This is a genomic window from Streptomyces sp. NPDC001796 (genome assembly GCF_042892355.1).
GTDB lineage: Bacteria > Actinomycetota > Actinomycetes > Streptomycetales > Streptomycetaceae > Streptomyces.
Map to the genome: position 1 here is coordinate 57,498 of NZ_JBIAUC010000010.1, position 57,671 is coordinate 115,168.

The 57,671-nt window shown below is 70.8% G+C and carries 44 protein-coding genes and 2 pseudogenes (2 of these 46 cut by a window edge); 18 read left to right on the forward strand and 28 right to left on the reverse strand.

Features of this window, described 5'->3' with window-relative positions; all coding sequences use genetic code 11:
• Positions 1-158: the 3' end of an amidase gene (locus ACFYZE_RS21365; protein ID WP_388996211.1), read on the forward strand. The gene continues 1,219 nt to the left of window position 1, outside the view; only the last 158 of its 1,377 coding nucleotides appear in the window; the start codon falls outside the window, past its left edge; the stop codon is at positions 156-158.
• A 9-nt stretch (positions 159-167) separates the two neighbouring features.
• On the opposite strand, the gene ACFYZE_RS21370 is transcribed toward ACFYZE_RS21365, so the two are convergent.
• Complete coding sequence (locus ACFYZE_RS21370) at positions 168-587, reverse strand: CBS domain-containing protein (protein WP_388996691.1); 420 nt, start codon at positions 585-587, stop codon at positions 168-170.
• A 244-nt stretch (positions 588-831) separates the two neighbouring features.
• Between ACFYZE_RS21370 and ACFYZE_RS21375 the strand changes: the two genes are divergently transcribed.
• The 4 genes from ACFYZE_RS21375 (at position 832) to ACFYZE_RS21390 (ending at position 5,183) form a co-directional block, all read left to right on the forward strand.
• On the forward strand, positions 832-1,005 hold the full coding sequence (locus ACFYZE_RS21375; protein ID WP_388996215.1) for a hypothetical protein: 174 nt from the start codon (positions 832-834) through the stop codon (positions 1,003-1,005).
• Positions 1,006-1,185: 180 nt separating this feature from the next.
• Entirely contained in the window at positions 1,186-3,474 is a 2,289-nt protein-coding gene (locus tag ACFYZE_RS21380; protein ID WP_388996217.1) for a catalase, read from the forward strand.
• A 118-nt stretch (positions 3,475-3,592) separates the two neighbouring features.
• Positions 3,593-4,780: an alcohol dehydrogenase catalytic domain-containing protein gene (locus ACFYZE_RS21385; protein WP_388996219.1), complete on the forward strand. Its 1,188-nt coding sequence runs from the start codon at positions 3,593-3,595 to the stop codon at positions 4,778-4,780.
• A gap of 34 nt (positions 4,781-4,814) precedes the next feature.
• Complete coding sequence (locus ACFYZE_RS21390; RefSeq protein WP_388996222.1) at positions 4,815-5,183, forward strand: TraR/DksA family transcriptional regulator; 369 nt, start codon at positions 4,815-4,817, stop codon at positions 5,181-5,183.
• A 63-nt stretch (positions 5,184-5,246) separates the two neighbouring features.
• On the opposite strand, the gene ACFYZE_RS21395 is transcribed toward ACFYZE_RS21390, so the two are convergent.
• The 4 genes from ACFYZE_RS21395 to ACFYZE_RS21410 all read right to left on the reverse strand — a co-directional run bounded on the left by ACFYZE_RS21395 (position 5,247) and on the right by ACFYZE_RS21410 (position 8,536).
• Complete coding sequence (locus ACFYZE_RS21395) at positions 5,247-6,773, reverse strand: FAD-dependent oxidoreductase (RefSeq protein ID WP_388996225.1); 1,527 nt, start codon at positions 6,771-6,773, stop codon at positions 5,247-5,249.
• A 43-nt stretch (positions 6,774-6,816) separates the two neighbouring features.
• Positions 6,817-7,701 carry an SDR family oxidoreductase gene (locus tag ACFYZE_RS21400; protein ID WP_388996228.1) on the reverse strand — a complete coding sequence of 295 codons (885 nt, stop codon included), beginning with the start codon at positions 7,699-7,701 and terminating at the stop codon, positions 6,817-6,819.
• A gap of 122 nt (positions 7,702-7,823) precedes the next feature.
• Positions 7,824-8,306: a GNAT family N-acetyltransferase gene (locus ACFYZE_RS21405; RefSeq protein ID WP_388996231.1), complete on the reverse strand. Its 483-nt coding sequence runs from the start codon at positions 8,304-8,306 to the stop codon at positions 7,824-7,826.
• A 53-nt stretch (positions 8,307-8,359) separates the two neighbouring features.
• Entirely contained in the window at positions 8,360-8,536 is a 177-nt protein-coding gene (locus ACFYZE_RS21410; RefSeq protein WP_388996233.1) for a hypothetical protein, read from the reverse strand.
• A gap of 481 nt (positions 8,537-9,017) precedes the next feature.
• Here ACFYZE_RS21410 and ACFYZE_RS21415 point away from each other — a divergent pair, with 481 nt between their 5' ends.
• Complete coding sequence (locus ACFYZE_RS21415; RefSeq protein ID WP_388996236.1) at positions 9,018-9,503, forward strand: hypothetical protein; 486 nt, start codon at positions 9,018-9,020, stop codon at positions 9,501-9,503.
• Between the two features lie 125 nt (positions 9,504-9,628).
• Here ACFYZE_RS21415 and ACFYZE_RS21420 read toward each other — a convergent pair whose 3' ends face one another.
• The 7 genes from ACFYZE_RS21420 to ACFYZE_RS21450 form a co-directional block, all read right to left on the reverse strand.
• Positions 9,629-10,330, reverse strand: coding sequence for a DNA polymerase beta superfamily protein (locus ACFYZE_RS21420; RefSeq protein ID WP_388996239.1), 702 nt, complete (start codon positions 10,328-10,330; stop codon positions 9,629-9,631).
• A gap of 171 nt (positions 10,331-10,501) precedes the next feature.
• Positions 10,502-10,738, reverse strand: coding sequence for a hypothetical protein (locus tag ACFYZE_RS21425; protein WP_388996242.1), 237 nt, complete (start codon positions 10,736-10,738; stop codon positions 10,502-10,504).
• Between the two features lie 100 nt (positions 10,739-10,838).
• A complete protein-coding gene (locus tag ACFYZE_RS21430) occupies positions 10,839-12,314 on the reverse strand; it encodes an SDR family NAD(P)-dependent oxidoreductase (RefSeq protein ID WP_388996245.1) in 1,476 nt (491 codons plus the stop codon).
• A gap of 202 nt (positions 12,315-12,516) precedes the next feature.
• A complete protein-coding gene (locus ACFYZE_RS21435) occupies positions 12,517-13,878 on the reverse strand; it encodes a wax ester/triacylglycerol synthase family O-acyltransferase (protein ID WP_388996247.1) in 1,362 nt (453 codons plus the stop codon).
• 144 nt (positions 13,879-14,022) lie between these two features.
• A complete protein-coding gene (locus tag ACFYZE_RS21440) occupies positions 14,023-16,353 on the reverse strand; it encodes a GH92 family glycosyl hydrolase (RefSeq protein ID WP_388996250.1) in 2,331 nt (776 codons plus the stop codon).
• Positions 16,354-16,453: 100 nt separating this feature from the next.
• Positions 16,454-16,663 carry a hypothetical protein gene (locus ACFYZE_RS21445; RefSeq protein WP_388996253.1) on the reverse strand — a complete coding sequence of 70 codons (210 nt, stop codon included), beginning with the start codon at positions 16,661-16,663 and terminating at the stop codon, positions 16,454-16,456.
• A gap of 78 nt (positions 16,664-16,741) precedes the next feature.
• The gene (locus ACFYZE_RS21450; protein WP_388996256.1) at positions 16,742-17,134 is read right to left on the reverse strand and encodes a winged helix-turn-helix transcriptional regulator; all 393 of its coding nucleotides are present in this window, start codon (positions 17,132-17,134) and stop codon (positions 16,742-16,744) included.
• A gap of 104 nt (positions 17,135-17,238) precedes the next feature.
• On the opposite strand from ACFYZE_RS21450, the gene ACFYZE_RS21455 reads away from it, so the two are divergent.
• Complete coding sequence (locus ACFYZE_RS21455; RefSeq protein ID WP_388996259.1) at positions 17,239-18,084, forward strand: SDR family oxidoreductase; 846 nt, start codon at positions 17,239-17,241, stop codon at positions 18,082-18,084.
• A gap of 34 nt (positions 18,085-18,118) precedes the next feature.
• Here ACFYZE_RS21455 and glgC read toward each other — a convergent pair whose 3' ends face one another.
• From glgC to ACFYZE_RS21470, 3 genes are all read right to left on the reverse strand, one after another.
• Positions 18,119-19,339 carry a glucose-1-phosphate adenylyltransferase gene (glgC, locus tag ACFYZE_RS21460; protein ID WP_388996262.1) on the reverse strand — a complete coding sequence of 407 codons (1,221 nt, stop codon included), beginning with the start codon at positions 19,337-19,339 and terminating at the stop codon, positions 18,119-18,121.
• A gap of 44 nt (positions 19,340-19,383) precedes the next feature.
• The gene (gene glgA / locus ACFYZE_RS21465; RefSeq protein ID WP_388996265.1) at positions 19,384-20,535 is read right to left on the reverse strand and encodes a glycogen synthase; all 1,152 of its coding nucleotides are present in this window, start codon (positions 20,533-20,535) and stop codon (positions 19,384-19,386) included.
• A gap of 74 nt (positions 20,536-20,609) precedes the next feature.
• Positions 20,610-21,317, reverse strand: a complete 708-nt coding sequence (locus tag ACFYZE_RS21470) for a (2Fe-2S)-binding protein (RefSeq protein ID WP_388996268.1) — start codon at positions 21,315-21,317, stop codon at positions 20,610-20,612.
• Positions 21,318-21,576: 259 nt separating this feature from the next.
• On the opposite strand from ACFYZE_RS21470, the gene ACFYZE_RS21475 reads away from it, so the two are divergent.
• Positions 21,577-22,662: a DMT family transporter gene (locus tag ACFYZE_RS21475; RefSeq protein ID WP_388996270.1), complete on the forward strand. Its 1,086-nt coding sequence runs from the start codon at positions 21,577-21,579 to the stop codon at positions 22,660-22,662.
• 39 nt (positions 22,663-22,701) lie between these two features.
• Here ACFYZE_RS21475 and ACFYZE_RS21480 read toward each other — a convergent pair whose 3' ends face one another.
• Positions 22,702-23,913, reverse strand: coding sequence for a transglycosylase family protein (locus ACFYZE_RS21480; protein WP_388996273.1), 1,212 nt, complete (start codon positions 23,911-23,913; stop codon positions 22,702-22,704).
• A gap of 315 nt (positions 23,914-24,228) precedes the next feature.
• Between ACFYZE_RS21480 and gndA the strand changes: the two genes are divergently transcribed.
• Positions 24,229-25,668, forward strand: coding sequence for an NADP-dependent phosphogluconate dehydrogenase (gene gndA, locus ACFYZE_RS21485; RefSeq protein WP_388996276.1), 1,440 nt, complete (start codon positions 24,229-24,231; stop codon positions 25,666-25,668).
• Between the two features lie 748 nt (positions 25,669-26,416).
• On the opposite strand, the gene ACFYZE_RS21490 is transcribed toward gndA, so the two are convergent.
• Together ACFYZE_RS21490 and panD are read right to left on the reverse strand one after the other, a co-directional pair.
• A complete protein-coding gene (locus ACFYZE_RS21490; RefSeq protein WP_388996279.1) occupies positions 26,417-27,085 on the reverse strand; it encodes an aspartate/glutamate racemase family protein in 669 nt (222 codons plus the stop codon).
• Positions 27,082-27,504 carry an aspartate 1-decarboxylase gene (panD, locus tag ACFYZE_RS21495; protein ID WP_388996282.1) on the reverse strand — a complete coding sequence of 141 codons (423 nt, stop codon included), beginning with the start codon at positions 27,502-27,504 and terminating at the stop codon, positions 27,082-27,084. Before panD ends, ACFYZE_RS21490 begins: the two co-directional genes overlap by 4 nt.
• A gap of 327 nt (positions 27,505-27,831) precedes the next feature.
• On the opposite strand from panD, the gene ACFYZE_RS21500 reads away from it, so the two are divergent.
• Complete coding sequence (locus ACFYZE_RS21500) at positions 27,832-29,517, forward strand: ribonuclease J (protein ID WP_388996285.1); 1,686 nt, start codon at positions 27,832-27,834, stop codon at positions 29,515-29,517.
• A gap of 268 nt (positions 29,518-29,785) precedes the next feature.
• On the opposite strand, the gene ACFYZE_RS21505 is transcribed toward ACFYZE_RS21500, so the two are convergent.
• Together ACFYZE_RS21505 and ACFYZE_RS21510 are read right to left on the reverse strand one after the other, a co-directional pair.
• Positions 29,786-30,130, reverse strand: coding sequence for a MerR family transcriptional regulator (locus ACFYZE_RS21505; protein WP_388996288.1), 345 nt, complete (start codon positions 30,128-30,130; stop codon positions 29,786-29,788).
• 1,016 nt (positions 30,131-31,146) lie between these two features.
• Positions 31,147-31,635, reverse strand: a complete 489-nt coding sequence (locus tag ACFYZE_RS21510) for a GNAT family N-acetyltransferase (RefSeq protein WP_388996291.1) — start codon at positions 31,633-31,635, stop codon at positions 31,147-31,149.
• A 592-nt stretch (positions 31,636-32,227) separates the two neighbouring features.
• On the opposite strand from ACFYZE_RS21510, the gene ACFYZE_RS21515 reads away from it, so the two are divergent.
• The 4 genes and pseudogenes from ACFYZE_RS21515 (at position 32,228) to ACFYZE_RS21530 (ending at position 35,058) form a co-directional block, all read left to right on the forward strand.
• Positions 32,228-32,434: a cold-shock protein gene (locus ACFYZE_RS21515; RefSeq protein ID WP_020943091.1), complete on the forward strand. Its 207-nt coding sequence runs from the start codon at positions 32,228-32,230 to the stop codon at positions 32,432-32,434.
• Positions 32,435-32,681: 247 nt separating this feature from the next.
• Entirely contained in the window at positions 32,682-34,196 is a 1,515-nt protein-coding gene (locus ACFYZE_RS21520) for a DEAD/DEAH box helicase (protein ID WP_388996294.1), read from the forward strand.
• A gap of 151 nt (positions 34,197-34,347) precedes the next feature.
• Positions 34,348-34,683: a hypothetical protein gene (locus ACFYZE_RS21525; RefSeq protein WP_388996694.1), complete on the forward strand. Its 336-nt coding sequence runs from the start codon at positions 34,348-34,350 to the stop codon at positions 34,681-34,683.
• Between the two features lie 76 nt (positions 34,684-34,759).
• Positions 34,760-35,058: pseudogene (locus tag ACFYZE_RS21530) on the forward strand (SCO5918 family protein).
• A 708-nt stretch (positions 35,059-35,766) separates the two neighbouring features.
• On the opposite strand, the gene ACFYZE_RS21535 reads toward ACFYZE_RS21530, so the two are convergent.
• From ACFYZE_RS21535 to ACFYZE_RS21550, 4 genes are all read right to left on the reverse strand, one after another.
• Positions 35,767-36,009, reverse strand: a complete 243-nt coding sequence (locus ACFYZE_RS21535) for a DUF5302 domain-containing protein (RefSeq protein ID WP_388996297.1) — start codon at positions 36,007-36,009, stop codon at positions 35,767-35,769.
• A gap of 211 nt (positions 36,010-36,220) precedes the next feature.
• Positions 36,221-36,685: a helicase-related protein gene (locus ACFYZE_RS21540; protein WP_388996300.1), complete on the reverse strand. Its 465-nt coding sequence runs from the start codon at positions 36,683-36,685 to the stop codon at positions 36,221-36,223.
• Between the two features lie 55 nt (positions 36,686-36,740).
• Entirely contained in the window at positions 36,741-37,238 is a 498-nt protein-coding gene (locus ACFYZE_RS21545; RefSeq protein WP_388996303.1) for a hypothetical protein, read from the reverse strand.
• 14 nt (positions 37,239-37,252) lie between these two features.
• Entirely contained in the window at positions 37,253-46,918 is a 9,666-nt protein-coding gene (locus ACFYZE_RS21550; RefSeq protein WP_388996306.1) for a polymorphic toxin-type HINT domain-containing protein, read from the reverse strand.
• A 470-nt stretch (positions 46,919-47,388) separates the two neighbouring features.
• Between ACFYZE_RS21550 and ACFYZE_RS21555 the strand changes: the two genes are divergently transcribed.
• Positions 47,389-49,356, forward strand: a complete 1,968-nt coding sequence (locus ACFYZE_RS21555; RefSeq protein WP_388996309.1) for a tachylectin-related carbohydrate-binding protein — start codon at positions 47,389-47,391, stop codon at positions 49,354-49,356.
• Positions 49,357-49,538: 182 nt separating this feature from the next.
• On the forward strand, positions 49,539-52,916 hold the full coding sequence (locus ACFYZE_RS21560; RefSeq protein WP_388996312.1) for a LamG-like jellyroll fold domain-containing protein: 3,378 nt from the start codon (positions 49,539-49,541) through the stop codon (positions 52,914-52,916).
• 218 nt (positions 52,917-53,134) lie between these two features.
• On the opposite strand, the gene ACFYZE_RS21565 is transcribed toward ACFYZE_RS21560, so the two are convergent.
• From ACFYZE_RS21565 to ACFYZE_RS21580, 4 genes and pseudogenes are all read right to left on the reverse strand, one after another.
• Positions 53,135-54,058 carry an NADP-dependent oxidoreductase gene (locus tag ACFYZE_RS21565; protein WP_388996315.1) on the reverse strand — a complete coding sequence of 308 codons (924 nt, stop codon included), beginning with the start codon at positions 54,056-54,058 and terminating at the stop codon, positions 53,135-53,137.
• A 75-nt stretch (positions 54,059-54,133) separates the two neighbouring features.
• Positions 54,134-54,507 (reverse strand): annotated as a pseudogene (locus tag ACFYZE_RS21570) (thiamine pyrophosphate-binding protein); the annotation flags it as partial.
• A 462-nt stretch (positions 54,508-54,969) separates the two neighbouring features.
• Positions 54,970-55,308: a GNAT family N-acetyltransferase gene (locus ACFYZE_RS21575; protein WP_388996318.1), complete on the reverse strand. Its 339-nt coding sequence runs from the start codon at positions 55,306-55,308 to the stop codon at positions 54,970-54,972.
• A gap of 22 nt (positions 55,309-55,330) precedes the next feature.
• Positions 55,331-56,320 (reverse strand): pirin family protein, encoded by a 990-nt coding sequence (locus ACFYZE_RS21580; RefSeq protein ID WP_388996321.1) that lies wholly within the window; start codon positions 56,318-56,320, stop codon positions 55,331-55,333.
• A gap of 124 nt (positions 56,321-56,444) precedes the next feature.
• Here ACFYZE_RS21580 and ACFYZE_RS21585 point away from each other — a divergent pair, with 124 nt between their 5' ends.
• Positions 56,445-56,924 carry a carboxymuconolactone decarboxylase family protein gene (locus ACFYZE_RS21585; protein WP_388996324.1) on the forward strand — a complete coding sequence of 160 codons (480 nt, stop codon included), beginning with the start codon at positions 56,445-56,447 and terminating at the stop codon, positions 56,922-56,924.
• A gap of 271 nt (positions 56,925-57,195) precedes the next feature.
• Positions 57,196-57,671, forward strand: the beginning of a protein-coding gene (locus ACFYZE_RS21590) for an MFS transporter (RefSeq protein WP_388996697.1). 691 nt of this gene lie beyond the right edge of the window; only the first 476 of its 1,167 coding nucleotides appear in the window; it begins with the start codon at positions 57,196-57,198; its stop codon lies off the right edge, out of view.

A 57,671-nucleotide genomic window follows, 5' to 3' on the forward strand; every position in this document is an offset into this window, starting at 1 on the left:
TTCCGAACGGCGCGCCCTGCGCGGTGCAGTTGGTGGGACGGCCGGGCTCGGAGCAGGAACTGCTGGCGGTGGCAGGCCAGTTGGAGTCCCTGCGGCCCTGGCGGCGCACCGCCCCGCTGGGCCGGGGCGGTGCCACACGCTCCGAGCCGGCCGGTTGAGCACCCGTTCTACTGGTTGGACTTCGCGACGCTGATGTCACCGAGCGCCGACTCCGGGTCCCGCTCGATGGCCAGGTCGCCGAGGGACACGATGCCCACGGGCTCCCCGTTCTCGACGACCGGGACACGGCGCACGGAGTGCTCGCGCATCAGCCGTACCGCGCGGTCCAGTTCGTCCTCGGGGCTCACGGTGACCAGGTCGCCGCTGCACGCGCGATCCACCGTGGTCTCCCGCGGGTCCGCTCCCTCGGCGACCGTGCGCACCACCAGGTCGCGGTCGCTGACCAGCCCGCGCAACCGGTCGCCCTCCGTCACGAGGACCGCGCCGATGTTCTGGTCGCGCATCACCTGGGCCACGGTCGCCACCGAGGTCCGCGGTTCGACCGTCACGGGTGCGGCGGTCATGATGTCGCGTACGTGCTGGGCCATCATGTCTCCCTTCGCGCATTGCTGCGGTGCCGGTCACCGCGCTCGGCCGCCGGGTACCCGGCGAACCCGACGCCTCACCCGGTCGTTTCGGCCGGTACGCGGGGGGGTGTTCCGCAGAAAGGGCGGCACACGTCACCCCGGCCCGTTTCCCCACGCCGTCCCTGGGGACTCGGTCAGCAAGCGCCGTGAGGCCCCGGTGAGATGGGGCCCGGCGCTCGAGGACGCAGAAGGAAGATGAACTGTCGTGACCGCACAGCCGAGTGAGAAGCCCGTCGTCCGCCCGCCCGAGACCGGTTGGGCGCAGGCCCGCCGCCTGCGCGACAACCGCCTGCGCACCTGTGTGCCGGCCGTCGACGACGGGAAGAGGCCCTGGCCGCGCCGCGGCCCGGAGGGAAACATCGTCCGGGGCGAGGACTGAGGGCCGAGGAACGACCGGGCCATTCGGCTGCCGCGTACACGCTTCACCGACGAGGGCGTGGGTACCCAGGCGGGGCAAGCGAACGCGAGCGCGCGGCGCCCCCTCCATGGGCGCGGGAGGACGTCTTCCTCCGCTGCCCGTTTCGCCGCGTGGACGACACGCCCGGAAGGCGGCAACCACATGAGCGAGAACCCGGTCAAAGGCATGAAGGACAAGGTGGTCGACGCGCTGCGGGGCGACGGGCAGGCGGATGGCGGCATCCCCGGCAGGCCCGGCGCCGAGCCGCCCGAGGTGGCCGAGCCGACCGAGCCCAGGCCGCCGCTGCCGCCCAAGCCCGACCAGACGACCCCGGCCGCGGTCAGCCCCACCGGCCGCCCCACGGAAGCGGACCCGACGGCGCGGGCCCAGGGCGGCCCCTACCTCACCACCGCGCAGGGCAACCGCCTCTACGACACGGACCACTCCCTGAAGGCCGGTGAGCGCGGGCCCGTCCTGCTCCAGGATCACCATCTGCGCGAGAAGATCACCCACTTCGACCACGAGCGCATCCCCGAGCGGGTCGTGCATGCCCGCGGCGCCGCGGCCCACGGCGTGTTCCAGAGCTACGGCACCGCCGCGAACGTCACCAAGGCGGCCTTCCTTCAGCGGGACGTCGAGACACCGGTGTTCGTACGGTTCTCCACGGTGCTCGGCTCCCGGGGGTCGGCCGACACCGTGCGGGACACCCGGGGTTTCGCGACCAAGTTCTACACCGGTGAGGGCGTCTTCGACCTGGTCGGCAACAACATCCCGGTGTTCTTCATCCAGGACGCGATCAAGTTCCCGGACGTCGTCCACGCCGCGAAGCCGCACCCCGACCGGGAGATCCCGCAGGCGCAGAGCGCGCACGACACGTTCTGGGACTTCGTGACCCTGCACACCGAGGCCACGTTCCACACGATGTGGAACATGTCCGACCGGGGCATTCCGCGCTCGTTCCGGATGATGGAGGGCTTCGGCGTCCACACCTTCCGGCTGGTCGACGCCGAGGGTGCGACCACACTGGTGAAGTTCCACTGGAAGCCGAGGCTCGGCGTGCACTCCCTGGTGTGGGAGGAGGCCCAGCTCATCGGCGGGACGGACCCGGACTTCCACCGGCGCGACCTGGCCGACGCGATCGAGGCGGGCGCGTATCCCCAGTGGGAGCTGGGCATCCAGACCTTCCCGGACACTCCCGAACAAACCTTCGAAGGCATCGATCTGCTGGACCCGACGAACATCGTCCCCGAGGAACTGGCGCCCGTGCAGCCGGTCGGTCTGCTCACGCTGAACGCCAACCCGTCGAACTTCTTCGCCGAGACCGAGCAGGTCGCCTTCCACCCCGGCCATCTCGTGCCCGGCATCGACATCACCGACGACCCGCTGCTGGCCGGCCGCCTCTTCTCCTACCTCGACACCCAGATCACCCGCCTGGGCGGACCCAACTTCGCGCAGATCCCGGTGAACCGCCCGCACGCCCCGGTGAACGACATGCTGCGCGACGGCATGCACCAGACCGCCGTGCACACCGGGGTGGCCCCCTACCGGCCCAACTCCCTCGACGGCGGCTGCCCGTTCGTTGCCGGCACCGGCGACCTCGGGGGCGCGGGCGACCACGCGTACGTCGAGGCTCCGGTGCGGATTCCCGAGGCGACGAAGTCCCGTACCGCGCCGGCGTCCTTCGCGGACCACTTCACCCAGCCGAGGATGTTCTGGCTGAGCCTGAGCCCGGTGGAGCGGGAACACCTGGTCGCCGCCTACACCTTCGAGCTCGGCAAGTGCTACGAACAGGCCGTCAAGGAACGAGGGCTGCGGGTACTCGCCAACATCGACCCCGAGTTGTGCGAACAGGTCGCCGCCGGCCTCGGTCTGCCCGCGCCCGAGGCCACCGTGCCGATCGTCGCGGTCGACCCCAGTCCCGCCCTGTCGCAGGTGGGCCAGACCTGGCCGCTGGACGGGCGCATCATCGGTGTCGTCACGGACGGCGCCACCGACCTGGACGGTCTGCGCTCGGTGCGGGACGCGGTGTTCACCGCGGGCATGGTGCCGCTGGTCATCGCTCCCGCCGGTGGGAAGCTCGACCCGGAGGGCGAGCCCATCACCGTCCAGCGCAGCTTCGCCACCGCCCGGTCCGTCGAGTACGACGCCGTGCTGCTGGCCGGCGCTCCGGCGCCCGCCCCCGACGCGTACGGCGCACGCGATGCGAAGGCCGGGGAACCCGGAGCCGACAGCAGCGTCGATCCCCGGGTGCTGCTGATGCTGGCGGAGGCCTTCCGGCACGGCAAGGCGATCGGTGGCTGGGCCGGCGCCGAGGCCGCGCTCCGGGCGGCCGGTGTGCCCACGGACGCTCCCGGAGTGGTGACCGCCCGGACCGGTTCCGACGCGCTGCAGGAGATCATCGGTCTGCTGACGAAGCACCGCGTCTGGGAGCGGTTCGCCTCCCGCGTGTGACCGGGTCCGGCCCCCCACGTCGGTGTGTCGAACCGGGCGCCCAGGGGACTCGGACCGGGAGCCCGGTACTCGGAAGACCGGCGTGATCCCGCCTGCGGCAGGACCGGAGGAGCAGAACATGCGAGCACTGACCTGGCAGGGCCGACGCGACGTCCGCGTGGAGACCGTCCCCGACCCGCGGATCGAGAAGCCCGACGACATCATCGTCAGGGTCACGTCCAGCGGGATCTGCGGTTCCGACCTCCACCTGTACGAGCTCTTCGGTCCTTTCATCGACCAGGGCGACGTCCTGGGCCACGAACCCATGGGCATCGTGGAGGAGGTCGGGCCGCAGGTTCGCACGCTCGGGCCGGGCGACCGGGTGGTCATCCCGTTCAACGTCTCATGCCGTGACTGTTTCATGTGCAACCAGGGCCTGCACTCGCAGTGCGAGACGACCCAGGTCCGCGAGCGCGGCACCGGCGCAGCCCTGTTCGGGTACACCAAGCTGTACGGGCAGGTGCCGGGCGGGCAGGCGGAGCTGATGCGGGTGCCGTTCGGCGACAGGCTGCCCATCAAGGTGCCCGAAGGGCCGCCGGACGACCGGTATGTGTACCTGTCCGACGTGCTGCCGACCGCCTGGCAGGCGGTGGAGTACGCGGCGGTGCCCGAGGGCGGCAGCGTGGCCGTCCTGGGCCTCGGGCCCATCGGAGAGATGTGCACCCGGATCGCCCGGCACCGGGGCGCCGGTCTGGTCATCGGCGTGGACCTGGTGGACGAGCGGCTGGAGCGCGCCGCGGCACACGGGGTCACCTGTTTCGACCTCCGCCGGCACAGCGGCAGGGACCTGACCGAGGCCGTGCGGGATCTGACCGGCGGGCGCGGACCGGACTCCGTGATCGACGCCGTCGGCATGGAGGCGCACGGCGCCCCGTTCGCCAAGGCCGCGCAGTGGCTGACCGGTCATCTGCCCGACGCGGTGGCGCAGCCGCTGATGGAGCACGCCGGAGTGGACCGGCTGGGGGCCCTGCACACGGCGATCGACCTGGTACGGCGCGGCGGCACCCTGTCCGTCTCCGGGGTGTACGGCGGGGCCGCGAGCCCCATGCCCCTGCTGACCATGTTCGACAAGCAGGTCCAGGTGCGCATGGGCCAGGCGAACGTCTGGAACTGGGTGGACGACATCCTGCCCCTGCTCACGGACGAGGACCCCCTCGGCGTGGACGGCTTCAAGACGCACGCCATGCCGCTCGAGGACGGACCCAAGGCGTACGCGATGTTCCAGGCCAAGGAAGACGGCATGGTCAAGACCCTGCTCAAGCCGTGACCGTCCTGAGGACCGAGCCCGAGGTGACGTACCCATGCCGACGAAGGAACTGTCGACCGAGGACCTGCGCGACATCGCCGAGCGGCTGACCGCAGAGGCGGACGCGCTGCGCGTGGAGCTCGCGGCGGCCGAGGCGCAGATGTCCGCCCTGTCCGCGGACTGCGACCTCGACGCGGGCGACGCGAGCGCGAAGACGACCGCCCTCGAGAGCCTGCGCACGGACACCGAGCGCGCCCGGACGCTGCTGGACCGGATCCTCACCACCCTGTCCCGGGTGGGGGCGCCCGGCTTCGGCCGGTGCACGGCCTGCGGCGGCGAGATCGGCCGCGACCGTCTGCTGGCGGTACCGCACACGGACCTCTGCATCGCCTGCGCACGGACGGGGACGGACGCCGGAATGTGAAGCCGGCGTCCGCCCGAAGCCCGCAATCCGCCCGAAGCCGGGTCCGCCCGAAGCCGGATCCCGTCAGACGTCCCGCTGCTCCAGCGGCCGTACGGCCGGGCCCTGCAGAACGCGTCCGTCGGCGTCGAAGCGAGAACCGTGGCAGGGGCACTCCCACGCCTGCTCGGCGCGGTTGAACGCGACGAGGCAGCCCAGGTGGGTGCAGCGCGCCGACACGGCGTGCAGCTGCCCGGAGTCGTCCCGGGACACGGCGCACACATGGCCGCCGACCCGCAGCACCGCGCCGTCTCCCGGGGCGACGTCGTCGACCGAGCCGCCGCCGATGAACGGCGCCAGACGGTCACCCACGAAGTGCTGGGCGACCTTCGCCTGGTACTTGAGGAAGGCGGGCGCCTCCCTCAGGACCGTGCCGACCCGGCGCGGGTCGTACAACTGCGCCCACGGCGGCTCGCGCCCGTCGATCAGCGCGGACAGCAGGAGCCCTGCCATGACACCGCCGCTGAGCCCCCAGCCGCCGAAGCCCGTGGCGACGTAGGTGTGGTGGCTCGCCGGGTGCAGGGGCCCCACGAGCGGCACGGTGTCCGAGGAGTCGTTGTCCTGGGTGGCCCAGCGGTGCCTGAACTCCAGGGGCCCGAAGCGCTCGGTGGCCCAGCCGGCCAGTCGGGTGAGGTGTTCGCCGGTGTCTGAGGTACCCGGCGTGAAGTGCTCGCCGGTGACGATCAGCAGACGCGTGCCGTCCTGGTAGGGGCTGGTGCGGATCGACCGCGTGTTCTCCTCGGGAGTGATGTACATGCCCTGCGGCGCACGTCCCGCTTCGATCGGCGCCGTCAGCACGACCTCGCGGCGCGGCGAGAGCCGGGCGAAGAGCATCGCGCGGTCGAAGATCGGGTAATGGGTGGCCACCACGACGTCCCGTGCCGTGACCGTGTGTCCGGCCTCGGTGGTCAGACGGCAGGGCTCGCCTTCGTGCAGTCCGACCACGCGGGTGTGCTCGTACAGCTGCCCGCCACCGCGCTCCAGCGCCTCGGCGAGCGCCAGGAGGTACTTGCGCGGATGAAACTGCGCCTGGTCGGCCACCCTGACCGCGCCCGCCACGGGGAAGGGCAGATCCGTGTCGGTGACGAACTCGGCGGGCAGCCCCGCCTCCCGCGCGGCGTCCGCCTCGGCGCGCAGCTCGGACACGCGGTCGTGGTCCGTCGCGTAGGTGAACGCCGGTGCGGTCTCCCAGTCGCAGTCGATGCCGAGTTCGTCCACCAGCTCGGCTGCGCGGCCGATCGCCTCCAGCTGGGAGCGGCCGTACAACCGCGCGCCGTCGGCGCCCCGGGTGCGGCGCAGTCGCTGGTAGACGAGGGAATGCAGCGCGGAGAGCTTGGCGGTCGTGTACCCGGTGACGCCCTCGGCGAGGCGTCCGGCCTCCAGCACGGCAACGCTGCGGCCGCCGCGCGCCACCTCCCAGGCGGTGCTCAGGCCCGCCACCCCGCCCCCGACGACGGCCACGTCGACGGTGATGTCCTCGGTGAGGGCGGGCCGGGGGACTCCGGGTGCCGTTTCGATCCAGTACGACGTCTGCGTGCCGGTGTGGTCACTCATGGCGCCCCGAGTTCCCCGGGGCGGGCCGTCGAAGCGCGGCCGGTCAGGGCAGCGGCGTGCCGCCCGTGGCATTGACGATCTCGGCGGTGATGTAGCTCGCGTGCTGCGAGGCGAGGAAGACGTACGCGGGAGCGATCTCAGCCGGCTGGGCGGGCCTGCCCAAGGGTGCCTGCTTGCCGAAGTTGGTGGTGTCCGGGAGCGTCGCCGGGATCAGCGGGGTCCACACAGGCCCCGGAGCCACCGCGTTCACCCGGATGCCGTCGGAGGCGACCATCTGCGCCAGGCCCTGCGTGAAGGTGACGATGGCGCCCTTGGTCGTGGCGTAGTCGAGCAGGTGCGAACTGGGTTTGTACGCCTGGACGGACGTGGTGTTGATGATCGATCCGCCGGGCGGGATGTGCGGCAGTGCCTTCTTGCACAGCCAGAACATCCCGTAGAGGTTCGTCCGCATCACCCGGTCGAACTGCTCGGTGGTGATGGCCTGGATGCCGTCGGACTGGGCCATCTGGTACGCGGCGTTGTTGACCAGGACGTCGATGCGCCCGAACTCGGAGAGCGCCCGTTCGATCAGACGGTCGCACTGCTCCTCGTCACGGATGTCGCAGGACACCGGCACCGCCTTGCGGCCCGCGTCCTCGACCAGACGCGCCGTCTCACGGGCCTCGCCGCTCTCCTGCTCCAGATGGGTGAACAGGACGTCCGCGCCCTCCCGCGCGTAGGCGAGTGCGACGGCGCGTCCGATCCCGGAGTCGCCGCCGGTGATGACGGCCTTCCGGTCCGTGAGGAGGCCACTGCCGCGGTACGAGTCCTCCCCGTGGTCCGGCGGCGGGTCCATCGGGCCGGTCCATCCCGGGTGCGGCTGGTCCTGCTGGGGGAACTCGGGCTGAGGATGCTGTTGTCCGGGGTGCTGAGCTGCGTTGTCGTTCACGGTGCGTCGAGTCCCCCCACCGGGCGGGATCGACACATGCCCGGAACACTTCGAACCAGACAGATCGAACGCACCATTCACGGACATCTGTTCGATTGAGAGTGTCCCTATAGCCCGTGTCCCTACAGCACCCGGTACATGACGTGCAGCCCCACCCTCCCGAACCGCGGATGGTCGTACGCGTCCGGAACGGTGCCCACGATCGCGAACCCGAGGGACGTCCACAGCGCCACCGCGGGGTTGGTCTCGACGACCGCGTTGAAGACCATGCCCCGGTAACCCTGGGCCTTGGCCGCGGCCAGGATGTACTCGGCGAGAGCGCGGCCGATGCCCTGTCCCGCGCGGTCGGGGTCGACCATGAAACCGGCGTTGGCGATACCGGCTGCGGGGCCGCCGTAGTTGGGCGTCACGTAGGCCGAGCCGACAATCGCTCCGGCGTCGTCCTCGGCGACGTACACGCGTTTGGCAGGCGCCATCCACAGGGCGCGGGCCGTCTCCTCAGAGGTGTCGGGGTCCCAGGTGTAGGTCTCCCCGGCGGCGACGATCCGGTGCCAGAACGGCCAGATGCGCGGCCAGTCGCCGGCCGCGGCTTCTCTGATCAGCATGGGCGTGAGCCTGGCACGCCCATGCCGTCAGTGATCACGACGGGTCCGAGGGGTCAGTCCACGCTGGGCAGGATGTGCGGCTCGGCGAGGTCGTCCTCGTAACCGGCCAGCCGGATGGGGGCGGAACGGGCCCACACGTCCAAGCTGCCGAGCTTCTTCTCGACACGACGGCCTCCGCGCTCCATGCGTTCCTTGGGGCGCTGTTCGTGATGCGTCTTCTCCGGTGTCACCGCGCACTCCTTATGTGTCGGGTAACCCTCAGGACGTTCCGGTCCAGTGTGCCGCCGTGCCCTCGACGTCCGGTCGGGTTCAAGTCAAAAAGGTCGGACGCGGTGGCGCCGGCAACTCGTACGAGGGCAGGCCGTGGTGACCGACCTGTCCCGGGACGGACCGTGGGTGTGGGTAGGACCCCAAAGGCTGTCCGTACACCTCAGGTTAACCAAATGAGCGGGCTCCCGCTCGATGGGGCTGAAACAACCGTGTAACTGTCTTGAGTCGTACGGTTCCATGCGGCCACGTTTTCCACCATTTTGGCGGTATTCAGCATGGTTCGAGGCCACCCGTTCGGTCCCCTCGTCGAACTGCTCACCGGTACGGCAGGTGTACGGACCGGCGCACACGGTGCTCAGTTCAGGTCCCGTTGGCCGGTACGCAAGCTCACCCTGATCTGCTGATGACCGGCAACGGCTTTTCTCGCGGGAGGACTGACGCATGGAGCTGCGCAGCGTCGAGGAGCTGATGGACCTGCTGCACGCCTGCCGGGGCGCGCGGAACACCCCCGGCGGCAGCGGACGGCCGGTCGATGTGTACGAACACGCCCTGCAGACCGCCGCCCTGCTGCGCCGAAGTCACCCCGCGGACAAGGAACTCCAGGTCGCCGGGCTGGTGCACGGCATCGGCCCGCTGCTGGGACGGGGCGACGGCGCCGGGCGCGCCGACCTGGCGGCCGACGCGGTACGGCCGCTGCTCGGTGAAAGGGTCTCCCGTCTCGTACGCCTGCAGGGGCACGACGGGCCGCTGACGCCCGCGGAGGCCGCCGCGTTCGAAGGCGACCCGCTGGCCGGCGACGTCGTCACCCTGCGGCAGGCGGAAGAGGCGGCCGAGGTGGCGGGCCTGGACGCGGGGGTGCTGGAGGACTGGCGGACGGTGCTGGAGCTCGTGGCGGCACGACACGCCCGGCTGGAAGCCGTGGACTGAGCGCGACACGCCGCCGGGGACGCGCCGCCTGTGCGCCGTCCTGGCCTTTCTCGCGATCGACTCCGGTCCGGCGCGGGCGCCAGGCCGTGCCCTGATGGCGGTCTCGTCCTCCCGGGCGCGGGGCGTCAAGCGGCCCGCGCACCGGGCGCGTAGAAGTGGGCGCGGACACGGCGCAGCCATGCCTCGACGGCCGTCTCGTCGGGCCGTTCCGGCAGCGCGGCGCGTGCCTCGCCGAAGGCGTGCTCGTAGAACCGGAGCAGGGGCAGAGCCACCGTCGGGTCGGCGGCCACGCGCTCGCCGAACTCGTGGTACTCCTGCGGGTTCTCCACGCGGAGGGTCAGCCGCCCGGTGGTGTACAGCTCCAGGCCCTGGTGGCAGAGCCGCCTGAGGTGACGGGCGTGTTTGGCGGTGCGTCTGCGGGTGTCGGCGGAGAAGGAGCCGTCCCCTCGGGACTCAAGGCGACGGAACTGCTGGGTGGCGTAGCCGAGATAGGCGTCACGGACGCGCCTGGCGCACAAGAAGGACGTCCGGATGCCGATCAGCTCGTCGCCGAGCGCGGTGCGCACCTCGTACAACTCGTCCGGGAGCCAGACCAGTTCCGTCGCGGTGGGATTGCCGCCGAGCGCGAGCCGGCACCACTTCGCGGCTTCGTGCAGGGTGCGGTCCGGGGCGGTGGAGACAAAGGACTCCTTGGGCGGGTGCAGTCCGTGCAGCCGCTCCGTGGCCGCCGCGAACAGGCCGAGCCGGTCGACGTCGGAGTCCTCGTGGGCGAGCCCGTACGCGGTGGACCCGACGATGCCGGACAGCAGGACGTTCGGGACGGTCACGGTCGCCGCCTTCCTTGGTTCTCACGCTGCGCCGGTACGCCCGCGGTCAGTGGGGACTTGAGGTCATGGGGGGACGTTAACCGCCCGGGCGGGGCCACGGCGAAGGGTTTTCACACGTACGCCCCGGAGCCTCAGCCTCCGGGGCGTACGCCGTACGGGACCGGCAGTCGCTCAGGGAAAGAGTGCGATCCCGGCCGCGATCACCAGCACGATGCACACGATCAGCCCGACCGTGGCCCAGGTGCTCCGGTGTTTCAGCGGAGCCGGGGTTCCCCCTCCGCCGCGCGGCCGGTCCTCCGGCAGGACACAGTCCGCCGGGCGATCGGACATGTAGAACTGCTCGTCGCTCGGGTAGACGTTGCGGGGATCACCGGCGGCGCGGGGATCGATCTCATGGGGAGTGGACATGGGCCCTCCTTGCGCGGTGCTCGTCGAGGACGAGTTCCCGGCCGGCGCCGGATGACGCGTCAAGGGCGCCGCGTCACCGCCTCTCGGGCCGCTACCGGGCTCACCACTTCCCCGGCGCGTAGTCCTTCAGGAAGACGCCGTACAGGTCCTCGCCCTGTTCGCCGCGCACAATCGGATCGTATACCCGGGCAGCGCCGTCCACGAGGTCGAGCGGCGCGTGGAAGCCCGCGTCCGCCAGGCGCACCTTGTCCGGATGCGGGCGCTCGTCCGTGATCCAGCCGGTGTCGACGGCGGTCATCAGGATGCGGTCCTTCTCGAACATCTCCTGGGCGCTGGTGCGCGTGAGCATGTTCAGGGCGGCCTTGGCCATGTTGGTGTGCGGGTGTCCGGCGCCCTTGTAGCCGCGGCTGAAGACGCCCTCCATGGCGGAGACGTTCACGATGTAGGTCCGGCGGGCCTGCGACGCCGCCATCGCCGGGCGCAGGCGGCTGATCAGGATGAAGGGCGCCGTCGAGTTGCACAGCTGGACCTCGAGCAGCTCGATGGGCGTGACCTCCTCGACCGTCTGCACCCAGCTGTTGGTGTCGTGCAGGTCGGGGACGAGGCCGCCCGCGTCGATGGCCGTACCGGCCGCGATGCGTTCCAGGGACGCCGAGCCGGAGACCAGCGCGAGGTCGGTGACGTCCTGCGCGGTCAGCGCGCCGCCGCCGGCCACGGGCAGCGCGGCCACGGCCCCGGAGCCGAACGTGCCGATGACCTCGGCAGCCGGCAGCTCGCCCGCCGGGAGCGGGGCGGACTCGGCTGCCACCAGTTCGCTGTAGGCCTGCGCGGAGCGGCGTACGGTCTGCGCCGCGTTGTTGATCAGGATGTCCAGCGGTCCCTCGGCGGCCACGGAGTCCGCGAGCGAGACCACCTGGGCCGGGTCGCGCAGGTCGATTCCGACGATCTTCAGCCGGTGGATCCACTCGTCGCTGTCGGGCTGGGCCTTGAAGCGGCGGATGGCGTCGTTCGGGAAGCGCGTGGTGATCGTGGTGTGGGCGCCGTCGCGCAGCAGGCGCAGCGCGATGTACATGCCGATCTTGGCCCGGCCACCGGTGAGCAGGGCGCGCTTGCCGGTGAGGTCGGCCCGGGCGTCGCGGCGGGCCCGGTTCTCGGCGGCGCACTTCTGGCAGAGCTGATGGTAGAAGTAGTCGACCTCGACGTAGCGGGTCTTGCAGACGTAGCAGGAGCGGGGGCGCTGGAGTATCCCCGCGATCCGGCCGGCCTCGGTGGCCGAGGACGGCAGGATGCCCTCGGTCTCGTCGTCGATGCGCTGCGCGGAGCCGGTGGCGGTGGCCTCGGTGACCGTCTTGTCGTGGGCGGTCTTGGCGGCGCGGCGCTCCTGGCGGCGGCGCTGCTTGACCGTGCGGTAGATGTGCGAGGTGGCGCGGCGCACCTTGATCGCGTCGGGGTGGTCGACGTCGAGCTTGTCCAGCTCCTCGAGCACGCTGAGGCAGACGGCGAGCCGCTCCGGGTCGATGCCGGGCCCGTACGCCACCTCGTCCATGGCCGCGGGGCCGTCCTCTGTCACCGTCATCGCGCTGCCGTTCCTCGCTCTCCCGCGCAGCGCTCCGACCGCGCTCGCCTCCGAACGGGGAATTTTACGGAGCGGCGGGCGGGTCACCAAACCCGCGATGATCGAGTTCGGCCCGGTCGCCGGCGGATGGGCCGCGCGCCGCCGCGGATGACGCGTGCCCCGGCACCACTCGGGATGCCGGGACCGACGCGTCCGTCCCCGCTCAGGTGCGGCAGGCCGCCAGCAGTGTCTCGACCTCGTCAGGGACCGCCCGTGCCAGGCGTTCCAGGTCCGGCACCGCCCGGCCGTCCGCGACGAGCCCGTAGTGGACGCGACCGCGGTACGTCGAGATCGCCACCGCCAGGGACTGGCCGCGGGCCAGGGGGGCGAGCGGGTAGACCTCGGCGAGCGGGTTGCCGCCGAGCCTCAGGCCGAGGCTGGGCAGCGGCACGCTGGTGACCAGGATGTCGAACCAGAGCCGCGCGGCCTGGCTGACCAGCGGCCCGCCCAGCCGGTGCCCCAGCGCCGGCACATGGTCGGCGAGCAGCGCGACGGCGCCCGCGCCCCGGTTGGGCCCGGCGTCCTTGTTGCGGTCCATGGCCGTACGGACCGTCCGCAGCCGCTCCAGCGGGTCCGGATCACCGACCGGGAGCCGTATCAGGTAGCCGGAGAGCCGGTTGCCCTGTGGGTGGGCGGTGCGCGGCCGACGCTTGGACACCGGGATGAGCGCCCGCGGCTCGACGCCCGCGCTGCCGTCGCCGCGCTCGTCCAGCCAGCGCCGCAGGGCGCCCGCGACGACCGCGATCAGCACGTCGTTGACGGTGCCGCCCGCCGACTTGCGCACCCGGTGCACATCGTCCAGGTCGATGGCGACACCGGCGGTACGGCGGGTGCCGCTGGGCTCGGAGGTGAGCGCGGACGAGGAGCGCATGCCGATGGTGGACAGGGCGACGGAGGCGCCGATGTCCAGGGCCCGCCCCACGTCGGCGAGCGTGCCGCGCAGCAGCCCCGGGAGCCTGCGCACGTCGGGCAGGAGGCCCCGGGCGGGCTCCGGCGGGCGCGGCCGCGGCTCGGGCATGTCCATGGGGTCCATGACGGCGGCCGCGAGGGTGAGCGCGCGCAGCCCGTCGGCGAGCGCGTGGTGGAACTTGAACAGCACGGCGAAGGAGGTGCCGTCCTCCCCCGGCAGCACATGCGCCTCCCAGGGCGGCCGGCCGCGCACCAGCGCGCGCTCCATGAGCCGCCCGGCCTCGGCGTGGAAGTCGTCGGTGGGCGCGTGCAGCCGTACATGGCGCAGAGGGTCGAAGTCGGGGTCCGGTTCCCGGGTCGCGCCACCCAGGGCGAGCGGGAGGCGCGCGGCGGCGAGGTCGCGCGGCAGGCGTACCTCCGGCAGCCAGACGTCGCGGATCCGCATGCGCAGTCCCGGGACCGCGGCGGCGCGGGCCGCCAGCAGATCCGCGGCATGGGCGCCCGCGGTCGGCGAGTGGCAGGAGAACACGCCGAGGGCACCGAGGTGCATGGGGTGCCGGGCGGACTCGATGTTCCAGAACGCCAGGTCGAGTGGTGCGAGCAGGTCAGAAGTCAATGGCTTGCCTCGCGTCGACGATGAGGGAAGCACGAGTCAACCTCCGACAGACGATTACGGTCAAGTACGATCAGGCTACGTACAGTTAACAGCGGATTAAGTCCCGCCTCGCCGAGAGAGGCGGGACTGATGTGGCGGAAGAGGTCATTTCAGCGGGGGCGGCGCGGCCTGGGGTGCCGTACCCCACCCGGACGGCCGCGCGCCGACCGTGAACTCCAGCGTGCCCATCCGGCGCAAGGCGTCCGTCGTGACGTACGTGCGTTCGTACACCGTTCCGTCGATGTGCACGTTCTGGACGTACCGGCGGCTCTGTGACGTGCCGGGTGCGGCGATGGTCAGCCTGCCGCGCGGGTAGTACGCCCGGTCGAGCACCAGGTCGACACGTTCGAACACCGGGGTGGTCAGACCCCAGGTGGGATAGCCGGGCTGTACGGGGAAGAGGCCGATGGACGACAGCACGTTCCAGGCGGACATCGTGCCGAGGTCGTCGTTGCCGGTCATCCCGGTGGGGCCGTTGGTGAAGAGGGTCAGGGCCGCGTGCACGACGTCCGTGGTCTTCCACGGCTGACCGGTCGACAGATACGTGTAGGGGGCGATCAGGTCCGGCTCGTTCTGCGGGTTGTACGTGGCCGCGTTGTAGTAGGCGTACGGTCCGTGCACCCACACTTCACGCGCGGTCCTCTTCGGGTCCTTGAGGAGCTCGTCGTAGGCGAAGAAGTCGTCGAGCCGGTCGTTGGCCGCCTGCCGGCCGCCGATGAGGCCCACCATGCCGGGCAGGTCCTGCGGCACGAGCCACTGGTACTGCCAGGCGGTGCCCTCGTGGAAGCCCTTGCTCTTGGCCGGATCAGCCGACCCGGCGAAGGCCCCGGAGGCGTCCCGGGCGCGGAAGAAGCCGGTCGAGGGGTCGAAGAGGGTGCGGTAGTTCCGCGACCGGGCGGCGTAGCGGGCGGCGTCCGCGGGGTGCCCCAGGCCCCGTGCCATCTGGGCGAGCATGGCGTCCGCGAGCGCGTACTCGAGCGTCACCGACCCGCCGTGGTGGTAGTCGGAGTCGCCGGGCTTGGTGTAGGGGCGGCCCTTGATGTAGGGCGCGAAGCCGTGAGCGATGTACTCGCGGTTCGCCTCACGGCCCGTGTACATGGTGTCGGCGGACGGCACGCCGTCGGCGTTCTTCTTCAGCGCGCGGTACGTCCGCTCCTCGTACCCCTTGAGCAGTCCCTGGTGATAGACGTGGGTCAGATACGGGGTGACGGGGTCGCCGCTCATGATGTTCGTCTCGACCGGGCCGTAGCCCCACTTCGGCAGCCAGCCACCCTGCTCGTCGACCTTCAGCAGGGAGACGGCCATGTCGCGCGCCTCGCGCGGCGCGAGCAGGGACAGCAGCTGGGACTGGGTGCGGTAGGTGTCCCACAGCGACCAGTTCTGGAAGTACGTGAAGCCCTGCGCGCTGTGGACCTTCTGGTCCCAGCCGGTGTAGCGGCCGTCGGCGTCGCTGCCGATGTTCGGCGCGAGGAACGACCGGTACAGCGAGGAGTAGAAGGTGGTGCGCAGAGTGCCGTCGCCGCCCTGGACCCGGACGTCGTCGAGGCGGTCCTCCCAGGCGCGGCGGGCGGCCTCCCGCACCGAGTCGAACGAACGGCCGTAAGTGGTAGCGAGGTTGACGTCGGCGCCGTGCGCGTCGACGTACGAGAGCGCGGTGGTCGCCTCGACGGTGCGGTTCTTGGTGGTGTCGAACGTGACGTAGGCGCCGTTGCGCCCGGGCCCCGTGGACTTCGTCGCCCCCGGGGTGATCGAGTCCTGGTACCAGGTCCCGTGCGCGGTGAACGGCCGATTGAAACGGGTGACGGTGTAGACCGTGTACGGCCGGGTGGAGCGGCAGAAGCCGGCGCCCGTGATCTCGGTGCGCACGGTGCGGTCGTCGAGGATCTCGACCTTGGAGGACACGTTCTTGTGCAGCGCCTGGCCGGCGTTGAGCAGCACGTTCGCCTTGACGGTGGCCGGGAAGGCGTAGCGCTGGACGGCGGTGCGCTGGGACGCCGTCAGTTCGGCCTCGATGCCGTTGTCGAGGCCGACCCTGTAGTAACCGGGGCTCGCCTGCTCGTTCGCGTGGCTGAACTTGGCCGCGTACTTGGCGTAGTCCGTCTCGGTCACGTCACCCGTCGTCGGCAGCACCGGCAGGTCTCCTCCGATGGCGCAGCCGACGCCGGAGAGGTGCACGAGGGAGAAGCCGCGGATCCGGTTCTGGGTGTGGTCGTAGCCGGTGTTGTGCCCGGTGTCCGGGGAGAACTGCACCATGCCGAAGGGCACGGCGGCGCCGGGGAAGGTGTTGCCCTCGTCCTGTGTGCCGATGAAGGGGTTGACCAGGCCGGTGAGCCCGCCGTCGCGCGGCTCTGCGGCATGGGCGGCCGGCGGGAGGCACAGCGAAGAGGCCACCACCGTGCTCGCGGCGGCGAGGCGCAGGCGCCGGGTGCGTCTCATCTGGGAAGACCTCCGGAGGTTGATGTCGTCGAGCACATGGTGGTGGCGGGGCGTCAGTTTCGCGGGCAACCGGCGGGGTTGTTCCGGGACGCGTCGCGGATCAGCGCCTGGTGCGCGATCCGCGAACGCGCGGCGTCCGGCTCGAGGGCCCGGCGGTCATGGCCGAGCAGACCGCGGTCGACATCCACGAGTCGTGGGTGAGCTGGAGCCGCCTGCCCGAACCGATCCACCGGCCGGAGGGCACGCCGAAGATGCGGCGGTCCCCCTTACGGTCCTTGTGCCGCTCGATGCCGGAGAGCTGCGACTCCACGGGATGGGCAACGAGGATGTGCTCGCCGGGGTTCTTCCCGAACGGCGGCCGTTCACCCGCCCGTGCTGCCCGGCGCTGCTACCGGGCCGGGTCGGCGTCGTAGTCGTTCCTGGCCCGTTCGACCTCGTCCAGGTGCTCGGCGGACCATTCCGCGAGGTGCGCGAAGAGCGGGGCGAGGCTGCGGCCGAGTTCGCTGATCTCGTACTCGACCCGTGGGGGTACCTCCGGGTGGTACGTGCGCACGATCAGCCCGTCGCGCTCGAGTTGCCTCAGTCGCTGGGTCAGCACCTTGGGCGTGATCCTGTCGATGCGACGCTGAAGTTCGACGAAGCGCTGACGGCCGTGGGTGTGGAGGGTCCACAGGATCGGGGTCGTCCAGCGGCTGAACACGAGGTCGACGACCGGGGTGATGGGACAGGCGAGTTCGGGGTCGGTCGCCGCGGACGCCACCCAGGTCGCTTCACCGGCCATGTGCACCCCTCCGGGATAGCCACTTTCCTGTAGGTACCTACTATACCGACGGTGTTAGCGTCCCTGTGTCTCGACAACCACTTCGAAACAACAGGGAGTTGGCCATGTTCGTAGTGACGGGGGCCACCGGCAACGTCGGCCGGTCGCTCGTGCGGATCCTGGTGGCCGCCGACGAGCAGGTGACCGCGACGTCGCGCGGGATCTCGGAGGCCGACATGCCGGAGGGTGTGCGGCGGCGGACGGCGGACCTGACCGACCCGGAGAGCCTCCGGCCCGTGTTCGAGGGCGCCGATGCGGTCTTCCTGCAGAACGGCGGCCCCAGTGCGCACCTGCTGAACCCGCGGGACATCCTGGACGTCGTCAAGGCCGGCGGTGTCGAACGGGTGGTGCTGCTGTCGTCGCAAGGGGTCGCGACCCGGCCGGAGTCGGGCTCGCACGGAGGCGTCGCGCGCGCCATCGAGGACGCCGTACGCGAGTCGGGCCTGGAGTGGACGATCCTGCGACCCGGTGGCTTCCACTCCAACGCGTACGCCTGGGCCGAGGCGGTCCGTACCCGGCGGGCCGTCGCGGCGCCGTTCGGAGACGTCGGACTGCCCACCGTCCACCCCGGCGACATCGCCGAGGTCGCCGCGGCGGCGCTGCGGGAGGACGGTCACCACGGCCTCGTCCACGAGTTGACCGGGCCGTCGCTCACCACGCCCCGGCAAAGGGCGGAGGCGATCGGCGACGCGCTCGGCGAACCCGTACGGTTCACCGAGCAGACCCGCGACGAGGCCCGAGCGGAGATGCTGCGGTTCATGCCCGAGCCGGTGGTCGAGACCACGCTGACCATCCTGGGCGAGCCGACCCCAGCCGAACAACGCGTCAGCCCCGACGTCGAACGCGTCCTCGGCCGCCCGGCCCGCCCCTTCGCCGACTGGGCCCGGGAGAACGCCGCCGCCTTCCGCTGACACGGGAGCGGATGGTGGCCCGGCCCCACAGCGTCTACGACACCCGCTGCCCCTTCCCCAGCGCGATCACTCCGCCCTTCGACACCGTGTACAGCTCCGCGTCCCGTTCCGGGTTGACGCCGATCGTCGCGCCCGGGGGTACTTCCACGTTCTTGTCGAGAACCGCTCCGCGGACGATCGCGCCGCGGCCGACGTGGACGTTGTCGTGCAGGACCGAGCCCTGGACGACGGCGCCCGGGTCCACCAGGACGCCCGGGGACAGGACCGACCTCGTCACCTGGCCCCGGATCAGGCACCCGGCGCTGATGATCGACTCGCTGGCGATGCCTCCCGAGCTGAAGCGGGCCGGTGACAGCTGGTTGGAGTGCGTGTAGATCGGCCAGTTGCGGTTGTAGAGGTTGAAGGCGGGGCGCTCCGCGATCAGGTCCATGTGCGCCTCGTAGTACGCGTCCAGGGTGCCCACGTCCCGCCAGTAGCCCCGGTCGCGATTGGTCTCGCCGGGCACATGGTTGGCGCTGAAGTCGTACAGCTGGGCCTCACCGCGCTCAGTGAGCTGCGGCAGGATCGAACCGCCCATGTCGTGCACCGAGTTCTGGTCCTCGGCGTCCCGCTGCAACGCCTCGATCAGTGCCTTGGTGGTGAAGATGTAGTTGCCCATGGAGGCGAAGACGGTGTCGGGGTCACCCGGCAGGCCGGGCGGGTCGGCGGGCTTCTCCAGGAAGCGTTCGACCGTCTGACCGTCCGAGCCGGGGGTGATCACGCCGAAGGAGGAGGGCTCGGCGCGCGGCACCCGTATGCCCGCGACGGTCACGCCCCCGCCGCCCTCGATGTGCTGCGCGAGCATCTGCCGGGGGTCCATCCGGTAGACGTGGTCGGCGCCGAACACCGCCACGTACTCCGGCTGTTCGTCGTGGATCAGGTTCAGCGACTGCAGGATCGCGTCCGCGCTGCCCAGGTACCAGCGCGGGCCGAGCCGCTGCTGGGCCGGTACCGGGGTGACGTAGTTGCCGAGCAGGCTGGACATCCGCCAGGTGGTGGTGATGTGCCGGTCCAGCGAGTGCGACTTGTACTGCGTGAGCACGCAGATGCGCAGGATGTCGCCGTTGACGAGGTTCGACAGGACGAAGTCCACGAGGCGGTAGGTCCCGCCGAAGGTCACGGCCGGTTTCGCACGGTCGGCGGTCAGCGGCATCAGCCGCTTGCCCTCCCCGCCGGCCAGTACGATTCCCAGCACCGAAGGTCCACCGCGCCGCATGCCGCCGCCCCTCTACGCCCGGTTGTGCTGCACTTTGCTGACTACTACCCCTGTTTGAGGACATCCTCGTACAGGCGGACCGTGCGCCGGGCCACCGCGTCCCAGCCGAACTCCCCCGCCGCGCGCTCCCGTCCGGCCTCGCCCATCCGCCGCGCGGCCACCGGATCGGCGAGGACGGCGTCGAGGGCGCGCGCGAGGTGCTCCTCGAAGCCGTCGTCCACGTCGACCAGCAGGCCGGTACGGCCGTCGTCCACCACCTCCGGAATGCCACCGGTGCGCGAGGCCACCACGGCGGTGCCGCACGCCATGGCCTCCAGGTTGACGATGCCGAGCGGCTCGTACACCGACGGGCAGACGAACACGGTGGCATGGGTCAGGAGCTGGATCACTTCCGGGCGCGGCAGCATCTTGGGGATCCAGTGCACGCCCTCACGGCCCCGGCTCAGCTCCTCGAACAGGTCACGGAACTCGCGGTCGATCTCGAGGGTGTCCGGCGCGCCCGCGCACAGGACGACCTGGACCGCCGGGTCGATGTGCCGCACCGCGCGCAGCAGATGGGGCACGCCCTTCTGGCGGGTGATCCGCCCGACGAACAGGACATAGGGGCGGTCCGGGTCGACGCCGATGCGGGCGAGGACGTCCGTGCCGGGGTCCGGCCGGTACAGGGTGGTGTCGATGCCGTTGTGCACGACGTGGACCCGTGCCGGGTCGAGGGCCGGGTAGCAGGCGAGGATGTCGTCGCGCATGGCGCCGGAGACGGCGACCACCGCGTCCGCGGCCTCGATCGCCGTGCGCTCCGCCCAGCTGGAGAGCGCGTATCCGCCGCCGAGCTGCTCGGCCTTCCAGGGGCGCAGCGGCTCCAGCGAGTGCGCGGTCATCACGTGCGGGATGCCGTAGAGCAGCTTGGCGAGGTGGCCCGCGAGGTTGGCGTACCAGGTGTGGGAGTGGACCAGCTCGCGGCCCTGGAGGGCGGCGGTCATGGCCAGGTCCACGGAGAAGGTGCGCAGCGCGTCGTTGGCCGAGTCGAGGCCGGTCCACGGCCGGTGGCGGATGACGCCGCCCGCTCCGCCCTCGCCCCAGCAGTGCACGTCGAGGTCGACGAGGGAGCGCAACTCCCGGGCGAGGAACTCGACATGGACGCCTGCACCGCCGTACACGTCCGGCGGGTACTCCCGGGTCAGCAGTCCCACTCGCACCCGGTACCCCCTGTCTCAGCGGCTGGTTCCCACATGGTCACCCAGATGCGGCCGTTGCGGAAGACCACCCGTGTTCACTCCTGCCCCGGCGGGCGGTCGAAGCAGCAGTCGCCGCACAGTCCGCCCCCGGGCAGCCGGTAGTAGAGGCAGCAGCTGCGGCGGCGGCCGGTGGCGGGGTCCACGGTGCCGGACAGGTCGGGGTGCGCGAACAGTCCCGCGGCGAGGGAGCGGGCCCGCTCCCCCACATCCGTACGGCCGGTCTCCCGCGCCCAGCGGTCGACCATGCGGACGGTACCGGCGAGCGCGGAGCCCGCGTTTCCCCACAACAGCCGTGCGGAGACGCTGTGGCGCGCGTTGAGGGCGGCCGTGAGGGGCACGAGGTGCCCCTCACGTACGACCGTGTCGAGCGAGGCGACGGGCAGCGGGCGCACCTCGCTCAGCCACAGGTCGTCGGGCACGCCGCCCTCCGGGTCCCAGCGCAGCAGCCGGGGATCGAGGTCGGGCACCCACCCGCAGAGCGCGGCGCAGCCGAGCGCGACGGACCAGATCCGGGCCGCCAGGCCCTGGTGGGCGAGGGAGGCGGCAACCCGGAGTTCCGGTGCCCGGAGACTGTCCGCGACCTTGCGGATGCGCGCGGCCAGCGGATCCGCGCCGCCCTCCGGCGGCTCGGACGCGTACGCCTGCGCCAGCGTGGGCAACGCCCCACGTGGCGGCGCTCCGGTGCGCAGAACGAAGAAGCCGCCGAGCGCGCCGAGCGCCGGGAGGTCGAGGTCGAGGTCCACGAGCTCAGTACTACCAAGCGCGCTGCGTGCTCCGGGCTCCCGGCTCCCCCTCCGGGCTCAGCTCCTGCCCAGGGGCACCCGCCCGTCGGCACCCCTCCTGGGGATGAGAGAAACGCTCTCGTACTCCATCGGCAGTATGACCCGATGAGTGCTCAGGGACGACGACGGGAACAGCCTCGCACGGCATCGTGTTGACCATGCAGGAAGACCGTTCGTCGCGCCGGGCCGCCCGCTCCGGCCCCACGCGAAGGAGGCGCTGATGAGCGCCCTCGCGTTGTCCGTGCTCCTGTCGCTCGTCTCCGCCGTCGCGTACGCGGGCGGGGCGATCGTGCAGGAGCAGGTCGCCGTGTCCGCGCCCGACCGGTCCTACGCGCCGCTGCGCAGGCCGGCCTGGTGGGCGGCGGTCGTGCTGAACGGTCTCGGCGGACTGCTGCATGTGGCGGCGCTCGCCTACGGCCCCTTGAGCCTGGTCCAGCCGTTGGGCGCGCTGACCATCGTGTTCGCGCTGCCGATGGCGGCCCTGTACGTGGGCCGCCGGGCGGGGACGACCGCCTGGCGCGGTGCCGTCATGGCGACCGTGGGCCTCGCGGGCCTGCTCTCCCTGGTCGGGGCCTCCGACACGCACTCCCTCGGTGACGCCCAGCGGATGACGCTGGCCCTGGTCACCGCCGGTGGCGTGATGGCGCTGATGGTCGCGGGGCGGGCGACGCGCCGGCATCCGGCGGTGCGCAGCGTGCTGTTGGCGGTGGCGTCCGGTGTCGCGTTCGGCATGTCGTCGGTGTTCACCAAGACGGTCGCGGTGGACTGGACCGGCGGGGTCTCCCTCGGGGACCTGCCGAGCCTGGCGGCGATAGGCGTCCTCGCGACGGCCGGTCTGCTGCTGTCGCAGGCCTCCTACCGGGGCGCGGGCCTCGCGGCACCGCTCGCCACGCTGACCGTCGTCAATCCGGTGGCGGCGGCCGCGGTGGGCATCACCCTGTTCGGCGAGACCTTCCGCTACGGCACCACCGGCACCTTGCTCACCCTGGTCTGCGGTGTTCTCGCCGCCGGCGGACTGGTCCTGCTGACCTCGGAGCGGATCGACGGCGAGCGGCGCCCTACGGCGGTCGGCGAGGCCGTCACGGAGGCCGCGGGCGAGCCGTGGCCGAAGGCGCGGTCGTTCCCGGAGCCCGCGATGCCCGTGCGGGAGACCGTGCCGGGCGAGCAGGACGTGGTCGAGAAGGCGCCCGAGGACCGGGACCCCGCCACGTACGACGAGCCGTCGTACCCCTACGGCCCCTTGCACACCGGGGTGTTCATTCCGGCGCCCGCCATGGACCGGCATCGCGCTCGGGCCGGGTCCTGAACGGTCCGGTCGTGTCGGACGGCACCGGACCGACCGGTGTCAGACGGTGACGCCACCCGCACGGAGATAGGCGACCGGATCGATGTCGCTGCCGAACCCGGGCCCCGTGCGCACCTCGAAGTGCAGATGCGGGCCCGTGCTGTTGCCCGTGGAGCCGGAACGGCCGATGCGCTGGCCCGCCACCACGCTCTGCCCGTCCCTGACGGAGATCGCCGAAAGATGGGCGTACTGCGTGTAGCGGCCGTCGGCGTGCCGGATGACCACCTGGTAGCCGAAGGAGCCGCCCCAGCCGGCGCCGACCACCTGCCCGGCCGCGACCGCCCGCACGGAGGTGCCGGTCGGCACGGGGAAGTCGACGCCGGTGTGGTAGCCCTTCGACCACGCCGACCCCGCGGCGTGGTAGCGCGTGCCCGTGGCGGCGTTCACCGGGGCGACCATGGAGTGCGTGGGGGCGCTGTGATGCGAAGGCGTCTTCCGGGAGGTCGACTTGTGGGTTCCCTCGGACGTCCTGTGGATCCGCTCGGAGGTCTTGTGAGTCGTTGCCTCGGAGTTCTTGCGAATACGCTCCGGCGCCGCCTCCGGGTGCGCCGGGGCCTTGGCCGCCTTGCCGGCCTCGGCCCGCAGGTTCAACCGCTGGCCGGGCAGGATGAGGTCCGGGTCCGCGCCGACCGTCGTCCGGTTGGCCGAGTACAGCCGCTGCCAGCCGCCTTGGACGTGGTGGGAGTCGGCGATGCCGGAGAGCGTGTCGCCGTGCACCACGGTGTACATCTCGGTGGTGCCCGCCTGCGACTGGGGCGTGGTCTGCGGTTTCACGTCGCGAACGGAACGTTTGACGGTCGCCGGCGCGGCCTCCGGCGTGTCGGGTCCGGATCCGCCCCGGGTCAGTCCCGCGCGTACGGAGCACACCGGCCAGGCGCCGGGCCCCTGTCCCTTGAGGACCTTCTCGGCCACGGCGATCTGCTGGTCCCTGGTGGCCATGTCCGCGCGACGCGCGTATGCCGTCCCCCCGTAGGCCTCCCAGGTCGACTGCGTGAACTGCAGTCCCCCGTAATAGCCGTTGCCGGTGTTGACGCCCCAGTCGCCGCTGGACTCGCAGGCGGCGACCTTGCTCCAGGTGTCCACGTCGGCCGCGTGCACGACGCCGGTGCCGATGAGCGGAAGTGCCATGCCGGCGCCGCCCGCCGTGACGGTGAGCGAGGCGCGGTTGATCCTTGTCGGCTGATACCGGCGGTGCCGGCCGCGTACGGCCATGGGAAGCCCCCTCGACATGCGTCAGGAGGGGCAAAAGTAAACGCCGCGAACAGGCCATGACAAGACGGGGAATCGGTCGCTCCGATGCGTCAACTGGCCGGGAATCGCGCCCGGTTGCGGCTGGCGGAGGGAACTGCCGGGGTGCGCGCGTGGCGCCTGCTCCGCGGCGGGAGATTCCGGATGTGCGGCGGGTGTACCGGCGCGTCACGATGGTCACCGGGCAATACTGACCAGCACGAGCGGCACCACCCTTCGATGATGTCGTCCGCACAGAACCGGCACCGCCGATTCCAGGACCATTAGGAGCCAACCGTTATGAGCACTTCAGCCCAGATCGGCGTCACGGGTCTCGCGGTCATGGGCCGCAACCTCGCCCGTAACTTCGCGCGCAACGGCTATGCGGTCGCCCTGCACAACCGGACCGTGTCACGGACCCATGAGCTGGTGAAGGAGTTCGGCCACGAAGGCGACTTCGTGCCGACCGAGTCCGCGGAGGACTTCGTGGCGGCGCTTGAGCGGCCACGGCGACTGATGATCATGGTGAAGGCGGGCGGGCCGACGGACGCCGTGATCCAGGAGTTCGCGCCGCTGCTCGAGCCCGGCGACATGATCATCGACGGTGGCAACGCGCACTTCGCGGACACCCGCCGCCGCGAGAAGGAACTGCGGGAGCGGGGCATCCACTTCGTCGGCACCGGCATCTCCGGAGGCGAGGAGGGCGCACTCCACGGGCCGAGCATCATGCCGGGCGGCTCGGCCGAGTCGTACGAGTCGCTGGGCCCGATGCTGGAGAAGATCTCCGCGAAGGCGAAGGACGGCGCGCCGTGCGTGACCCACGTCGGCCCGGACGGCGCCGGGCACTTCGTGAAGATGGTGCACAACGGCATCGAGTACGCCGACATGCAGCTGATCGGCGAGGCGTACCAGCTGCTGCGCGACGTCGCCGGCTACTCCCCCGCCGAGATCGCGGAGATCTTCCGCACCTGGAACACCGGCCGCCTGGACTCGTACCTGATCGAGATCACGGCGGAGGTGCTCTCCCACGTGGACGCGGCGACGGGCAAGCCGTTCGTGGACGTGGTCCTGGACCAGGCGGAGCAGAAGGGCACCGGCCGCTGGACGGTGCAGATCGCGCTGGACCTCGGCGTGCCGGTGTCCGGTATCGCGGAGGCGGTCTTCGCCCGCTCGCTGTCCGGGCACACGGCGCTGCGCGAGGCGTCGCGGGGCCTGGCCGGGCCGAAGGCGTCACCGCTCGGCGGGTCCGAGGCGGCGGCCTTCGCGGACCGGGTGGAGCAGGCGCTGTACGCGTCGAAGATCGTGTCGTACACGCAGGGCTTCCACGAGATCGCGTCGGGCAGCGCGGAGTACGACTGGAACATCGACCTCGGCGAGGTGGCGTCCATCTGGCGCGGCGGCTGCATCATCCGCGCGGCGTTCCTGGACCGCATCCGAGCGGCGTACGACGCCCGGGCGGACCTGCCGAGCCTGCTGTCGGACGAGACGTTCGCGCAGGAGATCGCCGCGGCGCAGGACGACTGGCGCGAGGTCCTGGTGGCCGCGACCCGCCAGGGCGTGCCGACGCCGGGCTTCTCCGCGGCCCTCGCCTACTACGACGCCCTGCGCGCGGAGCGGCTGCCGGCCGCGCTGACCCAGGGGCAGCGTGACTTCTTCGGCGCGCACACGTACCGGCGGACGGACCGTGCGGGGTCGTTCCACACGCTGTGGGGCGGGGACCGGTCCGAGGTCGAGGCGTAGGACGCGGGGCGGCTCGGAGGTCGGGCAACTCGGAGGCACGCCCGAGGGCCGGGCGGCTCTGGGGTCCGCCGGTCCCCTCGTGCCGGTCTGCCGGCGGCCGAGTGCGGCAGTGGGCGGGCTACGACAGCGACCGAGTGCAGCAGTGGCCGGGCACGGTAGTGGCCCGGTGCGCAGGCTTTCCGCCCGTGCACCGGGCCGGCGTGCTTTCCGTGCCGGGTCGTCCTACGAGAGGGGCGGCCCCGGTTCTCCGGGTTCGGGGACGGGGTCCGGGCCCGGCGGTTTCGGGATCGGCGAGGGGGGCGGCTCCGGAGTGGGCACCGGCCCCGGGCCGGGGTGCGGGCGGTCGGGGCCCGGTTCGGGCTGCGGGCGGTCGGGACCCGGTCCCGGCGGCACCGGCTCGGGTCCCGGCGGTGTGGGGCCGGGTGCCGGAGGTGTCGGCTCCGGTCCCGGTGGCGTGGGCCCCGGTTCCGGGGGCGCGGGCTCAGGCCCCGGCGCGGGGCCCGGTTCGGGGGTCGGCTCCGGTCCCGGGGTCGGTCCCGGTCCGGGTGGTGGTCCCGGCTGTGCGGGATCGGGGAACGGATGCGTCATCGTGTCCTCCAGCCAGTCGTACGTCGGCCTGGACTTGTCCCCCGGGTACCCGGCCGCCATACGGGCACTCCCCCCGTCGCGGGACGGGGCGAGGCCCGACCAGGCCGCCGCGGACCGCTGCGGCCGGTCGGGCACACCGCACGGCGGCGTCGGCCACCGGTCAGCCTTGTGAACCGTCCCGGGGACCATGTGCCGCCGCGACGGCCGCAGCGGCGAGTCCTGGCTCCGGGCTCGACAGGACCGGGACGGTGGTCGTGGTCAGCTGCCGTGCCGGGGCCATGGACGCCTGGGCGAGGACGATCGTGTCCGCGTCGGTGACCGAGTCGACGGCGTCGGCGATCACGCGGAGGTAGCCGTCGGTGTCCCCGGCCTCGAAACGCGCCCACGCCTCGTCGACGAGCAGGGTGCGCAGTTCGACGGGACCTCGGCCCGCCGCCTCCTCGCGCACCAGGGCGACCGTCGGCTCCAGGGTGCTCTCCAGCGCGGCGACGACGACGATCCGGGGCCCTGTGGCCACCGCGGCCGCGGCCATCGGCCGGTCCACGCGCAGCACCGGCACACCGACGTCCGCCCCCTCGGCGACCGCGCCGATGGTCGAACAGGTGCACAGCACAGCGCGGGCGCCCGCCGCGACGGCCTCCCGCAGGACGTCCCGGACGTCGTCGGCCACGGCGCCGGGGCCGTGCGCGCGGGCGCGGTCCAGCAGCTCCGTCGCCACGTGATGCCGCAGGGCGAGCCCCGGATGGGCCGCGTCGCGCAGCGCCTCGAAGACGGGGATGTGGACGGGCGAGGTGTGCAGCAGGGCGAGCGGGCCGGTGTGCGCGGTCACCGGGCGGCCACGGCCTGCGGGCTGCGCTCCTGGTCGGAACCCGGTACCGGGGCGGACGGGTCGGCGCCCAGTGCCACGATCCGGTTCTCGCCGTCCACGTGCACCACCCGAGGTCGCAGGGCCCGTGCCTCGGCGTCGGAGATCTGGGCGTAGCTGATGATGATCACGAGGTCACCGGGGTGGACGAGATGGGCCGCGGCCCCGTTGATGCCGATGACACCGGAGCCGCGCTCGCCCTCGATGACGTACGTCTCCAGGCGGGCACCGTTGGTGATGTCGACGATGTGGACCTGCTCCCCGGGGAGCAGGTCGGCGGCGTCGAGGAGGTCGGCGTCGATGGTCACCGATCCCACGTAGTGCAGGTCGGCCTGGGTGACGGTGGCACGGTGGATCTTGGACTTGAACATCGTACGAAACACGGAGATACTCCCGACTCGTCTGCTCCCTGCCCGCTTTTTGCAGGTCAAGGGCGGTCTTCGGAGCGTACAACGATTCGCATGTTCGGTCAGCCGTCCCCAGGTGTTTCAGGACTCACACTGACCGATTGCCGACTTTCCTGACGGTTACTCAGAGGGTGCTGAGGGCGCTCGGGGGCGGCATGACTCTCTGGGCTGTCCCGCGCGGCCGATGTTCATGGCGGCGCGCTGACCCGCCTCGGCGGGCGGGGTGCTCACCGCCCGCGCGACCCACGAAGTCACCACACAGGCAATGGATCACCTGTCCCGCTCTCCGGGTACCGTCAGGGTATGAGTCATCCGCACCCCGAGCTGAAAGCCGCCCCGCCCCTTCCTGAAGGAGGGCTGCGGGTCATCGCCCTGGGCGGCCTGGGTGAGATCGGCCGCAACATGACCGTCTTCGAGCACGCGGGCAAGCTGCTCATCGTCGACTGTGGCGTGCTGTTCCCCGAAGAGACGCAACCCGGCGTGGACGTGATCCTGCCGGACTTCTCCTCGATCCGGCACCGGCTGGACGACGTCGTGGCCGTGGTACTCACCCACGGCCACGAGGACCACATCGGCGGCGTGCCGTACCTGCTGCGCGAGCGGTCCGACATTCCGGTCGTCGGCTCCAAGCTGACGCTGGCGTTCCTGGAGGCCAAGCTCAAGGAACACGGCATCCGCCCGCGCACGGTGCGGGTGCGGGAGGGCGACCGCCGTGGCTTCGGGCCCTTCGACTGCGAGTTCGTGGCGGTCAACCACTCCATCCCCGACAGCCTCGCGGTCGCGATCCGCACCCGGGCCGGGATGGTGCTGCACACCGGCGACTTCAAGATGGACCAGTTCCCTCTCGACGACCGCATCACCGATCTGCGCGCCTTCGCCCGCCTCGGCGAGGAGGGCGTGGACCTCTTCCTCACCGACTCCACCAACGCCGAAGTACCCGGCTTCACCACCTCCGAGCGAGAGCTGAACCCGGCGATCGAGCAGGTGATGCGCACCGCGCCGCGCCGGGTCATCGTCTCCAGCTTCGCCAGCCACGTGCACCGCATCCAGCAGGTCCTGGACGCCGCCCACCAGCACGGCCGCAAGGTCGCCTTCGTCGGCCGGTCGATGGTCCGCAACATGGGCATCGCCCGTGACCTGGGCTATCTGAAGGTCCCCTCCGGTCTGGTCGTGAGCACGAACGAACTGGAGAAGCTCCCGGATCACAAGATCGCTCTGGTGTGCACCGGCTCCCAGGGCGAACCGATGGCCGCGCTGTCACGGATGGCCAACCGCGACCACATGATCCGCATCGGCAAGGACGACACCGTCCTGCTCGCCAGCTCCCTCATCCCCGGCAACGAGAACGCCATCTACCGGGTGATCAACGGACTCACCCGGTGGGGCGCCCACGTGGTCCACAAGGGCAACGCCAAGGTGCACGTCTCCGGACACGCCAGCGCCGGCGAACTCGTGTACTGCTACAACATCGTCAAGCCCCGCAACGTCATGCCCGTGCACGGCGAATGGCGCCACCTGCGGGCCAACGCCGACCTCGCCGTCCGTACCGGCGTCGACCCCGACCGGGTCGTCATCGCCGAGGACGGCGTCGTCGTCGACCTGGTCGACGGGCGCGCATCCATCACCGGCAAGGTCCCCGCCGGCAACGTCTACGTGGACGGCATGGAGGTCGGCGGCGCCACCGAAGCATCCCTCAAGGACCGCCTCACCCTCGCCGCCGAAGGCGTGGTCACGGTGGTGGCCATCGTCGACGCCGACACCGGCGCCCTCGCCGAGGCCCCCGACTTCCTGGCCCGGGGCTTCGTCCACGACGACGCCACCTTCGAGCCGGTCATCCCCGTCATCGAGAAGACCCTGGCCACCGCAGCCGAGGAAGGCGTCGGGGACGCGCGCCAACTCGAACAACTCATCGCCCGCGCCGTGGCGAACTGGGCCTTCCGCACCCACCGCCGCAAGCCCCTCATCATCCCCGTCATCATCGACGCCTGAGCCATAGCCCGGCAGCACGGTCCCCGTGCCGGCCGCGGCACCGCCCACGTCGGACTTCCCGGGCGGTGCCGCCCCTATCGGTTGCCACTCCTTCTTCCCCGGGCTCGCCCCTCGGCACCCACTACATGCACCACGCCCGCTCGTGGTTCTCTCTTCCGTGGAGTCCGGTGGCGCGTTGAGCCCGCCCGAGCCGCGGAACGGCGGTTCGGTCCCTCAGCGGCCTCGTCCGCCTGCGGTGCATCGGGTGCCTCGGGTTCGGGCGTTCTGATCAGGTCGATGTCTTCGGCTGAGGCTTGCGGCCCTCGGCGCGCAGTTGCTCGTTGATGCGCTGCGCCTCTTCGAGCTGGTCTTCGAGGATGACGATGCGGCAGGCGGCCTCTATGGCGGTGCCCTGGTCGACGAGTTCGCGGGCGCGGGCAGCGATGCGCAGCTGGTACCGGGAGTAGCGGCGATGGCCGCCGTCGGAGCGCAGCGGGGTGATCAGGCGGTGTTCACCGAGGGCACGGAGGAAGGCAGGGGAGGTGCCGAGCATCTCGGCGGCGCGGCCCATGGTGTAGGCGGGATAGTTGTCATCGTCGAGAGGGCCGACGGGACGGGAACCGGCAGGCGGCATAGACCTCTTCTTTCGGGGACGCGTCGGGGGGCCCGGGTGCCAGTACGGCACCCGGGCCCCGAGCTTTCAACACCATCTACCGGCGCACTGCGCCGGCCTTCTTTTTCCGCAGGTGCCGCCCGGGAGGGCGGGGTTGCGGGGATCGCGGATGCGTGACCGGGGACCACCTTCCAATCCGGGGCCTTGCGGTACCCGGGCGGACTGCTTCCTCGCCCGGGCGATCCTGATGGCGTCCTGCTCCTTACCTTTCGATTACGCGGATACCGCGGATGCTGCTCACAGCCCTGCTGGGGCCGTGTCCTTCTGGTCTACCTGCACAGCAGTTCGTGCCTGCTGTGCCCACTTCGACTTCTGGGTACGAAGACAACGCTAACCCTGTGACGGCGGAATGTCTACTGTCGCCACGACAGTTTTTCTGCATGGAGTGTGCGTCTGCTTCTACCGCAGATACACCAGAAGAGTGCCCGCTCGAATGGCGGTCCCCCCTTCCTGCACAGCAGTCCTCGGTGAGACCGGCCCGGTGCTCCCCCACGCTCAACGGCGTCCCAAGCCGCGTACGTCCACCGTCACGACCCCGCGCCGAGGGCCCCGATCAGGACGGCTCTCCGACTGGAGAACCTGCGAGACGTGGCCGCGCCCGTGCCACGTCCGGAGTGCCCTTCGGCCGGCGCCGGGGACGGGCTCAGACATCCAGGAGGATCCGGGCCGTGATGCGCTCGCCGACCGCTCCCCGATCGACGGTGAGTTCCTGTGCGGTGGCCTCACGATCTCCAGACCGTCACGATCATGGACTCCAGCGGTGTCAACACTCTCCACCCACCGAACCGCGCGAAGCGCCGGGGGCCGGCTACGACCGGCAGCGCCCCGTGCCTCCGTCGCACGCCTCTTCCAGATCATCGGCCTCGGGTGAGGGAGAGGCCGCCGGCGCAGGCGATCCCCTCGCCAGGGCAGGACGACGGCACAGGCGGAGCGCGCCATGCAGGCGAAGCCGGTGCCCTGCGAACCGGCACACCGCGTCATTCCGAAGGAATGCGAAACTCGAATTCGGGACGGTCCCACAGGACGGCGGGCGGGTTCGCGAGGGCGGTCCCGGTCCGTATCGCACCGACGCGGTGGTAGAAGTCCTCGGCGGGAAGATGCGACACGACCTTGACGCGGTCGAGCCCGGCGGCACGGGCCTCGGATTGCATGTGCGCGACGAGCAGTCGTCCGATACCCCGTCCTTGCGCTTCGTCGGCGACGAACAGCAGGTCGAGCTCCGGTGGAGCGAGCACGAGCGAGTAGAACCCGAGGACCCGGCCTCCATGCTCGTCGGAGCCGACGGCCACGAAGGCGCGGTGGGCCTCGATGTAATCAGGGCCGACCCGGTAGCCCGCGACTGCGGCTGCGTACTTACCCTCGTAGGCGCCGGAGCCACGCACGAGCCGTGTGAGCCGTTTGGCATCCCGCGCGACGGCCCTCCGTATGGTGACCTGCTGGCTGATCGGGGAGGTGCGTGAACTCATCGGAAGAGTATTTCGCACCGTGGGTGTCTTCGTGCGAAGGGGTCGGCTGCTCGGGCAGGCGTTCCTGCACCGCTCCCGGCGACGATGCACAAGCCGCACCCGCATGACCTGCGCCGTCGGGACCCGGGGGCGCCCGGATCGCCCGAGAGCACTGCCCATTGCTGCGGGCACGGAAGGCGGCCACCGCCGTTATTTACCGCCGCCGGTTGCGCGCCGCCGCCCGCACCCTGAGCTTGTCGACCAGGGCACCCCCATCGAGGCCCCCGTGCCGCATCGTCTCCCTTGAGGACCAGCTCGACGACGCCCTGCGTCTGAACCGGGACAAAACCGGAAGCTGGACGAGCGCGGCGCAGATACCTGGTCCCGCCACTACAGAAATCCGCCCCGGCGCGGGAGCATAATTACCGGACGCAGCCGAAAACGCATGACCGTCTCCATCCGACCTGTGTTAACGTGAGAGCAGTTGCGGTTTTGGTTGCCAGAGATTTTTTTCTTTGCAGAGCTTTCCGGATTTTTCCGGAGGGGTGATCATCGCGGCGACTCGGCTCCGCAAAGTGCGGAGTCCGGCACTGCCCCCCAAGGGAGATTCAATATGGCATCTGGCACCGTGAAGTGGTTCAACGCGGAAAAGGGCTTCGGCTTCATCGAGCAGGAGGGCGGCGGCGCTGACGTGTTCGCCCACTACTCGAACATCATCAGCAACGGTGGCTTCCGCGAGCTTCAGGAAGGCCAGAAGGTTAGCTTCGACGTCACGCAGGGCCAGAAGGGCCCGCAGGCCGAGAACATCGTTCCCGCCTGACGCTGACGCGTATCGTCGCGAGCCAGTGGTTCGCGCATCATGTGGCTGGGGCCCGTGCTCTTGGGGTACGGGCCCCAGCTCATTGCTTTTCCCGTTTTCCGGATTTTCCGGACCGCCGGCCGCTCCCCCGCTTCAGCAGCACGAGGCCCGGCGCTTCTTTTTTCTTCGGCTCATTCTTGCGAATCCTCGTGCGGTCATCGCCGCTGGACGGAATTCCTCGATACGCCGCATCGAGGAAGGTTCTTCCATGAACCGCACCCCCCGTCGCCCCGGCACCACTTCCGGAAGCCGCTTCCGTACGCAGGGGACGGCCCGCCAGGGCCCCCGCCCAGGCACCGGACGAAAGACTGGCCAGGGCGCACGCTCCGCCCCGCGCCGACAGGAGTTCGCCCTGCCGGTCACCCTCACCGAGCCGCTGCCGGCGGTCGAGACGTTCACCGAACTGGACATGCCCGCAAGGCTGTTGGCCGCGCTCGGCGCCGAGGGCGTGACCGTGCCCTTTCCGATCCAGGCGGCCACACTGCCGAACGCACTGGCCGGCCGGCACGTCCTGGGCCGAGGTCGAACGGGCTCGGGCAAGACACTCGCCTTCGGCCTGCCGGTACTGGCCCGTCTTGACGGGCAGCGGGCCCAGCCCCGGCAGCCGCTCGCCCTCGTCCTCGTCCCCACCCGGGAACTGGCCCAGCAGGTCACCGACGCGCTGACCCCCTACGCCCGCGCCCTACGGCTGCGGCTCGCCACCGTAGTGGGCGGGATGCCGATAGGCCGCCAGGCGAGTGCGCTGCGCGACGGCGCCGAGGTCGTCGTGGCGACGCCCGGCCGCCTCAAGGACCTCATCGAGCGGCGGGCCTGCCGACTGGACCGGGTCGCCGTCACCGTGCTGGACGAAGCCGACCAGATGGCCGACATGGGTTTCATGCCGCAGGTGACCTTGCTGCTCGACCAAGTTCCGGCGAGCGGCCAGCGGTTGCTGTTCTCGGCCACGCTGGACCGCAACATCGACCTCCTGGTACGCCGCTACCTCCACGACCCCGTGGTGCACTCGGTCGACCCGTCCGCGGGAGCCGTCACCACCATGGAGCACCACCTGCTGCATGTGCGCGACGCTGACAAGGACACCGCCGTGACCGAGATCGCCGCCCGCGACGGACGCGTGCTCATGTTCCTGGACACCAAGCACGCGGCGGACCGGCTCACCAAGCACCTGCTGTCCGTCGGGGTACGAGCCTCGGCCCTGCACGGTGGCAAGTCCCAGTCACAGCGCAACCGGACGCTCGCCCAGTTCAAGGACGGCCATGTCACGGTCCTGGTGGCCACCAACGTCGCCGCCCGCGGCATCCACGTCACGGGCCTCGACCTCGTCGTGAACGTAGACCCGCCCGGTGACCACAAGGACTACCTCCACCGCGGAGGCCGTACCGCACGCGCCGGCGAGTCCGGCACCGTCGTCACCCTTGTCCTGCCGCACCAGCGGCGAGCGGTGGACCGTCTGATGGGCGACGCCGGAATCGCTCCGCGCCTCGCCCGGATCCGCCCTGGCGAGGCCGAACTGCAGCGCATCACCGGCGCCCGCGCCCCCTCCGGCGTGCCCGTCGTCCTCGCCGCACCGGTCGAAGGACGACCCGAGGGCAAGGAATCCGTCGGCCGGCATCTCAGGAGCCGGGCCGCCGGCCGTGGGAGGAGCGACCAGGGGGCCGGCCATGGCCGACGGCCCAGGGCCGCCGCCCGGGGCCGTCGGCCTGCACCGAGGAACAATCCATAGCTCAAGCCCGGGGAAGCGCTCCCTGCGGTCGGGACGAGTCGTCGCCCGTCCTGCCCGCCCCGACGAAGAGGAGAAGCCCTTGACGACGTTTCCGCCCCGAACACAGCAGCCCGCCAGCGCCGACGGCACCGGTCTGACCGCCCGCGACGCCATGCATGCTCCCGGGCCGCAGGTCGACGACCACATGGCGGTCGACGTGGCCCTGTCCGTGCTCATCGGTGCGCGTGTCCCGCATCTGCTCCTCCAGGACGAGGACGGTCGGTGCGCAGGACTGGTCACCTGGGCGCAGCTCGCCGCACACCGCGGCGGCTCGTGGTACAGCGACCGGACGCGGCTGCGGGACATCCCACTCGACCGGGGACCGTTCACCTCGTCCACATCGGTACTCGGTGAGGCGGAGGCCGCCATGCGGATCCGGACGCTGGACGTGTCCCCCGTGATCGACGAACACGGCTACGCCCTGGGCGTGCTCGCTCTCACGCCCTGACGGTCGTACCGACCCCGCCCGACCGCCGTCACCCGGTCACCGTCCCGGCATTCTCCCCCACTTCGTGGAGGCAGCCATGCGCTGTGTCATCGCCTGGTACCCCTTCGACCTGACCAGGATCGAGGTCGAACAGTCCGTGACCGGCGTCCCGCCCGAACCCGCCACCGGCGTGTCTGTCACCATCGACCGCCGCGTCTACCCCGTGATGCAGGTCGACGAAGTGATCACCGGGCAGAATGGCCGTGACTTCGCCGTGACTTCGCCGTGGCCGAGATGCGCCGGGCGCTGACCCGACTCGGCTTCACCTGCCACGACGCGCGCCCGGTCGCGCCAAGCTGGGATGCGCGGACGGACGACGGCGCGCTGGGCCGGTGAGCGATTCCGAAATCGACGGCAGGTGAATTGCCGTCCGCGGGTTGGAACACCGAAGGCACCGAAGGATGTGGCACCGGCTGGTGGCGGGCCGGACGCGCGAACCACGTCCCGTAGGGGCCAACGGTTCGGCAATGAGCCGCCGAGGCCGCACGAGGCCGGTAGACCCGCCGGCCCGGTAGTCGTCGCGGGACTGCCCGGCGACAACCGGTGCGGCCGGCCCTAGCCGTTACCGGGACGCCCATGGCAAGGGTGCCATGGCGGATGACCCCCGATCGTCCAGGCTCCCTCATGGCGCTTGCCGAACTTGTCCGTCTCGCCACCCAGCCGCGGTGTCACCGTTTCCCCTACCACCCCACCGGCCCGGCCAGACGGGCCGCGCGCGTGCCCGGACGCCGCATGCGTGCGAGGCGCGCCGAGGACCGCTGAGCAAGCCTCATTCAGAAGGGCTGGCGGCACCCTGCCCTTCGACAACAGCCGCTCACGGAGCCGACCGTGAAGGGTCGAGCAAACCTACGGGATCTTGACAGTGCACCGGCGCCACCAACCCGCGCCGGCCGTAGTTGGGCCCTGTCTCAGCCGAGACCGCCGGCTACGCCTCGCCCGCAACGCGCACATGGACATGCGCACGTTGCGGGCCACGGCACCGGGCACGGCAGTGGACAGCGCGCAGAGTGCCGGTAAGGCGGCCGGACTGCGGGACTGATCGACTCAGCCGCCGCTCTTGCGCCTGAACGACCGCTGGCTCGCAGCCGGGCCGTGCGCTGCACGCACCTTGAACGCATCCGGGTTGGCGGCAACATCGGCCGCGTCCCCCTGCGCACCGCGCTTGCGCTCCAGGGCTTCACGGAACCTGCGCTTGAGGTCGTAGTTACCGTCGCTGTCCGGCGACAGAGGGGACGTCTCGGGGGCAGCCGGCTCCGAACCTTCCGTGATTACGGGCTCTTCAGTCATGGTGACCTCCTGGGTTCGGGGGTGGGCCAGCACAGCTTGTCATGCCGGGCGAGGCCCGGGACGCCAGCAACATCGTCCTGCTCCTTTTCGGCCGGTTTCTCTCTCGCGGCCGAGGGCGTTCGCTTCGAAGAGGGGGCGCAGGACGGGCTCAGGGCCGGGCAGAGGGCAGTCGATCCCGTGGCCAGGAGACTCGCTGACAGGGCAACGGGTCTCAGCCGTTGGGACGTACGAGGGCGGCCTTGCGGGCCTCGCCAGCCTTTCGGGACTTGCCGCCGGCACCGCGGGAGGTGTCCTTGCTGGTGCCGAGGCCGCGGAAGGGAGCGTTGCTGTTCTTGGCCGGGGACGGCGGCCCCACCGTCGAGCGGGGGCCGGAGGGAGCCTTGGCGCCGGTGATCCGGCTCAGCTCCGCCTCGCCCGAGCGCACCTTGGTGACGGTCGGCTCGATGCCGGCCCCGGCCATCATGCGGCTCGTCTCGCGGCGCTGGCCCGCCAGCACGAGCGTGACCACGCTGCCGGGCTCACCGGCGCGGGCGGTGCGGTCGGCCCGGTGCACATAGTCCTTGGGGTCCGTGGGCGGGTCGACGTTGACCACGAGATCGAGGCCCTCGACGTGCAGGCCACGGGCCGCGACATCGGTCGCCACCAGAGCGGTGATCTCGCCGTTGACTTCCCGCAATTTCCTACGAGTCGAAGGGCTTCAGGTGACACGAACCGGATCACGAGACACCAGGTCAGATCTCGGGCAGCCCCGGATCCTCGTCGATGGCCCGCAGCAGCCGACGAGCCGCATCGGCGACCTCGGGCAGCACGGAGTCGGCCAGGGCCTCGATCACCGGCCGTCCGCGGAGGACCGCCTCCCGGGCAGCGACCTCCCACCCGGGCTGCTCCTGGAAGTTCTTTCGCTTCGGCCCGCCCGCGGCGACGGCCGATGAGTGCCACGTCCGAGTCCGATAGATCTTCTCCAGCAGCTCCAACAACTCCGGCTTGCACGGCACATGGGGAGCCTCGGCCAGTTCCAGGAGGAAGGGGACGGTCGGGGCCGTGGCCTCGCCGACGACGAACCCCAAGGCGCAGATGCAGTCACCAAGGTCATCGATGGCGAGCCGGGCGACATCTTCGCCGCCCCACGCGATTCGGGAGAGCAACGGCGGGATGTCCCGGGCGGGTGCCTGCGCACCTCGCAGGTTCCCCCAGCGCACCCCGGGAACGCCCTTCAGCAGGCTTCCCACGACCAACACCCCAATCAACCGATGTCGAAGTACGTGTCCCTGATACCCAGCCGGGACATGACCTGCTGGCAAGAATCGCACCCGGGCAGAAGTTCCCTGTTGCGTGGATGGTTGAAAGGCTTGTGAACCATGGCGAGGCTCCGACTTCCGCGGATCGTGTCACCCGCCTCGAGCGCCTGCGTGATGCAGCCGATCTCGGCGCAGCCTGCGTGGTGGTCGGTTTGGTTCACCACCCTGCGCAGTACGAGAGGCAGGTTCATCTTGTCGTGGTCAGTCCTGTTCCGGCTGAGGTCGAAGTACATGTTGCCCTCCGGCGTCCAGAGCACACTGGCCGCACCCTCGTTCTTGCCAGGCCCCATCCGTCGCAGGTCCGTGTAGGACCGCAGCGGGCAGAAGAGCGGATTCTTCCGAGCACTCTCGTTGTGGACGAGCAGCGTCGCCGCACCGGTCTGGACGTAGTAGGTGTGCGCGGTATCGACCGTCAGGTTGTAGACCGCCGCCTGCTGCGTCCATGCGCTGACCGCTTCGACCTGGACCCATGTACCGGAGCCCGTCTGGAGCCACTGGCCGGGCTGCAGCTCGCCGGCCTTCAGCCACTTCTTCAGGTCCGGGACCCAGAAGGGGTGACCCGCGGTCGCGGTGACGGTGTCCGTCGCGTGGCCCTTGTCGCCGTCCGTGTCGATCGTGAGCTTGACGAGGTTCTTCGTGCCCTCGCCCTTGATCGTGTCGGTGACCTTCTCCTTGGAGGTCTTGCCGGTCGTCGGGTCGGTGGCGAGGACCTCGTCGCCCTCCTCGACCTTCTCGATCGGTTTGCGGCTGCCGTCGGCCATGACGACTTCCGTACCGGGTACGAAGCTGTTGCCGCTGGCGAGAGATGCCACGTCCCTGACGGTCGAGACGCAGTCCGCCGCCGACTCGGCCTCTTCGAGGACCTTCTTGCCCTTCTCCGCCGCCTTCGCGATCTCGTCCGCGTACTTCGCCGCCTTCGCCGTCATCCGCCCGGCCTTCGCCGCCCGGACCGCCGCCGCGCCGGCGCCGCCGAGGACGATGCCGCCCACGGTCGCCGCCGCCCAGGCGCAGGACTCCATGTCGCCCGTGGTGACACAGTCCTTGATGTCGTTGAAGCCGGTGACGTCGCCGACGATGTTGCCGACCGTCTTGACGCCGTCCCAGACCTCGCCCCAGTCGACCGCGTCCGAGACGGTCTCCACGACGCTGCCGACCTGCTTGACGACCTCGTCGCGGATGGCGTCCGCGGCCTTGGCGGCATCGGCGACCACCTGGACGGCCGCGCCGACGACGATCGCCGGAAGGTTCGGGTCGGCAGTGACGATCGCCTTGCCGACGGCGATCAGCGGCTTGGTGGCCGCGAGGATCGCCGGGATCGGGTTGTGCTGGGCCGCGAAGGAGGCCGCCTGCCTGGCCTTCTTCGTGATGTAGACCTTGGCCTGGTAGGCCGCCCTGGCGGCCTGTCTCGCCTTCTCACGGGCCCACTCGGTGAAGCCCGTCTTCTGGCCGACCCACTTGACGGCGTTGACGGTGGCGTCGACGACCGTCTTCAGGCCCGACTTCCGGTAGACCCAGCTCGCGGCCTTGCCTACATAGCTCAGCGCCAGCTTGAACGCCGCCCCCGGGTTGTTCCACGCCCACTGCACGCCGTGCCAGACGGACTGGGCGGTCTTGGAGACCCAGTGCGCGCCCTGGCGGAGCTTCTTGCCCGTCCAGCTCACGGCCTTCTTGCACCAGCCGCAGCTCGGCCAGTGGCCGTCCGGGTCGGTGTAGTCCAGCGGGGCGCCGGCGCCGTAGGTGTAGCGGTTCGCCAGGATCGAGGCGCCGGAGCTGTAGTCGTACGAGTCCCGGGAGTCGAAGGTGCCGGTCCCCGGGTCGTACCAGCGGGACTGCATGTCGACCTGGTCGGTGTCCGGGTCGGTCCAGTCGCCCTGGTAACCCACGTTGCCGTGCATGTCGGCCGTGCCGAGCACCCGGCCGAACGGGTCGAAGGCCGTGGACTCGTCCAGGGCGGTGGCCGCGCCGTCCGCCGCGGACATGCTGCCGACGACGTCGCCGTGCTTGTCCTCCAGCGTCAGCCGGGCCGCACCGCCGCTCTCGGCGATCGACAGGAGCTCGTCCGCCGCGCCGCGGCCGTACGTGGAGTTCTGGTCCTTGACCGGGTCGGGTGCCACGCCGGCGTAGGAGAAGTCCACGCCGTTGCGGGCCGCTATGCGGTCCAGCGAGTCGTAGGTGTACTCCGTTCCGGACTCGCCCGCCTTCACCAGCCGGTCGAAGGCGTCGAAGGTGAAGTCCTCCTTCAGACCGGAACTGGTGCGCGACGCGAGCGTGCCGCGTGAGGTGTAGTCGTACGTGTAGTCGCCGTCGGACAGCAGCCGGTTGCGCTCGTCGAAGGTGGCGGTCTTGCTGCCGTTCTTCACACGGTTGCCGCTGTCGTCCCAGCCGTACGCCGTCGTCGTGCCGCCGGCTGTCCAGGAGGTGAGGCGGCCGGCGTAGTCGTAACCGTAGGTGTTGGTCCCGGCCCTGGCGGTGCCCGCCGTGGTCTTCGACGTCAGCCGGTCGTCGGTGTCGTAGCCGTAGTCGGTCGACGCCATCGTCTGGCCGGCGCTGTTCTTCAGCGTGTCGGTGTCGAGCCGGCCCAGGTCGTCGTAGGTGAAGCTGCGGGACTGGCCCGCACCGTAGTCGACCTTCTTGACCGCGCCCGATCCGTCGTAGGTGTAGCTCTGCCGCACACCGGTGAGCGGGTCGGTCGCCGAGGTCAGCTGCTGCTTGGCGTAGCTGAAGCTCGCGGTGCCGGACGCGTCGGTGCGGCTGGTGAGCAGGCCGTCGCTGTCGTACTGGTACGTGGCGTCGCCGGACGGGCCGGTCGCCTTCAGCAGCGAGCCCCGGTCGTCGTACTCGTAGGTGTCGTCGCCCTTCGGCGAGGAGGCCGCGACCAGCCGGCCCGCCGGGTCGTACCGGAACCGCTTCTCGGGAGTCGTCACGGCGGCGCCCGTGCCGGTCTCGCGGACCAACTGCCCCGCCTTGTCGTACTCGCGCTCGCGGACCACGTTGCCCGGCGCGGTGACCTTCACGGGCTCGCCGGCGGCGTCGTATGCGGTCGTCCAGGTACGGGCTGCCGGGGACGAGTCGCGGTCGGTCGCCGGCTCGATCACCGACTCGGCGAGGCCGAGCGTGTTGACGGTGTAGATCGTCGAGTTGCCGCGGCCGTCCGTGTAGCGGGTGCGGTTGCCCAGCGCGTCGTAGCCGAAGGACGTGGTGATGGACTTGGTGTCGGAGACCGGCTCGGTCTGGGTGGTCAGCCGGTTGAGGGCGTCGTACGTGTACGTCGTCGTACGGTTCAGCGGGTTGGTCGAGGTGACCAGGTTGCCCGCCTTGTCGTAGGTGTAACTGACCTTGCGCAGCTGGCTGTTGGACGGGTCCAGATCCTGGTCCTGGACGAGCTGGCCGAGCTGGTCGTAGATCTTCGCCGAGGTGCGGCCCATGCCGTCCGTGCGGCGTACCTCACGGCCCGAGGCGTCGTAGCCGATCTGGGTGGTGGCGCCGCTCGGCTCCTGCAGTCTGGTCAGCTGGCTGAGGCTGTCGTAGGTGAACTGGCTGACGGCGCCGCTCGGCGAGGTCTGCTTCACCACGTTGCCCGCGTCGTCGTACTCGTTGCGGATGGTGAAGGCGCCGGGCTGCGGCTTGCGCTCGATCTGGGTGGTGGTGACCGGGCGGTCCAGGTCGTCGTATGTCGTCTCGGCGCGGGCGCCGCTGGGGTCCGTGACGGACAGCACCTCGCCGGTACGGGTGTACGTGTACTTCCACTGGCCCCGCTCGTCGCCCGTGCCGACCGGCACGTCCTTCACGGTGAGCCGGTTCTGGCGGTCGTACTGGAACCTGGTCACGCGGCCGAGCGGGTCGGTGCTCTCGGTGAGGTTGCCGAGCGCGTCGTAGGCGTTGGTGACGGTCGGGGCGACGGTCCCGGTGGAGCCCGGCGCGGTGTAGGAGGGCGCGGTCTGGGTGGTCGCGCGGCCCAGCCGGTCGTAGGCGGTGCGGTTGACGTTCCCGAGCGCGTCGACCGACTCCGTGACCGCACCGAAGGTGTCGTAACCGGTGAAGGTGGTGGGCCGGGAGGTGGCGGGCGTGCCGCCGCCGGACTCGGTCTGGACGGCGGGCGCGGTGACGGAGACCGCCCGGCCGAGCTCGTCGTAGCCGTACTCGGTCTTGTTGCCCGCCGGGTCCGTCTTGGATGTGGTGAGCCCGCGGTCGTCGTAGGTGTAGTCGGTGGTGCGCGAGTCGGTGCCGTTCTCGACCGTCTCGTGGAGGACGTTGCCCGCGTCGTCGTACTCGTAGCGGACGGAGTCGCCGCTGACGCTCACCGGCCAGGGGACGTTGGACGGGGAACCGCTGGAGGCCGTCGTCAGCACGTTGCCGGCGAGGTCGTAGGTGTACGTCGTGCGCCGCGCGAGTCCGTCGGGGTCCATGACCTCGGACTTCACCCGGCCGACCGGGTCGTAGGTGTACTCGGTGACGAGCTTGCCGCCCGCGGTCGTCTCGGTCAGGACGTTGCCGGCACCGTCGTAGGTGTCGGACTCCACGACGATGTCGCGCTTGGTGCCGTCGGGGTTGTGGAAGTCCTTGAGCGTGATCGACTTGACCAGGTCGTCGCCGTAGTACTGGTAGATCAGCGAGCGGCCCATCGAGTCCGTGTGCCGGGCCAGCCGGCCGCCCATGTCGTAGGCGTACGACTGCAGGACGGTGTAGCTGTCGTCGCCGCCGTCGTCGTCCCAGTCGCGCAGCCGGGTCTCGGCCAGCATGTTGCGCGCGGTGTAGACGTAGTCGAAGTGGTTGCCGTTCGCGTCCACCATGGACGTCTTGTTGCCGAAGACGTCGTAGGTGTACGAGGTCTCGTTGCCCTCGGCGTCGGTGACCAGCTCAGGACGGCCGTGGTCGTCGAGGCCGAAGGTCATCACCCGCGCGGCGTCGCCGCCCAGCAGGTCGCTGATCTCGGTGCGCACCACGTTGCCGTCGGCGTCGTAGTCCGTGGTGGTCCGCTGCTGGTGCCTGCCGGAGGTGACGACGTTGGTCGCAGCCGGGTCGGTGAGGGTGTGGACCCGGGAGAGCTTGTCGTAGGTGAACGTCGACGTCGTGCCGGCCGGCTGGGCGTCGGTGACGACGGTCTCGGTGAGCTTGCGGCCCAGTGCGTCGTACGTGTACTTGGTGACGCCGCCGGAGGGATCGGTCACCCAGGCCAGGTCGCCGTTCTTGTAGTACTGGTAGCGGGTGATCTTGCCGCGTGGGTCGGCGGTGGTGAGCGGCAGGCCGGTGGGCGTGTTGCCGCCACCGATGGCCGGCTCGGTGCCGGTCGTGTACGTGTTTCTGGCCGTGCCGCCGTCGGGTGCCGTCTGGGTGAGCAGCGCACCGCTGGTGTTGTACGTGTACTTGGTGAGGTAGCGGTTGTCGGTGGGGCCGGTCGAACGGCCGTCGCGGGTCTCGGACGGCTGGTCGGCCCGCAGGTCGAAGTCGCCGGTCGGCGTCGGGTAGGTGGTGTACGAGGTCTGGCAGTCGCCGGCCGAACGGCAGGTCGTCCGGCTGGTCACGTTGCCGCGGTCGTCGTAGCCGAGGGTGACCTTGTCGCCGTTCTCGCTGGTGATCCCGGTCTGGAAGCCGTTGTCGTCGTACTCGAAGGAGCGGATGGCGACACCGTCGACCGGGTAGCGGATGAAGTCCGGTCCGTCGCCGCCGTTACCGGGCGGATTGGTGCAGAAGGCCGGGTCGCCCGGGTCGGGCTGGGTGCAGACCTGCCCGGGGTCGGTCGGCGACGGGGACGGGGCCTTGGTGACGGACTCCCGGGCGCCGAGCGCCATCGGCTCGCCGTAGCGCAGCAGCCGCGAGGACAGCCCGTCGTACTCATAGAAGTACGGGGCGTCCATCGGGTCGCGCACCTCGACGGTGCGGCGCAGGTCCTTGTCGTTGCCGAAGACCGCGGGCGTGCCGATCTTCCAGGTGCCGCCGTTGCGGTCGGTGTACTCCTGGACGCGGTCGCGGGTGGTGTCGTACTGGACCTCGGAGGCGATGCGGCCGCTGGGCAGCGTCGTCTTCGTCAGGACGTCGGCGGTGCGGCCGCCCTCGCGGTAGTGGGCGGTGACGGCCGCCGTGCCCAGCGGGTGGTGGTAGACGGCGACGTCGTCGACGGCGCCGGCGAAGGACTTGGCGGCGGTGGAGCCCCAGCCCGGCCAGGAGGCGGGGGTGGTGGCGTAGGCGGCGCCGATCTGGTTGTAGGTGAGGTTGGTCTGCAGCGGCTGCTTGCCCGTGAGGGTCCCGGAGAGCTTGCCGTCAAGATAGAGGCTCTGGGTGGAGCCGGACATCGACAGCACCGCGTGGTGCCACTGGCCGTCGTTGACGTTCTTGGTGATGTCGGTGATCGGCCCGGCCGTGCCGGTCCAGAACTGGCCGCGGAGCTTTCCGTCGGTGCCGACGTACAGCATCGGGACACCGGTGCCGGGCGTGGTGCCCCAGGCCTTGTCCTGGTACCCGACGAGCGGGCCGCCGACGCCGCCCGCGATCGTCTTGAACCATACCTCGACCGCTGTGTCACGGCTCTTCTTCAGCGTGCCGGCGGGCAGGTCGACGCGTGAGGTGGTGCCGTTGAAGGACGCGGCGGTGCCGGGGTCGCCGGTGATCGCACCGGGGGCCTTCAGGGTGACGTTCTGGTAGGTGCCGCGGTCCTTGCCGAGGTTGGCCTCGTTGGCGCTGTCGGCGGCGGTGCCCTCCTCCTCGCCGAGGCGCCAGTAGGACTCGGGGCGGGAGTCGAGCACGGTGGTGGCGTAGTGGCTGCCGGTGCCGTAGCCGTACTGGGTGCAGCCGTTCAGCGGGTCGCAGACCTTGTCGAGCAGATCGCCGGTGTAGCTGTACGTCCAGGTCAGCGGGGCGCCGTCGACGGGGGTGGTCTGCACCCTGGTGACGTGTGCGCCGGTCCAGGTGAAGGTCAGCGAGCGGGAGGTGCGGTTGTTCGTCGCGGTCGCGAGTTTGCCGGCGCTGTAGGTGTAGGTGACCGAGTTGGAGTACGCGTCGGTGATCTTGGCCAGGAGACCGGTCGTGCTGAAGTCGTACGTCGTACCGGACTTGTCCTGCAGCTTGTAGGTGTCGGCCGTGGAGTCGAAGGTCAGCTTGGCGAAGCGGCCGGGCGGCGGGGCGTACGTCCCGTCGGCGTTCCTGCCGAAGCGGACGTCCTGGCCGTCGGGGTAGCGGATGACGACGTTGCCGCTGCCGTCGTCGTCCGGCGTGAGCCGCATGTCGAAGCGCGTCGTCCAGCCGGCGCCGAAGGCGAGGTCACGCCGCGGGTCGAGGCTGTTGTAGGTACGGATGAGGGTCAGGTCGGGACCGACGCCGGCGAGGGACGCGTCGGTCGCGCTGGAGGTGAAGTTGCCGACGTTGGGGTCGAACTCCTTGCCCTGTGCCTGAGAGAGCCGCGAGGTGATCTCGGGCTGCGGAACGGCGGCGACCAGCGCCACCTGCTGGGTGGGCACCTCGTTGGACGCGTCCTTGACGAAGCCGCGCCACAGATAGGTCTTGCCCCACTTCAGCCGGCCGGAGGGCACCGGGTACGCCGAGCTCGTCTGGTAGGCGGAGGTCGTGCAGGCGGTCGGCTTGCCGTCCTTGTCGGCCTCGCAGATCTCGAACTTGTACTGGAGCGAGGAACCGGGGGGCGCGTCGATGTCGACGCCGGCCGCCCACAGCTGCGGGGTCAGGGTCTGGGCCTGGTAGCCGTTGGGCGGGAACTGCTCCTTGACCACCGGCGCGATGTCGAAGACCTGGATGGTCAGCCGGCCCGGCGGCACCTGCTCGTCCGTGAAGACCTTGCCGCCCTGCCGGACCATCGTGAAGTCGAGCATGTAGACGCCCGGCGGGAGCGCCTTGATCGTGGCGTCGACCGTCAACTTGGCACCGTGGGCCACGTTTCCGGTCAGGCTGCCCGCACGCTGCTGCGTGACCAGCTTGCCCTTCTTGTCGTAGGCGCGGTAGGCGAGGTAGTAGGTGGACGGCGTCCAGGTCTCGGCGCCCTTGTTGGTGACCGCGACCTTGACCTGCCCGGCCTGGTTCTGCAGCACCGGCGGGTCGGGCACGGGCTTGGGGAAGCTGTAGGACGCGTTGTACGGGGAGTGCGTGACGTACAGCTTGGGCGGGTTGGCCGAGGCGTGGCCGGTGAACTTCTTGAACGCGAGCGAGTCGGTGGCCGAGGCCCGCAGGGACAGGCCGTAGTTGGCCTGGGTGCCGTTGACCCAGCGCTGCACCAGGTCGCGGCCGCCCTTGCCGAGGTCGAACAGCTCTCCGGCGGTGGGGCAGGCGGACTTCGACTGGCCGAAGCCTATGTAGCCGTAGGCGAAGGACTTCGACGCGAGGGCGCCGCCGACCGAGGGGCCGGGGTAGGCGGTGCCGGTGCCGGCGGTCCACGACTGGGTCACCGGGTGGACGGAGACGGAACGCGGCTTGCAGGAGGCCGAGTCGAAGTTCACGACCTGCAACTGCACACCGAAGATCTGGTGGTACCTGAGCTCCTCGTCGAGGCCGGGGAAGCCGAGGTAGGCGGCGGAGGCGCCGTCCGGGCCCTTGCCGACCTGGAGTTCGCTGGAGCCGACCACGGAACCGCCGCTGCGGACCGTCATGGAGGTGGAGGCGGACGTGGTGTCGACGGAGGGGTCGACGCGGACGGGGTAGGCGCGGGCCGGGTCGGCGAGCCAGTCCCGGTCGACGGTCATCTTCAGCGCCTGGCCGCCGTCCCGCTGGACGAGTTCGTACGACACGGCGTGTGAGACGGCGTGGGCCGCGTCCTCCATGAAGCCGGCCGGGATGACGGCGCGGGTGCGGCCCTTGGTGTCGGTCAGCAGAATCGATCCGCCGTCAGCTCGGGCGGCGAGGCCCTTGAGGTGGAGCGGGAAGACGAAGCTGTCAGGGGCGGTGGCGGACTTCAGGACGAGGGTCTCCTTGACCCCGCCGGCCTGCGAGTCGAGCCACAGGTCGGTCCCGGGGAGCACCTGCTCGTAGCTGACGCGGGCACCGTCCGCGCTGCCCGCCACGGAGGCGGCGCCGCTCAGCCCGTACCCGAGGGACTCGCCGGACGGCAGGGTGACGGAGGCGAGCTCGCCGACGTCGGCCCGGTCGGCGAAGCGCAGGGCCACGGAGTCGGCGGCGTTGGCCCAGCCGCCGTCGTCCTCGACGAGCGAGGTGTTGATGGGCCGCCAGTTTCCACGCGAGTCCCGGTAGTTGATGGGGTCGGTGGAGATCTCGCTGGTGCGGGTGCCGTCCTCGTTGGCGTACGTACGGCTGTGGGCGTCGCGCTCCGGGACGATCTCCTTGCTCGTCCTGCGGTCGAAGCCCTTGACCTTCGCGGGGGCCGGGGCGGTGACCTCGACCGCGTTCTTCCGCGCCGCGGGCCGTGCGGCGGGCGGGCTCTTCAGCGGGTACTTGGCCCGCAGGGACCGCGGTGCGTCGTTGTTGCGCCTACCACCCGCTAAGTGGCTCAGCCCCTCGGCACTGCCCCAGCGCTGGCCGGGCCCCTTGGCGGCGGCCGGCTCATCGGGGAAGAGGTGGATCCCGACGCCTGCGACGGCGAGCGAGCCGACGGCGATGACCGTTGCCACGGCGAGCGCCACGGCCTTGCCCCAGTGCGAACGCAGAAGCCTCGGCATGAGCCACGAGCGCGCAAGTGTCCGGTACGCCGGCACGGTCCCCCCACAGAACGAACGAATGAGCAGGGGGAAGCCTGTCGGATCGCCATGACCATGTCGACTGGATAACAAGACCATTCACCTTGGCGTGATCATTACGTGATCATTACCTTCGGAGGCGACGCGCGATTTTCCCAGGGGGCCCGCAGGTGGCGCCGGATTCAGAGCACGGAATGCCGCCGAGGAGGCGACATGGGGTCCACCTGGGGCGTCATCAAGCAGAAAGATGCTCTGAGTTCACGTTGCATTCACCTGACACCTCAGGAGACGCCGAATCACCCCCAGGTCAGTCATCGAATTGATATTCCGCCAATCACCCAGCGAAATCCGGCCATTGAGACCATCTGTTTACCTTCGAGATTCTTATCGAAGATCTTTGTTCACCTGGCTGAAACGGCAGCGTTCACCGTCGGACGCTTAACGTCCATGTCATGAACCTGATTTCACCTCGCGCCCTCATCTCCGCCACCGCCCTGGCCACCGCCCTGGCGACCGCCCTCCCGCTCACCGGCGCACTGCCCTCCGCTCCCGCAGCGGCCGCCGTATCACTGACCTGTGGCTCCAGCGGGGCCACCTACACGCTGGACTCCGCCGGCAAGCTCAGCAGAACCGACATGCCGGACCCGGCGGTCGGCAACGCCCTGCCCGCCGCCACCACCATCGACACCACCTGGACCGGCTACGGCCACATGCTCGCCGGGCCTGGCGCGACCTTCTACGGCATCAAGTCGGACGGGCTGTACTACAGCCACCGGATCAGCTCCAGCAACACCTGGGACGTCCACCACCGGAAGATCAGCTCCAGCTTCGCCCAGTTCCGGGCCGCCGACCGGATCGACGACATCACCATCGACCGCGGCGGCTACATATGGACGCTCTCCGGTGCCACCAGCGACCTGCGCTGGTACCGCTACGACGCGACCGCCAACGAGTTCGTCGAGGGCAGCGGCAAGATCGTCGACATGGGATGGAACTACGACGCGATCTACGCGGGCGACCGCGGCGTCATCTACGGCCGTGACGCGACCGACGGCAAGCTCTACCGCTCGCGCTACGACTACACCAGCCAGCGCTGGATCGAACGCCATGTGCTGGAGTCCGCCGCCGACTGGAGCGACACCAAGTTCATGCCGTCGTACGGCGGTGACACGCTGTTCCGCGTCAAGGGCGGTGGCGCGGTCGCGTACTACCGCTTCGACGAGGACACCCGCGACTGGCCCGTCTACAACAAGCAGGTAGAGGCGTCCGGCTGGGCCGGCTACGTCTCGGTCTCGGCGGGGCCCGACATCTGCAAGCTCAACGTCAACCACACGCCCGCGGCGACGCCGGTGCCGCTGCAGTCCTACACCCCCAACTCCGTCATGCAGGCGTCCGACGGCAAGCTGGAGCTCGCCTACACCGACAACATCGGCCGCCTGGTCCACGGCCGCACCGACCCGGCCGACATCAACGGCGCCCAGTGGACGGTGATCTCCGGCCAGGAGGCCTTCACCGGCCGGCCCTCGCTCTCCGCGCACACCGACGGCCGCGTCGTCGTCACCGCCCACAACACCTCCGGCAGCGTCTGGCAACGCAACCAGACCGCCGTGAGCAGCGCCGACTGGGGCAACTGGATCGATCTGGCCGGCGCCATGCAACAGGACGCCGTCACCGGAAAGACCCCCACCGGTCTGATGACCCAGTTCGCCGTCGACGCGAGCGGCAAGCCCTGGTACCGCATCCAGCAGCGCGCCAACGTGGACTTCATGGGCTGGATGCCGCTCTCCGGCAGCGGCTTCACCGGCCCCCTCACCGCCGTCACCGTGCGCGACGGCATCCAGCTCTTCGGCAGGAAGGCCGACGGCACCCTCTCCACCGCCCTGTTCAAGGAGGGAGGCACGCTCTCGGCGTGGACCGGCATGGGCACCCAGGCCATCACCGGCACGCCGACCGTCATCGTCTACCCCGGCTACCGCATGCGTGTCTTCGCCACCGACGCGAGCGGCAACGTGGTCACCACCGCCCAGTCCGCCGAGGGCGGGGCGTACGGAGCCTGGGAGACCGTCACCGGCATCACCGCGCAGGGCTCCCCCAGCGCCGTGATCTCCCCGCTGACCGGCCTCACCGAGGTCGTCGTCCGCGGCGCCGACGGCTACGTCCACAACACCGGCGAGACCGCACAGGGCAGCGGCGCCTGGCGCGCCTGGCAGCAGGTGAGCTTCGAGGCATCGGCCACCGAGCCGACCGCCTTCACGTACACCAACCCCACCGGTCCGACATGGGCCTACACCTTCCGTACCGCCGACAATCAGACCCGCATCTACCAGGTGCAGCAGACCTCTTCGCTCAGCGCGATGCGCGCCGCGGCCGACGCGCCGGACTTCCAGGGCGGCAAGCTGCCCACCCCGCCGACCAAGTGATCACACCGTAGAGGAGGCCGTGGCGGCCCGACGGCCCTCACGCCCCGCCTCCACCGCCGCCCGCTCCGCCCCGCTTCCTCCCGTCCTGTCGGCAGGGAGCCGGGGCGGGCCGAGCGGCGGTCTGCTCACGGCCAGGTCCCGCGTCTGCGGGTCCGCACCGCATCAGAAAGGTCTGCACCGTCGTGTCCCGGCTACGCCTACGCGCCCTCGGCGCCGCCCTCGTCACCCTGCCCCTGATCCTCCTCACAGCCGTCGCTCCACCCGCCGCGGCCGGCGGTACCCAGCCGTCGGCCGACGGCCTCATCGGGACCGAACAGATCCTGTACCGCTCCGGAACCGCCGGATACGGCTGTTTCCGCATCCCCACGATCGTCCGTACGAAGGCGGGCACACTGCTCGCCTTCGCGGAGGCCCGCCGCTCGCCCTCCTGCGCCGACCGGGGTGCCATCGACATCGTCGTCCGCCGCTCCACCAACGGCGGCCGCACCTGGGGCCCCATCCGCGTCGCGCTCGCCGGCAGCGACACCGACCCGGAGACGCCGTACACGCGCGGCAACCCCTCACCCGTCGCCGACCTGCGCACCGGCGACGTCCATCTGCTCTCCACGTCGGAACCGGCCGAGCCGGGCGGCAAACGGCTGCCGCGAGTCCAGCGCAGCACGGACGACGGGCTGACCTTCGGCGCACCGAAGCCGCTGCCGCGGCTGGCGGACCCGCAGGAGGGCTGGTTCGGCACCGGCCCCTCGCACGGCATCCAGCTCAAGCGCGGCGACAAGGCGGGCCGGCTGGTGGTGGGGGCGTACGAGTCCCCGCCACGGCCCGGTCAGGACCCCCAGCTCGTCGGTGTGCTCTACAGCGACGACGGCGACGAGTGGTTCGCGAGCGCCACGGCCGACTCCGCCGGGCCCGGGATGGCGCCTGGCGAGCCCACCGTCGCCGAACTCGACAACGGGAACGTCTACATCAACGCCCGCAACAACAACGGCTCCTCGTCCGGGCACCGTACGCACGCCGTCAGCACCGACTCCGGCGCGACCGTGCCCGCGCAGCAGGTCGTGCCCTCGCTGACCACGCCCGAGGTGCAGGCGTCGGTCCTGGCGCTGGAGCAGACGTACCGGGCCACGCCCGGCGACACGCTCGTCCTCTCGGCGCCCTCGCACCCGACCGACCGCCAGAACATGCGGATCCGCTACTCCACCGACCGCGGCACCACCTGGCACGACGGCGCGCAGATCAACGCCAAGCGGGCCGGGTATTCGGACCTGGTCGAGCTGACCGACGGCGAGATCGGCCTGGTCTACGAGGGCGGCGACGGCTTCTCCGCGGCCAACATCTACTTCAACCGCTTCACCCCGGCGGCGGCCGGCGTGCCGGGTACCTTCACCGGCGCGGTGCACCCGCAGGCCTCCCGGGCCGCGGGCCGCACCACCCCGGACAGCACGCCGAACGCGAACGACGCCTATCTGGCCGGGAGTTCGGCGCTCGGCAGCGGCCGCTGGGGTCAGGGGCTGGCCCTCGACGCCACCGGTGAGTACGCCGACGTGCCGTACACGCCGGGAATCGACCCGGGCGACGGTGACTTCACCTACTCGCTGTTCTTCAAGTACAAGGCGCAGCCCGGTGAGACCCAGCAGAGAGCACTGCTGTGGGCCTACGGGTACGGCGCGACGAAACCGCAGGTGTGGGTGCGCGCCCAGCCCGGCCAGAACCGGCTGTACGCCTGGGTGCAGGGCACCGGCGGCACCGCCTCCGTCGTACTGACCGACCCCGGTCCGTCGACCGCCTTCGGCGACGACGCCTGGCACCATCTGACGCTGGTGCGCAGCGGCGGACGGATCACGCTCTCGGTCGACGGCACGTCCTCTGCGCAGGCCACCGGGGTGGCCGGGTCGGTCAGCGCGGACCGCGTCGACGGTGTCGACGGGATCCGGCTCGGGGCCAAGCCCGACAGCGCCGCCGGTGACCCCTTCAGCGGCGGCCTGGACGAGTTCCGTGTGTACCGCAGCGCGCTGACGGATGCCCAGCTCGCCGAGTTGCGTACGGCGAACGCGGCCCCTTCCGTGGACGGTTCACTCGATGTGCGGCTGCCGTTCCAGGTGGTCGACACGGCCGATGTGCCCGCGCTGACCTCGGTCGCGATCGAGGACGACGTCTCGGGGCACTGCGCCGACGGCACCCTTCTCGGCGGAGTGCCCGGTGAGGTGGCCGGCCGGATCGGCAAGGGCGCCATCTCCGTCTCGGCGTCCCGGCCTGGCGTCGAGGTCCCCTTTCTGCCGGCCCTCGACGTCGGCTCCGGCGACTTCACCTACACCCTGTGGTTCCGGCACACCCTGACCGAGACCGACGCGAACGCCGCGCTGTTGTGGGCCTACGGCTCGGTCTCCGGCGCGCCCTCGCTGTGGGTGCGCGCGCAGCCGTCCCAGAGGCGGCTCCTCGCGTGGGCCGAGACGCCCGCGGGTGCGGTGCAGGTGGCGCTGACCGACCCCGGCCCGTCGGCCGCCTTCGGGGACGGCGCCTGGCACCTGCTCGCGGTCAGCCGGAGCGGTGGCACCCTGCGACTGAGCGTGGACGGAACCACGGCCGCCGAGACCACCGGACTGTCCGGCGCGCTCACCTCCACGGCGACACCGGAGGGGCTGCGGGTCGGCTCCAAGCCGGGCAACCTCGATGTGTTCACCGGCTCCCTGGACGAGGCCCGGCTCTACAAGCGAGCGTTCACGGCGACCGAGCTGACGAGGATCGCGCAGTCCGCCGTCGGCTCCGGGGGCGGCTACCCGGCCGACAGGCCCGCCCTGTCGTGGTCGATGGAGAACGGCCACACCGAGGCACACCAGGTGGTCAGACCGGCCGCGGGCCCGGCGACCCCCGATTCGTCGGTGCACTGCAACCACGCCTTCGTACGGGGCGGAGCCCGGCCCGCGACCTCGGCGGGCGGCGGCCGGTTCGGCGCCGGGCTTGCGCTGGACGGCACGGACGACTCGGTCGAGGTGCCGTACGGCGCGGACGAGGCCCTCGGCTCCCGTGACTTCACCGTGGCGACCTGGATGCGCTACTCGGCGAGCCAGACGAGCGCCAACCAGGTCGTCTTCTGGGCGTACGGTATCGGCAGCACCGATCGGCAGCTGTGGCTGCGGGCCCAGCCGGGCCAGGACCGGCTCGCCGCCGTGCTGCAGACGGACACGGCCACCACCACCGTCTACGTCGCCGACGGAAGCGCGGCCTACGCCTTCGGTGACGGCGCCTGGCACCATGTGGTGCTCGAGCGCACGAACGGAAAGCTGAGCCTGTCGGTGGACGGTGGAGCGCCCGGCGAGGCCACGGCCCCGGTCGGCTCGGTGACGTACGAGGACGGCTTCGCCGTGCTCGGTCTCCATCTGGGGGCCAGGCCGGACGGGTACGACCGGTTCAAGGGCTCCCTGGACGAGTTCCGCCTGGTGCGGCGCGCGTTGACGGCGGATGAACTGACCGCCCTGCGCACGTCCAACGCGGACACCGGGACGGCCACCACCGTCCGGCTCCCGTTCGAGACGCTGTCGTCTCAGCCGTACGCCCGGATGTGAGCCGGATCCGCCGGACCTTCTCAGGACACGGCAACCGCTGCCGCCGGTCGATCCGGCGACGGCGCTCGACCGGGCCGAGCAGCAGGCCCGCGCCCGGCCCAAAGGTCAGCGACGTCAAGTGCCACACGGCCCCCCCGGGGGGGCCGTGTGGCACAGCCACCGCGGCAGCCGCGGGACGGTCCCCGTGTGCTGCCGCGGGCCGGGCAGCGGACCGCTGGTCAGCCGACCTCGAGCACGATCTTGCCGCGGGTCCGGCCGCTCATGCTCAGTCGGAACGCCTCGGCGGCCTCGGCCAGCGGCAGGGCGTGCTCGACGTGGACATCGAGCTTGCCGGCGTCGGCGAGTCGAGCGAGCTCCGCGAGGTCCGCACTGTCGGGCCGGACCCAGACGTGGTGTCCGCCGTGCTCGGTGACCGCCGGGTCGACGATCGACGCGAGGCGCGAGCGGTCCTTCAGCAGTTGCTCGGAGACGGCGACCGCGTCGCCGCCGACGTAGTCCACGGCCGCGTCGATGCCCCCCGGCGCCAGCTGCCGCACCCGGTCGGCCAGACCGTCGCCGTAGGTGACGGGTTCCGCGCCCAGGGAGCGCAGGAAGTCGTGGTTGTGTTCGCCGGCGGTGCCGATCACCCGGGCCCCCTTGGCCACCGCGATCTGCACGGCGAAGGACCCGACGCCGCCGGCCGCCGCGTGGACCAGGACCGTGTCGCCCTCGGCGACCCCCACCCGGGACAGTGACTGCCAGGCGGTGAGCCCGGCCAGCGGGACGCCGGCCGCCTGCTGCCAGCTCAGCGACGCGGGCTTGCGCGCGAGGGTGCGCACGGGCGCGGCGACGAGCTCGGCATAAGTACCGTGCTGCACTTCGTCCTTGCGGACGTATCCGAAGACCTCGTCCCCGACCGAGAATTCCGGGACGTCCAGGCCGACCGCCTCGACGACGCCCGCCACGTCCCATCCGGGCACGAGGGGAAAGTGGACGTACATGACCGGGTCGAGATGACCGGCGACGATCTTCCAGTCCACCGGGTTGACCCCGGCGGCCTTCACTCGTACGAGCACCGAGTCGGGTCCGACCTTGGGGTCGTCTGTCTCGGCCAGTTCGAGGGCGTCAGGGCCACCGTAACGGTTGACGGTAATTGCGCGCATAACGGACACGATAGGTGTCGAGGGGTGCCTCATCGGCGGTTTCTGCCGCATCTCCACGAACAGGCCTCACCAGCGACACCGTTCACTTGCTTCGCCCACACGTACTGCGCCTAAGGAGCCCGTGCCGATCTGACCGCTGGGGATGTGGGCGGCCAGGGCGAGCACCGGTGCCATCGAACGGTGGGCGTCGTACAGGCCGTTGATCAGATGGAGGTTGCCCGGTCCGCAGGAGCCCGCGCAGGCGGCCAGCCGGCCGGTGAGCTGGGCCTCCGCCCCGGCCGCGAAGGCCGCGACCTCCTCGTGCCGGACCTGGACCCACTCGACGGCGTCGTGCCGCCTGACCGCGTCGACCACGGGTTCAGGCTGTCGCCGACCACCCCGTGGATACGGCGTACGCCGGCCCGGGCCATCAGGTCGACGTACTGTTCGGCGATGGTCTGCCTGGCCATGGCACTCCTCGGATTCCTGCTCGGGGGCGGGCGCGGCCGTGCGCGGGCACGGCGGTGCCCGTGTCGCGCCCGGACGACGTCAGTCAGCGCGGTTGAGCGGTACTTGACCGTCAGCGCACGGGATCGGTTCCGGTAGCGCACCCTTCGGCGACGGGCCGGTGCCGGTCCTCGTCGGCGGTCGGATGAAGGGGCAGCGAGAACAGACCGTGCCGCCCGAGGAGGAACGAGCCGCCGACGTTCCTGACCGCATTACTGCGCTCCCCGGCCGATTCCCGCAAAAAACAGGAGCGCGTGGCGTTCACAGGGAACGCCACGCGGGGAAATGCAACTGCTGTGAGACCGACCGCGGTGGGAACGGAAAGGCGAGCCGAGGGCTGCCGTCGTGCACTGTGGGAACAGAGGCGGTGCACTGCTCGCACACCCGGCCGCCCAGGGCGGCGGCCGGGCCGGGTGCGGGGACCGTCAGCCCAGTTCCGTGTCCAGCCAGCGCAGGACGTCGGGCGTCACCGGGTCGGTGATGTCGGCGAACTCCTCGTGCTTCTTCAGGAACTTGGCCACGTAGGGGCAGACGGGCACGATCCGCTTCCCGGAGGCGCGCACGTCGGTGAGCGCCTGCTGGACCAGCTGGGAGGCCAGGCCCTGACCGGCGAAGGCGTCGTCGACCTCGGTGTGGTAGAAGACCCGCTGGTCACCGCGGTCCCGGTAGGCGGTCAGCCCGGCGCGCGTGCCGTCGACCAGGATTTCGTAGCGGTTCTTCGCGTCTATACGCTCGACGACGGGAGCGGCGGAAGACTGGCTCATGGGGTGCCTTTCAGGGTGGGATTCAGTGACGCGACGGATTTCTGCGCGGCGTGATGACGGCGTTCGGCAGGGCCGGGGCGGGAAGACGGTTTCCCGGATATCCTTCCACGACGCCGAAGCGGTCCGAGGAGTTCTGCCATTCCTCCCGGGCCTTGGCAATGTCCTCGTGGTTGCGCCCGATGAAATTCCACCACATGACGATCTCCTCCTCGAAGGGAGTTCCGCCGAGCAGCACCGTCCGCGCGGTGTCGTCCGACTCGTTCGTCAGCGTCAGCGTGCCGGTGCCCGGGTGCGCATAGCCCAACTCCGCGCGGTGCAGCAGGACGTCGGCGAGGCGGACGTCTCCCTGGTCGACGAGGAGGCCGTGTTCGAAGCCGGGGTCCACGGCGAGCGTGACGGTCGCGCGCGGCTCGAGGACGATCTCGGCGCCGAGCAGGGGGCTGAAGGTCCGCACCGGCGAGGTGGTCCCGGCGAGGGAGCCCAGGAAGACCCTGATCTCGGCCCCGTCGACCCGTACGGGCTCGGGCACGTGGTGCTGGAAGTCCCGTGCGGTGTCGCGGTGCTCGTCCGGCAGCGCCACCCAGAGCTGGACGCCGTGCAGGATCGTGGTCCGAGGGGTGGAGACCTCCGAGTGGCTGATGCCGTACCCGCCCGTCATGAGGTTCAGCTCCCCCGGCCGTACGAACGCGTGGCTGCCCAGGCTGTCCCGGTGCTCGATCTCGCCGCTGAACAACCAGCTCACCGTCTGCAGCCCGGTGTGGGGATGTGGGGCGACGTCCATGCCGCCCGTCTCGGAGACGTCGTCGGGCCCGTAGTGGTCCGCGAAGCACCAGGCCCCGATGAGGGTCCGGGCACGCTGCGGCAGGGTGCGCCGCACCGTCATCGCCCGCGGGCCGCCCAGTGGCACATCGCGTGGGGTCAGTACGTCGACCCGTGGCGCCGTGGCCGGACGCTCGCCGTCCACCGACGCGCCGCACCGCAGTTCCATCGGTTTCGTTTCGACATTGCTCACCGTGGACCGCCTTCCAGCCCGCTCATTTGTTTTATATTCAACTACCACGCCCGATCATAGGGCGACGGCACCGCGCACACCAACAGACAGGGAGCCCTCAGCGGCCCCCCGGAGGAGTCCCAGGTTGAGCACCCACACGACCGGGTCCGCGATCCGGCGGATCTTCATCGACAAGCAGAGCCCCGCCGCCTATCAGGCGCTGGTGCGGACCTCCGAAGCCGTGCGGGCGGTCGCCGCCGAGGCGGGGCTCGACCGGACGCTCGTGGAACTGGTCAATCTGCGCGTGTCGCAGATCAACGGCTGCGCGTACTGCCTCAACGTACACACGAACGCCGCCCTGCGCGCGGGTGAGACCCCACAACGCCTCGGCGTGCTGGCGGCCTGGCGGGACACCGAACTGTTCACGCCCGACGAACGCGCGGCGCTCGCGCTCGCCGAGGCGACCACGGACCCCGCCGACACCACCGCGCAGGAGGTCGCGTACGGCATCGCCCGGGAGGTCCTCACCGACGACCAGATCTCCGCCGTGATCTGGGTGGCGGTCACCATCAACGCCTTCAACCGGGTCTCGGTCATGAGCGGGCACCCGGTACGGCAACGGTAGGCGTGGGCGACGCCTCCTCCCGGGCGGTCATCTGTGAACGAGATGACCGCCATCCGGAGCCATCACGACGGATGAGGAAGCAAACGGGGCGGGCGAGCGCTTACGCCCCCGTGAGAGCACCGAGGAAGCTGCTCGATCACCGTCAGGCGTCCTTCCGAGCCGGTCCCCCCGGCTCCCCGTCCCGAAGAAGGTCCCCGTGTCCCAGTCCTCCGGTCTCCGGACTCCGTCCAAGGTCACCAGCGCCGCACCCGCGCACGGTGTTCCGGGCCGGCTGATCGCGTTGCTGGCCGTCGCCTCCGGCATGACGGTGGCCAACCTGTACTACGCGCAGCCCCTGCTGTCGTCCCTGCGGGACGTCTTCCACATCAGCACGGCCACCGCGGGCGCACTGATCACGCTCACCCAGGTCGGTTATGTGATCGGCATGCTCTTCCTGGTGCCGCTCGGCGACCGGCTGGAGAAGCGCGGCCTGATCACCGCCCTGCTGACGGTCACCACCCTCGCGCTGGTGGCGGCCGGCCTCGCGACCGGGTTCCCGATGCTGCTGGCCGCCTCCCTGATCAGCGGTGCCACGTCCGTGGTCGCCCAGATCCTGGTCCCGTTCGCCGCGAGCCTCGCCCCGGACCACGCCCGGGGGCGGATCGTGGGCCGGGTGATGAGCGGCCTGCTCACCGGCATCCTGCTCTCCCGCACCCTCAGCAGCCTGGTCTCCGACGTCGCCGGCTGGCGCGTCGTCTACCTCGGTTC

Excerpts from the sequence above, each read along its gene's own strand:
- ACFYZE_RS21370 (WP_388996691.1), bottom strand. The coding sequence starts at position 587 with ATGGCCCAGCACGTACGCGACATCATGACCGCCGCACCCGTGACGGTC.
- ACFYZE_RS21380 (WP_388996217.1), top strand. The coding sequence starts at position 1,186 with ATGAGCGAGAACCCGGTCAAAGGCATGAAGGACAAGGTGGTCGACGCG.
- ACFYZE_RS21385 (WP_388996219.1), top strand. The coding sequence starts at position 3,593 with ATGCGAGCACTGACCTGGCAGGGCCGACGCGACGTCCGCGTGGAGACC.
- ACFYZE_RS21390 (WP_388996222.1), top strand. The coding sequence starts at position 4,815 with ATGCCGACGAAGGAACTGTCGACCGAGGACCTGCGCGACATCGCCGAG.
- ACFYZE_RS21395 (WP_388996225.1), bottom strand. The coding sequence starts at position 6,773 with ATGAGTGACCACACCGGCACGCAGACGTCGTACTGGATCGAAACGGCA.
- ACFYZE_RS21405 (WP_388996231.1), bottom strand. The coding sequence starts at position 8,306 with ATGCTGATCAGAGAAGCCGCGGCCGGCGACTGGCCGCGCATCTGGCCG.
- ACFYZE_RS21415 (WP_388996236.1), top strand. The coding sequence starts at position 9,018 with ATGGAGCTGCGCAGCGTCGAGGAGCTGATGGACCTGCTGCACGCCTGC.
- ACFYZE_RS21425 (WP_388996242.1), bottom strand. The coding sequence starts at position 10,738 with ATGTCCACTCCCCATGAGATCGATCCCCGCGCCGCCGGTGATCCCCGC.
- ACFYZE_RS21430 (WP_388996245.1), bottom strand. The coding sequence starts at position 12,314 with ATGACGGTGACAGAGGACGGCCCCGCGGCCATGGACGAGGTGGCGTAC.
- ACFYZE_RS21440 (WP_388996250.1), bottom strand. The coding sequence starts at position 16,353 with ATGAGACGCACCCGGCGCCTGCGCCTCGCCGCCGCGAGCACGGTGGTG.
- ACFYZE_RS21450 (WP_388996256.1), bottom strand. The coding sequence starts at position 17,134 with ATGGCCGGTGAAGCGACCTGGGTGGCGTCCGCGGCGACCGACCCCGAA.
- ACFYZE_RS21455 (WP_388996259.1), top strand. The coding sequence starts at position 17,239 with ATGTTCGTAGTGACGGGGGCCACCGGCAACGTCGGCCGGTCGCTCGTG.
- glgC (WP_388996262.1), bottom strand. The coding sequence starts at position 19,339 with ATGCGGCGCGGTGGACCTTCGGTGCTGGGAATCGTACTGGCCGGCGGG.
- ACFYZE_RS21475 (WP_388996270.1), top strand. The coding sequence starts at position 21,577 with ATGAGCGCCCTCGCGTTGTCCGTGCTCCTGTCGCTCGTCTCCGCCGTC.
- ACFYZE_RS21480 (WP_388996273.1), bottom strand. The coding sequence starts at position 23,913 with ATGGCCGTACGCGGCCGGCACCGCCGGTATCAGCCGACAAGGATCAAC.
- gndA (WP_388996276.1), top strand. The coding sequence starts at position 24,229 with ATGAGCACTTCAGCCCAGATCGGCGTCACGGGTCTCGCGGTCATGGGC.
- ACFYZE_RS21500 (WP_388996285.1), top strand. The coding sequence starts at position 27,832 with ATGAGTCATCCGCACCCCGAGCTGAAAGCCGCCCCGCCCCTTCCTGAA.
- ACFYZE_RS21505 (WP_388996288.1), bottom strand. The coding sequence starts at position 30,130 with ATGCCGCCTGCCGGTTCCCGTCCCGTCGGCCCTCTCGACGATGACAAC.
- ACFYZE_RS21510 (WP_388996291.1), bottom strand. The coding sequence starts at position 31,635 with ATGAGTTCACGCACCTCCCCGATCAGCCAGCAGGTCACCATACGGAGG.
- ACFYZE_RS21515 (WP_020943091.1), top strand. The coding sequence starts at position 32,228 with ATGGCATCTGGCACCGTGAAGTGGTTCAACGCGGAAAAGGGCTTCGGC.
- ACFYZE_RS21520 (WP_388996294.1), top strand. The coding sequence starts at position 32,682 with ATGAACCGCACCCCCCGTCGCCCCGGCACCACTTCCGGAAGCCGCTTC.
- ACFYZE_RS21525 (WP_388996694.1), top strand. The coding sequence starts at position 34,348 with ATGCATGCTCCCGGGCCGCAGGTCGACGACCACATGGCGGTCGACGTG.
- ACFYZE_RS21535 (WP_388996297.1), bottom strand. The coding sequence starts at position 36,009 with ATGACTGAAGAGCCCGTAATCACGGAAGGTTCGGAGCCGGCTGCCCCC.
- ACFYZE_RS21550 (WP_388996306.1), bottom strand. The coding sequence starts at position 46,918 with ATGCCGAGGCTTCTGCGTTCGCACTGGGGCAAGGCCGTGGCGCTCGCC.
- ACFYZE_RS21555 (WP_388996309.1), top strand. The coding sequence starts at position 47,389 with ATGAACCTGATTTCACCTCGCGCCCTCATCTCCGCCACCGCCCTGGCC.
- ACFYZE_RS21565 (WP_388996315.1), bottom strand. The coding sequence starts at position 54,058 with ATGCGCGCAATTACCGTCAACCGTTACGGTGGCCCTGACGCCCTCGAA.
- ACFYZE_RS21575 (WP_388996318.1), bottom strand. The coding sequence starts at position 55,308 with ATGAGCCAGTCTTCCGCCGCTCCCGTCGTCGAGCGTATAGACGCGAAG.